Source organism: Amnibacterium flavum (assembly GCF_003097495.1).
Classification (GTDB): Bacteria; Actinomycetota; Actinomycetes; order Actinomycetales; family Microbacteriaceae; genus Naasia; species Naasia flava.
On record NZ_QEOP01000001.1, the window covers coordinates 1,591,560 to 1,639,829 of the forward strand.

The 48,270-nt window shown below is 70.0% G+C and carries 36 protein-coding genes (1 of these 36 cut by a window edge); 24 read left to right on the forward strand and 12 right to left on the reverse strand.

What is annotated here, in order from left to right:
• The 6 genes from DDQ50_RS07405 to DDQ50_RS07430 form a co-directional block, all read left to right on the forward strand.
• Positions 1-1,613, forward strand: the end of a protein-coding gene (locus DDQ50_RS07405; protein ID WP_133245931.1) for an Ig-like domain-containing protein. The gene continues 4,342 nt to the left of window position 1, outside the view; only the last 1,613 of its 5,955 coding nucleotides appear in the window; its start codon lies off the left edge, out of view; the stop codon is at positions 1,611-1,613.
• Between the two features lie 63 nt (positions 1,614-1,676).
• Entirely contained in the window at positions 1,677-2,648 is a 972-nt protein-coding gene (locus DDQ50_RS07410; protein WP_116755970.1) for an AAA family ATPase, read from the forward strand.
• A complete protein-coding gene (locus tag DDQ50_RS07415) occupies positions 2,645-4,066 on the forward strand; it encodes a DUF58 domain-containing protein (RefSeq protein WP_240614270.1) in 1,422 nt (473 codons plus the stop codon). Before DDQ50_RS07410 ends, DDQ50_RS07415 begins: the two co-directional genes overlap by 4 nt.
• 2 nt (positions 4,067-4,068) lie before the next feature.
• The gene (locus DDQ50_RS07420) at positions 4,069-6,456 is read left to right on the forward strand and encodes a transglutaminase-like domain-containing protein (RefSeq protein ID WP_116755971.1); all 2,388 of its coding nucleotides are present in this window, start codon (positions 4,069-4,071) and stop codon (positions 6,454-6,456) included.
• Positions 6,453-7,202, forward strand: coding sequence for a zinc ribbon domain-containing protein (locus DDQ50_RS07425; protein WP_133245932.1), 750 nt, complete (start codon positions 6,453-6,455; stop codon positions 7,200-7,202). The genes DDQ50_RS07420 and DDQ50_RS07425 overlap by 4 nt, the downstream gene beginning before the upstream one ends.
• Before the next feature lie 92 nt (positions 7,203-7,294).
• Complete coding sequence (locus DDQ50_RS07430; RefSeq protein WP_116755973.1) at positions 7,295-9,961, forward strand: FtsK/SpoIIIE domain-containing protein; 2,667 nt, start codon at positions 7,295-7,297, stop codon at positions 9,959-9,961.
• A gap of 11 nt (positions 9,962-9,972) precedes the next feature.
• Here the strand turns inward: DDQ50_RS07430 and ald are convergent, their stop codons facing one another.
• Positions 9,973-11,088: an alanine dehydrogenase gene (ald, locus tag DDQ50_RS07435; RefSeq protein WP_116755974.1), complete on the reverse strand. Its 1,116-nt coding sequence runs from the start codon at positions 11,086-11,088 to the stop codon at positions 9,973-9,975.
• A 214-nt stretch (positions 11,089-11,302) separates the two neighbouring features.
• Between ald and DDQ50_RS07440 the strand changes: the two genes are divergently transcribed.
• From DDQ50_RS07440 to DDQ50_RS07455, 4 genes are read left to right on the forward strand one after another with little or no spacing between them, the layout of a single operon-like run.
• Positions 11,303-12,481: an ABC transporter substrate-binding protein gene (locus tag DDQ50_RS07440; RefSeq protein WP_116755975.1), complete on the forward strand. Its 1,179-nt coding sequence runs from the start codon at positions 11,303-11,305 to the stop codon at positions 12,479-12,481.
• A 1-nt stretch (position 12,482) separates the two neighbouring features.
• Positions 12,483-13,688 carry an ABC transporter ATP-binding protein gene (locus tag DDQ50_RS07445; protein ID WP_116755976.1) on the forward strand — a complete coding sequence of 402 codons (1,206 nt, stop codon included), beginning with the start codon at positions 12,483-12,485 and terminating at the stop codon, positions 13,686-13,688.
• A gap of 6 nt (positions 13,689-13,694) precedes the next feature.
• Complete coding sequence (locus tag DDQ50_RS07450; RefSeq protein ID WP_116755977.1) at positions 13,695-14,612, forward strand: ABC transporter permease; 918 nt, start codon at positions 13,695-13,697, stop codon at positions 14,610-14,612.
• A complete protein-coding gene (locus tag DDQ50_RS07455; protein ID WP_116755978.1) occupies positions 14,609-15,481 on the forward strand; it encodes an ABC transporter permease in 873 nt (290 codons plus the stop codon). Before DDQ50_RS07450 ends, DDQ50_RS07455 begins: the two co-directional genes overlap by 4 nt.
• Positions 15,482-15,542: 61 nt before the next feature.
• On the opposite strand, the gene DDQ50_RS07460 is transcribed toward DDQ50_RS07455, so the two are convergent.
• Together DDQ50_RS07460 and gabT are read right to left on the reverse strand one after the other, a co-directional pair.
• Positions 15,543-16,553 carry an asparaginase gene (locus tag DDQ50_RS07460; protein WP_116755979.1) on the reverse strand — a complete coding sequence of 337 codons (1,011 nt, stop codon included), beginning with the start codon at positions 16,551-16,553 and terminating at the stop codon, positions 15,543-15,545.
• A 47-nt stretch (positions 16,554-16,600) separates the two neighbouring features.
• Positions 16,601-17,968: a 4-aminobutyrate--2-oxoglutarate transaminase gene (gene gabT / locus DDQ50_RS07465; RefSeq protein WP_116755980.1), complete on the reverse strand. Its 1,368-nt coding sequence runs from the start codon at positions 17,966-17,968 to the stop codon at positions 16,601-16,603.
• Positions 17,969-18,030: 62 nt separating this feature from the next.
• On the opposite strand from gabT, the gene DDQ50_RS07470 reads away from it, so the two are divergent.
• Positions 18,031-18,498, forward strand: a complete 468-nt coding sequence (locus tag DDQ50_RS07470) for an OsmC family protein (RefSeq protein ID WP_116756175.1) — start codon at positions 18,031-18,033, stop codon at positions 18,496-18,498.
• A gap of 21 nt (positions 18,499-18,519) precedes the next feature.
• On the opposite strand, the gene DDQ50_RS07475 is transcribed toward DDQ50_RS07470, so the two are convergent.
• A complete protein-coding gene (locus DDQ50_RS07475; RefSeq protein ID WP_116755981.1) occupies positions 18,520-19,464 on the reverse strand; it encodes a hypothetical protein in 945 nt (314 codons plus the stop codon).
• 214 nt (positions 19,465-19,678) lie between these two features.
• On the opposite strand from DDQ50_RS07475, the gene dxr reads away from it, so the two are divergent.
• Entirely contained in the window at positions 19,679-20,761 is a 1,083-nt protein-coding gene (dxr, locus tag DDQ50_RS07480; protein ID WP_116755982.1) for a 1-deoxy-D-xylulose-5-phosphate reductoisomerase, read from the forward strand.
• A 9-nt stretch (positions 20,762-20,770) separates the two neighbouring features.
• Here the strand turns inward: dxr and DDQ50_RS07485 are convergent, their stop codons facing one another.
• Positions 20,771-22,594, reverse strand: a complete 1,824-nt coding sequence (locus tag DDQ50_RS07485) for a serine/threonine-protein kinase (RefSeq protein WP_116755983.1) — start codon at positions 22,592-22,594, stop codon at positions 20,771-20,773.
• 221 nt (positions 22,595-22,815) lie between these two features.
• Here DDQ50_RS07485 and DDQ50_RS07490 point away from each other — a divergent pair, with 221 nt between their 5' ends.
• The 8 genes from DDQ50_RS07490 to DDQ50_RS07525 all read left to right on the forward strand — a co-directional run bounded on the left by DDQ50_RS07490 (position 22,816) and on the right by DDQ50_RS07525 (position 33,030).
• The gene (locus DDQ50_RS07490) at positions 22,816-24,135 is read left to right on the forward strand and encodes a M50 family metallopeptidase (RefSeq protein WP_116756176.1); all 1,320 of its coding nucleotides are present in this window, start codon (positions 22,816-22,818) and stop codon (positions 24,133-24,135) included.
• A 179-nt stretch (positions 24,136-24,314) separates the two neighbouring features.
• The gene (locus DDQ50_RS07495; RefSeq protein WP_116755984.1) at positions 24,315-25,508 is read left to right on the forward strand and encodes a sensor histidine kinase; all 1,194 of its coding nucleotides are present in this window, start codon (positions 24,315-24,317) and stop codon (positions 25,506-25,508) included.
• Positions 25,505-26,197 (forward strand): response regulator, encoded by a 693-nt coding sequence (locus DDQ50_RS07500; RefSeq protein ID WP_240614271.1) that lies wholly within the window; start codon positions 25,505-25,507, stop codon positions 26,195-26,197. Before DDQ50_RS07495 ends, DDQ50_RS07500 begins: the two co-directional genes overlap by 4 nt.
• Positions 26,198-26,551: 354 nt before the next feature.
• Entirely contained in the window at positions 26,552-26,854 is a 303-nt protein-coding gene (locus tag DDQ50_RS07505; protein ID WP_240614272.1) for an SHOCT domain-containing protein, read from the forward strand.
• A gap of 62 nt (positions 26,855-26,916) precedes the next feature.
• The gene (locus tag DDQ50_RS07510) at positions 26,917-27,969 is read left to right on the forward strand and encodes a zinc-dependent alcohol dehydrogenase family protein (RefSeq protein WP_116755985.1); all 1,053 of its coding nucleotides are present in this window, start codon (positions 26,917-26,919) and stop codon (positions 27,967-27,969) included.
• A 175-nt stretch (positions 27,970-28,144) separates the two neighbouring features.
• A complete protein-coding gene (ispG, locus tag DDQ50_RS07515; RefSeq protein WP_205663585.1) occupies positions 28,145-29,299 on the forward strand; it encodes a flavodoxin-dependent (E)-4-hydroxy-3-methylbut-2-enyl-diphosphate synthase in 1,155 nt (384 codons plus the stop codon).
• A 198-nt stretch (positions 29,300-29,497) separates the two neighbouring features.
• On the forward strand, positions 29,498-31,351 hold the full coding sequence (locus DDQ50_RS07520; protein WP_133245933.1) for a hypothetical protein: 1,854 nt from the start codon (positions 29,498-29,500) through the stop codon (positions 31,349-31,351).
• Positions 31,351-33,030, forward strand: coding sequence for a hypothetical protein (locus DDQ50_RS07525; RefSeq protein WP_116755988.1), 1,680 nt, complete (start codon positions 31,351-31,353; stop codon positions 33,028-33,030). Before DDQ50_RS07520 ends, DDQ50_RS07525 begins: the two co-directional genes overlap by 1 nt.
• A 144-nt stretch (positions 33,031-33,174) precedes the next feature.
• On the opposite strand, the gene poxB is transcribed toward DDQ50_RS07525, so the two are convergent.
• The 6 genes from poxB to DDQ50_RS17040 all read right to left on the reverse strand — a co-directional run bounded on the left by poxB (position 33,175) and on the right by DDQ50_RS17040 (position 43,585).
• Complete coding sequence (gene poxB / locus DDQ50_RS07530) at positions 33,175-34,911, reverse strand: ubiquinone-dependent pyruvate dehydrogenase (RefSeq protein ID WP_116755989.1); 1,737 nt, start codon at positions 34,909-34,911, stop codon at positions 33,175-33,177.
• Between the two features lie 252 nt (positions 34,912-35,163).
• Positions 35,164-35,535 (reverse strand): hypothetical protein, encoded by a 372-nt coding sequence (locus DDQ50_RS07535; protein ID WP_133245934.1) that lies wholly within the window; start codon positions 35,533-35,535, stop codon positions 35,164-35,166.
• A 72-nt stretch (positions 35,536-35,607) separates the two neighbouring features.
• Positions 35,608-37,158 (reverse strand): S1C family serine protease, encoded by a 1,551-nt coding sequence (locus DDQ50_RS07540; protein WP_116755991.1) that lies wholly within the window; start codon positions 37,156-37,158, stop codon positions 35,608-35,610.
• A 210-nt stretch (positions 37,159-37,368) separates the two neighbouring features.
• Positions 37,369-37,749, reverse strand: coding sequence for a DUF4870 domain-containing protein (locus DDQ50_RS07545; protein ID WP_116755992.1), 381 nt, complete (start codon positions 37,747-37,749; stop codon positions 37,369-37,371).
• A gap of 179 nt (positions 37,750-37,928) precedes the next feature.
• Positions 37,929-40,685: an ATP-binding protein gene (locus DDQ50_RS07550; RefSeq protein WP_116755993.1), complete on the reverse strand. Its 2,757-nt coding sequence runs from the start codon at positions 40,683-40,685 to the stop codon at positions 37,929-37,931.
• Positions 40,685-43,585 carry an AfsR/SARP family transcriptional regulator gene (locus DDQ50_RS17040; protein WP_165829734.1) on the reverse strand — a complete coding sequence of 967 codons (2,901 nt, stop codon included), beginning with the start codon at positions 43,583-43,585 and terminating at the stop codon, positions 40,685-40,687. Before DDQ50_RS17040 ends, DDQ50_RS07550 begins: the two co-directional genes overlap by 1 nt.
• Positions 43,586-43,763: 178 nt before the next feature.
• On the opposite strand from DDQ50_RS17040, the gene DDQ50_RS07575 reads away from it, so the two are divergent.
• Both DDQ50_RS07575 and DDQ50_RS07580 read left to right on the forward strand, forming a co-directional pair.
• The gene (locus tag DDQ50_RS07575) at positions 43,764-45,539 is read left to right on the forward strand and encodes a proline--tRNA ligase (RefSeq protein WP_205663586.1); all 1,776 of its coding nucleotides are present in this window, start codon (positions 43,764-43,766) and stop codon (positions 45,537-45,539) included.
• A gap of 5 nt (positions 45,540-45,544) precedes the next feature.
• Entirely contained in the window at positions 45,545-45,994 is a 450-nt protein-coding gene (locus tag DDQ50_RS07580) for a nitroreductase family deazaflavin-dependent oxidoreductase (protein WP_116755997.1), read from the forward strand.
• A 127-nt stretch (positions 45,995-46,121) separates the two neighbouring features.
• Here DDQ50_RS07580 and DDQ50_RS07585 read toward each other — a convergent pair whose 3' ends face one another.
• Entirely contained in the window at positions 46,122-46,427 is a 306-nt protein-coding gene (locus tag DDQ50_RS07585) for a hypothetical protein (protein WP_116755998.1), read from the reverse strand.
• Between the two features lie 170 nt (positions 46,428-46,597).
• Here DDQ50_RS07585 and nusA point away from each other — a divergent pair, with 170 nt between their 5' ends.
• Complete coding sequence (gene nusA / locus DDQ50_RS07590; protein WP_116755999.1) at positions 46,598-47,602, forward strand: transcription termination factor NusA; 1,005 nt, start codon at positions 46,598-46,600, stop codon at positions 47,600-47,602.
• 387 nt (positions 47,603-47,989) lie between these two features.
• The coding region (locus DDQ50_RS07595) for a translation initiation factor IF-2 N-terminal domain-containing protein (RefSeq protein ID WP_240614273.1) at positions 47,990-48,270 on the forward strand (281 nt) is incomplete at its 3' end.

Sequence of the window (48,270 nt, forward strand, 5' to 3'; positions counted from 1 at the left end):
GTGTGAGCATCACCCCGAGCTCGGATCGCACCCGTCTCGCCATCACGGTCGGGGCCACCGCGGCGCCTCAGGACGTGACCGTGCAGTACCAGGCCCTCGACGCGACCGGCGACCCCGATCGCGCGGTGTGGGGTTCCGTGACGATCTCCGTGCAGGACAAGCCCGAGCCCGTCACGGGCCTGCGTCCCACCGGCTACGCCGACCGTGCCATCACGGTGGCGTTCGACCCGGGCTCGTTCAACAACTCGCCCATCACGGGCTTCGACGTCACCACCTACGACAACAGCGGCCGCACCCTCGCGACGACGCCCTGCGCGTCGACGACCTGCACCGTGACGACTCCGGGCAACGGTCCCAGCAATCGGATCCGGATCGGCGTCGTCGCCAAGAACGCGATCGGCACGTCGACGCAGACGATGCTCGGCGACGCGGTCTGGTCCGACATCGTCCCCGCCGCCCCCACCGATCTGGTGGCCCGGTCGCTCGACCACGGTCTGCGAGTCAGCTGGCGCAAGCCGACCGAGACCGGCGGAAGCCCGATCAGCTACTACCTGATCAGCGTGGCAGGCGTCTCGGTCACGAAGTACGTGGGCCGAGGCGACCCCGCCGGCACCGAGTACTCGATCGACCTGCAGGATCCCTCGGTCGGCAACGGCGGGGCGCTCCAGGTCACCGTCAGCGGTCGCAACGACGCCTTCGACGTGCTCAGCGTGTGGAACTCGGCGACGACATCGGGCACGCCCGCCGGCCCGCCGATCGTCGTCGGGTCGCCGGGAGCGACGACCGTCGACGGCGGCGCGACCGGTACGGTCACCGTCGGCTGGTCGGGCGTCTTCGACGGAAACGGCGCGGGCATCAGCCAGTACTACGTCGCCCGATACCGGGGCTCGCCCCCGACCTGCTCGGCGAACGGGGTGGGTTCCGCGAATCCCAGCCCGGTCGTGCCATCGCCGAGCGACGACTTCCGCCACGTCGGAACGGCGACGAGCGCCGACTTCCAGGTGGGCGCGAACGAGGAGAACCTGTTCGTCGTGTTCGCCTACAACGGGCAGGGCTGCACCTCGAGCGGTCAGATCGCGGTCACGACGCGGCAGGCCCCCGGCGCCCCGACGTCGGTCGGCCTCAGCGGGCCGACCTCCGACGGCGCGGGCCACTACGACTACCGCCTGTCCGGAGTCGCCTACGCCAGCGGCGGAGGCAACCCGAGCGTGCGCTACCTGTACCGCCTCGACGGCGGCGGAGCGGAGACACCGATCTCGATCGGCGACACCATCCGCGTCGGATACGGGGTCGAGCACACCATCCAGGTGCAGGTCTGCGAGAGCTGGCCCGGCAAGGAGCTGTGCTCGGGCTGGTCCGGCGACTCGGCCGCCTTCACCCCCATCGACACGGTCCCGGCAGGACTCTCCTCGCGCGAGGAGAACGGTGAGACGGTGTGGAGCTGGACCAGCCTGCCCTCCGGGTCGTACGACTCCGTGGAGTACATCTGCCAGCCCGGCGACGTCTGGACCGCGTCGAACGGGGGAGCCGCGGGAGAATGCCGGGGGAGCATCGGCACGCCGTTCCGCGTGCGGGTGACCGAAGCGGGGCAGCAGTACGTGTTCAGCTCCTGAGCGGAGCCTCGCGGCACAGCACCAACCATGAGCAGCACGACGGACGAGAGACGAGAGACCACCATGACGATGACCCCGGATCAAGCCGCGTGGTTCACCGACATCTTCGGCCGGATCGCGGCGAACATCGAGCAGGTCCTCCTCGGTAAGAGCCACGTCATCCGCCTCGCGCTCACCGCGATGCTGAGCGAGGGCCACCTGCTGCTCGAGGACAACCCCGGCACCGGCAAGACCTCGCTCGCCCGCGCCATGGCGCAGAGCGTGCAGGGAACCTCGAACCGCATCCAGTTCACCCCCGATCTGCTGCCCGGGGACATCACCGGCGTCAGCATCTACGACCAGCGCACCGGCGAGTTCGACTTCCACGCCGGCCCCATCTTCGCCAACATCGTGCTCGCGGACGAGATCAACCGGGCCAGCCCTAAGACCCAGTCGGCGCTCCTCGAGGTCATGGAAGAGGGATCCGTGACAGTCGACGGCGTCCGCCACCTGGTCGGCTCGCCCTTCATGGTCATCGCGACCCAGAACCCCGTCGAGCAGGCGGGCACCTACCGTCTCCCCGAGGCGCAGCTCGACCGGTTCCTGATGAAGACCTCGATCGGCTACCCCGATCACGCCGCCACGGTCCGCATCCTCGAGGCGTCCGTCGTCCGATCGCACGAGACGACCATCCCGACGATCGTCCCCGCCGAGATCGTCGTCGACATGGCGCACCTCAGCCGCAACGTGCACGTCGACCCGTCCATCACCGACTACATCTCCCGCATCGTCGAGGCGACCCGCACGGCGAGCGAGGTGCGTCTCGGCGCGAGCGTGCGCGCGGCCATCTCCCTCCTGCGCACCGCGAAGACGCTCGCCGCATCGAACGGCCGGCACTACGTCATCCCCGACGACGTCAAGGCGCTCAGCGAGCCCGTCCTGGCGCACCGGCTGCTGCTCGACGCGGAGGCGGAGTTCGACGGCGTCACCCCCTCGAACGTCATCGCCCAGCTGCTCATCGAGGTGCCGCCGCCGAGTGACAGGCAGGCCGTGTGAGCACGTCTCGGCATCGGACGGGGCCGGCCGACAAGCAGCGCGCCGAATCGACCGGCACGCGCGGTCTGGCGCGCACGACGACGGCATCGCTCTCGTCGACGCAGGGCCTCACCAACGCGCGGACGCGGCTCGTCGGGACGCGCACCGGCGTGCTCGCCGACCTCGCCGTCTACCTCGTCCGCGGCGCGCGTCTGATCTGGTCGTTCATCTCGCGGCTCGCCCGACAGGTGGCGTCGGTCGTCACCGCTCTCGGCTGGAGCATGCTCGCGCTCGTCGCGATCGCGTTCGTCGTCGGCTACACGGCGGGATGGGCGGAATTCGTCGCGGTCGCCTGGGCGGGCACCGTGATCCTCATCGCGGCGTCGCTGTTCCTCATCGGCGGTGCCGCGCACGAGATCCGTCTCACCATGCCGCACGACCGGGTCGTCGTGGGCGACCGCGCGGTCGGTGCGCTGATCGTGCGCAACCCCCTGCGCAGGCGGCTCCTCGGGGCCAAGATCGAGATCCCCGTCGGGGAGGGCCTGCTCGAACTGCCGCTTCCCTCCCTCGCCGGCGGCGCCAGCCACGACGACGTCTTCACCGTTCCGACGACGAAGCGCGGCATCATCCGGATCGGCCCGGTCCGCACCGTCAGGGCCGACCCCATCGGGCTCGTCCGGCGCGAGCACCTGTGGGCGGCGAGCGTCGAGCTCTACGTCCACCCCCGCACCGTGTCCGTCCCCTCCACGAGCACCGGTTTCGTCCGCGATCTCGAGGGGCAGGCGACACGCGACCTGACCTCGAGCGACATCGCCTTCCACGCGCTCCGCGAGTACCAGCCGGGCGACGACCGCCGCTACATCCACTGGAGATCGACCGCGCGTCAAGGCGTGCACATGGTCCGCCAGTTCGAGGAGACGCGGCGCAGCCACCTCATGGTCGCCCTCAGCCTCGCCGGCGCCGACTACGAGAGCGAGGAGCAGTTCGAGCTCGCCGTCAGCGTCGCGGGGTCCCTCGGCGTGCGCGCCATCCGCGACGGACGGACGGTCTCGGTCGTCGCAAGCGAGCGAACCCCCGAGTTCGCCAAGCGCAAGGTCTTCGCCGCACGCACGCTCCGCACGGTCACCCCGACACGTCTGCTCGACGATCTCGCGAGCATCGAGTACGCCGGGTCGGCGCTCGGCGTCGTCGATCTGGCCCGCGTCACCGCGGAACAGGTCACCGGCATCTCCGTGGCATTCCTCGTGCTCGGCAGCCCGCCGACCGTCGCTCAGCTGCGCACCGCAGCCGCCGCCTTCCCGGCGGGCGTCGAGGTCGTCGCCGTCGTCTGCGACGCGGGCTTCGCGCCCGGTCTCACCCGGGTCGGCGAGCTGACGGTCCTCACCGTCGGATTCCTCGAGGACCTGCAGAAGTCGCTGGCCCGTTCGAGGGCGGCCTGATCATGACTCCGCCACGCATCCCGGGAGCCGGGCGAGGAGACCGGGGCGTCGCGACGAGACCGTCGCTGCCGCGGCTCTCGAGGTATCGGAGCGCGAGGACCGCCGACACGATCGTCGCCGTCGTCCTGCTCGATCTGGCCATGATCGTCGCCGCATCCCTGTTCTGGCCCATCCACATGAGCGCGGCCGTCATCGTCGCCGCGGGGGTGGCCCTCGCCGCCGGCACTCTCATCGCCGTACTGGGCGCACGGTTCCGCTGGAACTCGGCGATCGTCGCGGGATCCACCGTCCTGGCCTTCCTCGTACTCGGGGTGCCGGCGGCCGTGCCGGGACAGGCTCTTCTCGGAGTGATCCCGACCGTTCCGGGGCTCGCCGACCTGATCGCGGGTGCCGCCCTGTCGTGGAAGGAGCTGCTCACCATCTCGCTGCCGGTCGGCAGCTACGAGGCGCTCCTCGTCCCCGTCTTCCTTCTCGTCCTCGTGCTGTCCGTCGTCTCGCTCACCGTCGCGCTCCGGGCGCGATGGGGCGAGCTCGCGGCGCTCGGGCCCGCCGTCCTCTTCGTCGCGGCGATCCTGCTCGGACCGGCGAGCGCGACCCTCCCGCTGATCACGTCGCTCACCCTGCTGTCCCTGCTCCTCGTCTATCTCGTCTTCCGCCGTTCGCGCCGCCGCGGAGAGGCCATCCGACTTCTCAACGAGCAGTCGGGCACGACCGTCGAGGCCCGTGTCGACCGGCGGATCGCCGCCGTGCGCACGGCGGTCGGCGCCGCCGTGATCCTGGCCCTCGCCGCGGGCGGTTCGGTCGCGGCGTCGGCACTCGTCCCCCCGACGGGCTCGCGCGACGTGCTCCGCTCGGCGATCAAGAAGCCGTTCGACCCGCGCGACTACCCCAGCCCGCTGTCCGCGTTCCGGAGATTCCACGACACCGACACGGCGTCCGCCACGATCCTCACCGTCGACGGGCTCGAGGCGGGGGAGCGCGTCCGACTGGCGACGCTGGACAGTTACGACGGGGTGGTCTACACCGTCGGCAGCGCCTCCGTGTCGAGCGCCTCCGGCACGTTCAGCCTGGTTCCGTTCGACCTCGATCGCAGTGGCGACGAGGGTCGCCGTGCCGAGGTGACGATCCAGGTCGGCGATTACTCCGGGGTCTGGGTCCCCGATGTCGGCGCGCTCGAGAGCATCCGGTTCGAGGGGGCCCGAGCGAACGAGCTGACCTCCACCTTCTACTACAACGACAACAGCGGCACCGCTGCCTCTCTCGCGGGCATCGCGCCCGGCGACAGCTACACGCTCGAGGCCGTCATCCCCACCGCGCTGGGCGATGAGGAGATCGCCGAGCTCGAGCCCGGACGGATCGCGGTGCCCGAACCGGCCGTCATCCCCGACGGGCTCGACGCCGCTCTCGCCTCCTACACCGACGGAGCAGGCTCCGTCGGCGAGAAGCTCGTCGCGGCGATCGATGGTCTCCGGACGAACGGGTACGTCAGCCACGGCGGTCCCGACGAGCCGTTCAGCCGTTCCGGGCACTCCGCAGGACGCATCACCCAGCTCCTCACCGACCAGCCCATGCTGGGCGACGCGGAGCAGTACGCCGTCACCGCGGCGCTGATGGCCCGCCAGCTCGGCTTCCCCGCTCGCGTCGTGGTCGGCTTCGCATCCCCGGACGACGCCTCCGGGACGCTCGACCTCACCGGTGCCGACATGACCGCGTGGATCGAGGTCGCGGCGGCCGGTGCCGGATGGGTCGCGATCGACCCCAACCCGCCGGTCCGCGAGGTGCCAGAACCGCAGCCCGACGACGCCACCAAGGTGGCGCGACCGCAGTCCGTGGTCCAGCCTCCGCCCGATGAGCGCATCGAGCCCGATCAGATCGTGCCGCCCGACGTGCAGGAGAACGAGCAGGATGCCCCGCTCCCGGCGTGGCTCGCCATTCTGCTCGCCGTCCTGCAGGTCCTCCTCTGGATCGTCATCGTGCTCGCCGTGCTGCTCGCGCCGTTCGCGGCGATCGTGGGCGCCAAATGGCAGCGACGGCGCCGACGCGACAGGGCCGCCGACCCGCTCGAGCGGATCCGCGGCGGATGGGACGAGTTCGCCGACGCCGCCGCCGACCACGGCTACGAGCCGCCCGACTCGGCGACCCGCTACGAGGTCGCCATGGCGGTCGGAGGCAGGCAGCCGCTCGTCCTCGCCGCCGCGGTGGACCGCGCGACCTTCGGACCCTCGCTTCCCGTCGACGCCGATGCCGACCGTGTCTGGCGCTCTGCGGGCGAGCTCCGCGGGTCGATGGGGGCCGGACGCTCGCGATGGGAGAAGATCAAAGCGCTGGTGTCGACCAGATCGTTCACGCGCAACCGGCGGAGACGACAGCGGAAGGGGGAATCGACGTGACCTGCTCCCACTGCGGGGCCGATCTCCCGGTCGGAGCCATGTTCTGCGGCGAGTGCGGCAGTGCGGTCACGACTCGCGCCGCCGTCCGACCCTCCATGCCGCCGATCGCACCCGTTCCCCCCGCCCGGCACTCCTTCGCCTCGACCGGCGTGCAGCCCGTCGTCGTCACGCCGTCGACCGTCGAGGAGGAGCCGAGCCCCGATCCTGAACCGGCCGGGAACGGGGTCGTGCCCGAGGCCGGCGTCGACGAGACGGGCGAGGACGGCGACCAGCGCTCGACGCGCGTCGTCGATCTGCTCGAGAACGACGAGCAGTGGCAGCCCGAATCCCTCGCCGGCGCGCACTCGTTCCCGCCCGCCGCCGCGGCCCAGCCGGACATCGACGAAGCGACGCGGATGCCGGAGCGCGCCCGCCCGCCTGCCGCACGGTTCGGCCTGCACTTCAGCACGGGCGAATCGGTGACCGTCGAGGGGACGGGTCTCATCGGTCGTCGTCCCATGGCGCAGCCGGGGGAGTACTTCGATCACTACGTGACCATCGACGATCCCGGCCGATCCGTCTCGAAGACCCATCTCGAGTTCGGTCAGGAGGGCGGCGCATTCTGGATCAGCGACCGGTACTCGGCCAACGGGACCGTCGTGCGCGAACCCGATCGTCCGCCGCGCATGTGCCCGGCCGGCATGAGATCCCGGGTGACCCGTGGCGCCCGCGTCGAGATCGGCGAGCAGTTCTTCCTCGTCAGCTGACAATGCTCTCCACAGAGTGCCCGACGACCGCGTTCTCCACCTGATTCCCCGGCCGCGGCTCCCGTCGCGTGTCGGCCTGCTGGACTGCGGGGATGCGACTCGCACTGCCGGCGCCTCTCGCCGAACGCCCGCCGATCCCCTTCCCGTGGATGGGCGCCATCGCGCCCGTGCTCGCGGCGGGTGTGCTCTTCGCGATCACCCGATCACCGCTGTCGCTCGCCTTCGCGGCCCTCGGACCCGTGATGGCCGTCGCCGCGCTCGTCGACGGACGCGTGAGCGGCCGCAGAGCGGCTCGCCTTGCGGCCGCGGCACGCGCTGACGCCCTCGCGCAGCTGAGTGTCGATGTCGCCGCCGAGCATGCGGCACTGCGGTTGCGCTGGGCGGCGACCGCGCCGACGGCTCGCGAGCTGCTCGAACTCGACTCGCTTCCGCCCGTGGCGGAGGGACGATCGCCCTCCCTTCGCCTCGGCACCGGGACGGTCCCGTCGGGCATCGATCTGGCCGCCGCCGCCGTGGCCGACCGACCCATCGCCGAGCACGCCGCGCGCGTGCCCGATGCGCCGGTGGTGGTGGATGCGCAGGGCGGCATCGGGATCGTCGGGCAGCCGGCGCTCGCCGAAGCGCTGGCGCGCGCGCTCGAGGTCCAGCTCCTCTGGCTCGGGCACGGCCGTGGTGGCGCGGCCGGCGGGCTGATCCGGCGCGGCGGCAGCGCCGCGGAACTCGCGCCGGCGTGCGAGGTCCTCGTCGAGATCGACGGACCCACGCGCGCGCACCTCATCGGAAGTGCGGACGAGTTCGTGCCCGAGCTGCTGAGCGGGGCCGAGATCGCGCGATTCCGACGGCGGGCCGTCGCGAGCGCGAGCGAACCGCCGACACGGTTGGCGTTCGCCGCGCTGCCCGGTCGCGGCGAGGCTGACGGCACCGAGAGGGGCCCCGCATCCGGACTCGCGGCACGGTTCGCCGCCACGGCATCGGGCGCGCTCGAACTCGACCTCGTGGCCGACGGCCCGCACGCCGTCGTCGCGGGAACCACGGGCAGCGGGAAGAGCGATCTGCTCGTCTCCTGGCTGCTCGCGATGGCGGCCTCCCACCCGAGCGATCGGCTGGGCATGCTCCTCTTCGACTTCAAGGGAGGAGCGAGCTTCGACCGGCTCGACGGGCTGCCGCACGTGCGCGGCATCGTTACCGACCTCGACGGTCCGATGATCGACCGCGCCACCGCCGGCCTGGCGGCCGAGATGCGCCGCCGCGAGCACCTGCTACGGGAGCGCCGTGCCCGGTCCGTCGACGACTGCCCCGACCTCGCGAGACTCGTCATCGTCGTCGACGAGTTCGCTGTGCTCCTGGGTGCGAACGATCGGATGCACGCCTTGTTCACCGACATCGCCGCCCGAGGTCGCTCGCTCGGCATGCATCTGATCCTCTGCACGCAGCGCCCCAGCGGCGTGATGCGCGACTCGCTCCTCGCCAATTTCGGTCTCCGGATCTCGTTGCGCGTGGTCGACTCGGCCGACAGCTCCGCCGTCATCGGGACGCCGGCGGCTGCGGCGATCCCGCGGGCTCTTCCCGGGAGGTGCTGGGTGGCGCTGCACGGCGAACCGCCGATCGAGGCCCAGGTCGCGCTCGTGTCCGTCGCGGACGCCGCCGCCGTGGCGACGGAGGCGCGGATGCTGGGCGCGACACCGGCCGAGATCGCCTGGCTTCCCCCGCTTCCGGAGCGGCTCGACCTCGCCTCCCTCCTGCGCGAGCCCGAAGCGGCGGGCCTGCACCACCCTGCGGTCCTGCTCGGGCTCGGCGATCTCCCCGAGGAGGGACGTCAGCCGCCCGCGGTGTGGGAGCCGACCCGTGACGGAGGTCTCGCGGTGGTCGGATCTCCCGGATCCGGCCGCAGCACGGCCGCTGCGACGATCGCCCACCAGCTCGGCGTGCCCGTCCTCGCCGGAGGAGGCCCCACGGGTGCGGAGACGCTCTGGGACGCGCTGACCGACGAGGGCACCGAGCCGCTGGTGATCGATGATCTCGACGCCGCGTTCGACGCCCTGTCCGACGAGCACTCGGCCGTCGTGCCGGAACTGTTCGCGGCGATGCTGCGGCGGCGCCGTCGGGCGGTCGTGGTGACCGCGACCTCCCCGGTCGGCGGGGGTTCGCGCTCCATCGCCGCCCAGCTCGGCGCGACCCTCGTGCTGCGCGTGTCGTCGCGGGACGAGCACGTGCTGGCGGGCGCGCCGGGGGCGCTGTTCGATCCGAGGATCGGCGCGGGCGCCGGGGTGTGGCGCGGTGCGCGGGTGCAGGTCGCGCTCGCCGGGGCGGTCCCGATGCGTCACGGTGCGGTCCCGACGCGTCACGGTGCGGCGCCCGACGTCGGCTTCGCCCGCGGGAGCGTCACCTGTCTCGTGACGACGACACCGGGGGACCGGCTGACCTCGCTTGCGCGGATGCCGTCACTGCTCGCGATCGACGCCCGTGGGCTCGGTCCGCAGGAGATCGGCGCGGCTCTGATCGTCGACCCCGGCACGGCGGTGGTCCTCGTCGCCGATCCCGAGACCTGGCAGCGATCGTCGCCGCTCTGGGCTCTGGTCACCACGCTCGCCTGCGTCTACGACCGGTGCACCGTCTCCCAGTTCCGTCTGGTCTCCGGTCAGCGGACCCTCCCGCCCGCCCTGATACCGGGGAACGACCGGGTGTGGGTCGTCCGACCCGAACAGCCCGTCACCCGTGGAGTCCTCGTCACCGACGCAGGACGGGACCCGGCCGGGTGACGCGGCTGACCTCAGCGGGCGAGCACGCTCTCGACGGACACCGATTCGAGGCCCTGGGCCGACGCGACCGCCGCGTTCACGACGGAGCCGTCGAACACATTCAGTCCGGCCGCGAGTGCGGGGTCGGAGGCGAGCGCCTCGCGCCAGCCCTTGGCCGCCAGCGCGCGAACGTAGGGGAGCGTGGCGTTGGTCAACGCGTAGGTCGACGTGTTCGGCACCGCGCCCGGCATGTTGGCGACGCAGTAGAAGAGCGACCCGTGCACCGGGAAGGTCGGGTCGGCATGCGTCGTCGGCCTCGAGTCCTCGAAGCAGCCGCCCTGGTCGACCGAGATGTCGACGAGAACACTGCCCGGCTTCATCCGCGAGACCAGGTCGTTGCTCACCAGTTTGGGAGTCTTGGCGCCGGGCAGCAGGACGGAGCCGATGACCAGGTCGGCCTCGAGAAGGGCGCGCTCGATCTCGTAGCTGTTCGATGCGACCGTCTTCACGCGTCCCGCGTAGAGGGCGTCGAGTTCGCGCAGACGGAACAGGTTGGTGTCGAGCACCGTGACGTCGGCTCCCAGGCCGACGGCGACGGACACCGAGTTCGTTCCCGCGACACCGCCGCCGAGCACGACGACCTTGGCCGGTCGGGTGCCGGGCACACCGGGCACCAGCAGACCGGGACCGCCGTTCGGCTTCAACATGGTCGTCTGGCCCACGAGCGGTGCGAGACGACCCGCGACCTCGCTCATCGGGGCGAGGAGCGGAAGCGAACGGCCGGGGAGCTGGACCGTCTCGTAGGCGATCGCGGTGATGCCCGAATCGAGCAGGGCTCGGGTGAGCTCGGGCTCGGCCGCGAGGTGCAGGTAGGTGAACAGCACGAGGTCGCTGCGGAACCGACCGTACTCGGACTCGATCGGCTCCTTGACCTTGAGCAGCAGGTCGGCGCTCGACCACACCGTCTCCACGTCGGCCAGCGATCCGCCCGCCGCGACGTACTCCTCGTCGGTGATCGACGAGCCGACTCCGGCCCCCGTCTCGATGACCACCTCGTGCCCCGCCCCGACGAGGTCGTGCACGCCGGCGGGAGTCACCGCGACGCGGAATTCGTTGTTCTTGATCTCTTTGGGCACACCGATGCGCATGGTTTCAGCGTATCCGCTGGTCCCGCCCGTGACGATGGAATCCGCGGAAGTTGGCTCCCCGCACCGCGGATTTCGTGAAGTTTGTGTTTCAACATGATCGATCTGCCCCGTGGCCGCGCCACAGAGCGCAACGCTGTGTCAGGATCGACCAACATCGTCACCCCCGACCCGAGGAGCGCACTTGAGTCCCCGTCGCGAACTGCCAACAGACCCCATGGTGCGAGAGATCGTCCGTCAGGCACGGGCGTGGCAGGTCGGGCGGCGCGGCTTCCTCGCCGGCGCCGGCGCCTCCGCGGCAGCGCTCGCGCTCGCGGCGTGCTCGACGGGCACCTCCGCCCCGCCGACCGCGGCGAAGGACAACTCAGCCAGTGACAAGACCCTCAACTGGGCCAACTGGCCCGCCTACATCGACGAGGACGACGACGGCAACTACCCGACGCTCGACGCCTTCGAGCAGCAGACGGGCATCTCGGTCAACTACCTCGTCGATGTCGACGACAACAACACCTACTACGCGAAGGTCCGCGACCAGCTCGCCCTCGGGCAGGACATCGGGGCGGACACCGTCTGCCTCACCGAGTGGATGGTCGCCCGTCTCATCCGGTTCGGCTACGTGCAGGACCTCGACGAGGCGAACATCCCGAACAAGAAGAACCTCACAGCCACCCTGGCCGACCCCGACTTCGATCCCGGCCGGGCGAAGAGCCTCCCGTGGCAGGGCGGCTTCGGCGGCATCTGCTGGAACAAGGAGGCTCTGCCCGACGGCATCCGCACGGTGAGCGACCTATGGAACCCCGAGCTCAAGGGCAGGGTCGGCGTCCTCAGCGAGATGCGTGACACGCTCGGCCTGATCATGCTCGAGAACGGAGTCGACATCACCGGCGACTGGGGCTCCGACGAGTTCCAGGCCGCGATGGACACCTTCAGCGAGCAGGTCGCGAGCGGGCAGATCGCCGCGGTCAAGGGCAACTCCTACCTCGAGGACCTCGCCTCCGAGAACACGCTCGCCGCGATCTGCTGGTCCGGCGACATCACGGTCCTCAACGCCGAGTCCGGTGACAAGTGGGAGTTCATGGTCCCCGAGGCGGGCGGCACGTTCTGGAACGACACCTTCGTCGTTCCGGTGGGCTCGACGCGCAAGACCAACGCCGAGACCCTCATGAACTACTACTACGAGCCCGAGGTCGCGGCGCAGGTGGCCGCGTGGGTCAACTACGTGACCCCGGTGGCCGGCGCCAAGGAGGCGGCGGAGGCCATCGATCCCGAGCTCGCGGCGAACCAGCTGATCTTCCCCGACGACGACACCCTCTCCACCGTCCACCCCTTCCGGTCGCTGACCGCACAGGAGGAGACGGAGTTCCAGGCGGAGTTCCAGAAGGTCCTGCTCGGCTGACATGGCACGCGCAGCCTTCGCCGACTCCGGCGCCGATCTCCAGCTGATCGGCGTGCGCAAGGAGTTCCCCGGCTTCACCGCCATCGACGACCTCGATCTGACGATCCCCGCGGGATCGTTCTTCGCGCTGCTCGGCCCGTCCGGATGTGGCAAGACCACGACCCTCCGACTCGTCGCCGGCCTCGAATCGGCGACCGCCGGCAGCATCCTCATCGGCGGCAAGGACGTGACGCGCGAGAAGGCGCACCAGCGCCCGGTGAACACGGTCTTCCAGAGCTACGCGCTGTTCCCGCACATGACGGTCCTCGAGAACGTCGCCTTCGGGCTGCGCCGTCGCGGCATCGGCGACCCCGTGGCGAAGGCGCACGAGGCGCTCAAGCTGGTCGAGCTCGACCACGTCTCCTCTCGCAAACCCGCACAGCTGTCGGGTGGCCAGCAGCAGCGCGTCGCGCTCGCCCGCGCCGTCGTGAACCGTCCCGCCCTGCTCTTGCTCGATGAGCCGCTCGGCGCGCTCGACCTCAAACTGCGACGGCAGATGCAGCTCGAGCTGAAGACCATCCAGGGCGAGGTCGGCCTCACCTTCCTGCACGTGACCCACGACCAGGAGGAGGCCATGACCATGGCCGACACCGTCGCGGTGATGAACAAGGGACGCATCGAGCAGCTCGGCGCACCGGAGGAGCTGTACGAGCTGCCGCGGACGGCGTTCGTCGCGACATTCCTCGGTCAGTCCAACCTGTTCGCGGGCGAGATCGTCAGCGCGGGTGACGATGTCGTCGCGATCGACGTCGCCGGTCGCCGGATCGCCGTGCCGACCTCGCGCACGCGGCGGCGGTCGGGACGGGTCGTACTCGGTGTTCGGCCCGAGAAGCTCCTGCTGCACACCACCGCCCCCGACTACGACTCGACCGTCAACTCGATCGGTCCCGGCCGGGTGCTCGACGTGTCCTTCAGCGGGGTCAGCACGTCCTACCTCGTCGCCGTGCCCGGCTTCGGCACGGTCACCGTGTTCGCGCAGAACATGGTCTTCGGTCCCGTCGTCACGGTCGGCGCGGAGGTCTGGCTGAGCTGGAGGGTCGAGCACGGCTTCGGCCTCGACGACGACCCGGCCGATCTGCCGCAGCTCGCCCTCGACAGCGACTCCGAGGCGAGCCTCGACGAGCAGCGCCACCGGGCCGTGCTCGCCGCCACGGACGCCGAGCTGTAGTCCGCCATGGCGATCGCGGCCTTCGCGCCCACGACAGCGGGTGCGCCACAGGGTGAGACGAAGCGGGGCGGACGCACCGCCCTGTTCCTGCTCATCCCGTGCATCGCGTATCTCGCGCTGTTCTTCCTCGCACCCCTGATCTCGCTGGTGCTCACGTCGTTCCAGGCGCCCCGCCTCTACGGCGACATCGGACAGTACGACTACGCGTTCCGGTGGGAGAACTACGCGGATGTGATCGGCGAGTACTGGCCGCAGATCCTGCGCTCTTTCGGCTGCGCCCTCGCCGCGACGGTGATCGCGCTCATCATCAGCTACCCCCTCGCCTACTTCATCGGCGTCACGATGCGGCGGTACTCGCTCGCGCAGAGTCTGCTGCTCGTGCTCGTCGTCGCGCCGTTCTTCATCAGCTTCCTGCTCCGCACCCTCGCGTGGAAGCAGATCCTCTCGAACGAATCGCCCATCGTCCACGCCCTGCAGGCGGTGTCGCTGCTCGGGCCGGGGGAGTACTTCATCGGCTCACCCGCCGCGGTCATCTTCGGTCTCGTCTACAATTTCGTTCCGTTCATGACGCTCCCGCTCTACGCGTCGCTCGAACGGCTCGACTCTCGACTGCTCGAGGCCGGCAGCGACCTCTACGCGAACGCGTTCACGACCTTCCGGACCGTGACGCTGCCGCTCTCGATTCCGGGCATCGTGTCGGGGACGCTGCTGACCTTCATCCCCGCCGCCGGCGACTACATCAACGCGAGCCGCGACTTCCTCGGTTCTCCCGACACGTCGATGCTCGGCAACGCGGTCGAGGCGAACTTCCTCGTGCTGCAGAACTTCCCGGCGGCCGCCGCGCTGTCCATCATCCTGATGGGCGCGATCCTCATCCTCGTCGCCGTGTACGTGCGGCGCAGCGGAACGGACGAACTCGTATGAGCGGCGAAGGCCAGGCGGGCGTCGCGATCGCCGACGCCATCGCCGCCCCTCAGAAACCGGCATCCCGTCGGCAGAGGCCCCGCGGCGGCACCTGGGTGCTCGGCGTCTTCAGCGCGATCGTGCTGATCTACCTGCTCATCCCGATCGTCTACACGATCGTGTTCTCGTTCAACGACTACCGGCGCACGAACATCGTCTGGCGCGGCTTCACCCTCGACAACTGGCTGGGGGTCTGCAACGCGCAGGGCGTCTGCCAGGCCTTCGCCAACAGCATCCTGATCGCCGTCGTCTCGACCGTGGTCGCGACCGCGATCGGGACAGCGGCGGCGATCGCGCTGGCCCGCTACCGCTTCCGGGCCAAGTCGGCGGTCACCCTGCTGATCTTCCTGCCCATGGCAACCCCCGAGGTCGTGCTCGGCGCCGGGCTCGCCGCCCAGTTCCTCACCGCCGGGGTCCAGAAGGGGATCGCGACGATCATCCTCGCCCATGTGATGTTCTGCGTGAGCTTCGTCATCGTGACGGTCCGGGCGCGCGTCGCGAGTCTCGACCCGGCGATGGAGGAGGCGGGACGCGACCTCTACGGTTCGCCCGCGCAGGTCTTCTTCCGCATCACCCTGCCCCTGCTCGCACCGGGTATCGCCGCAGCAGCCCTGCTGTCGTTCGCGCTGAGCTTCGACGACTTCATCATCACGAGCTTCAACTCGGGGCCCGTGTCGACGTTCCCGAAGTTCATCTACACGGCCGCCGCCCGGGGGATCCCCGCTGAAGCGAACGTCATCGCGTCCGCGATTTTCCTTCTCGCCCTGGCCGCGGTACTGATCACCCAGATCGGCGCAGCCGTCCGCCGCAAGCGGGTATCCACCCGCTGACTCGCCCACTTCAACCAGTGCGGGGCGCGCAGCACTGCCCGAAGTGGGCAGTTCGCGCAGGTTAGACGGCGGTGACGCGGATCTCGCCGACCGGGACTCCGCCGCCCCGCACGGCGAGGTCGAGGCGTGCCCGTACGCGCGCGAGCGCGGGGGCGTCGATCGCGCCGACCGAGGCGAGCAGCTCCACGGCGATGGCGGCGGCTGCGCGGCCATTGCCGTCGAGCACCTTCACCGCGGCCGTCGTGCCGTCCTCGAGCGCCGCGACGAGGAGGCCCTCCGCACCGACCTTCGCGAGTGCGCCCAGCTCCTCGATCAGCACGGCGTCGGGTCGGTCGCGACCGCTGATCAGATGAGGGTGCTCGAGCACTGCGTCGACGAGGGTCGCGGCGTCGCGGTAGAGCGGCCAGGGCGAATCGTGCTTCGTGGTCCGCATCCGCGCGTAGCCTGCGGCGAGACCCTGCAGGGTGATCGCGTAGACCGGCAGCCCGCAGCCGTCGATGGCCGTGGAGCTGATGTGCTCGCCGGTCATCCGCTGGATGACCTCCCGGACCCGCTCCTGCAGAGGGTGGTCGACATCGAGGTAGCTGTCGCGATCCCAGCCGCTCGCGACGCAGGCCTGGAGCATGGCGGCGTGCTTGCCGGAGCATTCCATGAACACGGCCATCGGGCCGTGCCCGCTGAGCACCAGCTCGTTGCGTGCCTCGAGGTCGTCGGGCCAGGCGGGAGGGCACTTCAGGGTCGAGAGACCGAGCCTCGCTTTGCCGAGGATGCGGCGGACGGTCTTCGACTGCTCGACCGTTCCGCGGTGGCTCGCCGTCGCGACGACGAGCTCGACACTGTTGAGCTGAGCGCCGCTCGCGAGCGAGGCGAGCGCCTGGAACGGCTTGAGGGTGGAGCGCGGGAGAACGGGAGCATGGGAGTCGCCGAGCTCGCGGAGCACCTCGCCCTCCGCGGAGATCACGACGGCGGAGCCGATGTGCCGCGACTCGACGAAGCCGCTGCGTTCGACCACGGCGAGCTCGACGGCGTCCTCGACGGCGAAGGTGCCTCGTTGAGGCGTTGCGGCGTTCACATCGACTCCGGGCGCGCGGAGACGACGACGAAGGAGCGCACCCCGGATCAGAGTGTCGCGAAGCCGTCGGCGAGCACGCCGAGAGCCTCATCGAGCTGGTCGTCGGTGATGGCGAGACTCGGCAGGAAACGCAGTACGTTGCCGTAGGTGCCCGCCGTCAGGATGAGCACGCCGTTCTGCGCCGCGTAGGCCGCGAGCTTCGTCACCGCTGCCGCGTTCGGCTTCTTCGTGCTGTCTCCCGTGCCGGGTTCGACGAGCTCGATGGCGACCATCGCGCCGATGCCCCGGATGTCGCCGATGATGTCGTACCTCTCGGCGATCGCCGAGAGCCCCGCCTTGAGCCGCTTCTCGATGCGGCCGGCCTCGGCGAGCAGGTTCTCTTCACCGAGCAGTTCGAAGACCGCGACGGCGGCCGAGGTGGCGACCGGGTTGCCGCCGAAGGTGCCCCCGAGCCCGCCGGGCTGCGACGCGTCCATGATCTCGGCACGGCCCGTGACGGCCGCGAGGGGGAGACCGCCCGCGATCCCCTTGGCCGAGAGCACCATGTCGGGGACCCAGCCGAAGTGCTCGCTCGCGAAGTAGGTGCCGGTGCGGCCCATACCGCTCTGAATCTCGTCGGCGATCATGACGACGCCGTTCGCGGTCGCCCACTCCTGCAGAGCGGGGAGGAAGCCCTCGGCGGGGACCATGAAGCCGCCCTCGCCCTGGATGGGCTCGACGACGAGCGCCGCGAGGTCGGTCGCGCCGATGTGCTTCTCGAGGTAGGTGATGGTCCGGGCCGCCGCCTCCGGCCCGGAGAGACCGTCGTGGTAGGGGTACGAACTGGGTGCGTGGTAGATGTCGCCGGGGAAGGGTCCGTAGCCGGTGCCGTACGGCATGGCCTTGTAGTTCATGGCCATCGTGAGGCTGGTGCGCCCGTGGTACGCGTGCTCGAGCACGGCGATCGCCCGGCGACCGGTGTACTTGCGTGCGATCTTCACGCCGTTCTCCACCGCCTCTGCCCCCGAGTTGATCAGCATCGAACGCTTCTCGAAGTCGCCGGGTGTGTGCTCGGCGAGGAGCTCGGCGACGCGGACGTAGGACTCGTACGGGGTGATCGTGAAGAGGGTGTGCAGGAAGCTGTCGAGCTGGCCCTTCGCCGCCTCGACGACGGGGCCGACCGTGTGTCCGATCGTGGTGACGCCGATCCCGGCGCCCAGGTCGATGAAGCTGTTGCCGTCGACGTCGACGAGGAGCGCGCCGTGCGCCCGGTCGATGTAGACGGGGAGTGCGGAGTGCACGCCAGGGGGAACCACCTTGCGGCGACGCTCCTGCAGCGCCTGCGACTTCGGGCCGGGGATGGCGGTGACGATCCGGCGGCCCGTCGGCACGTCGAGAAGGTCGGTGGAGGAGGTCGGAAGGGCCGTGTCAGTCATCGCTGCAGATTCTACGCCGCCCGGATCGGGCATTCCCGGTGGGGCTCGGTAGCATCCTGACCATGGCTTCCGAGCACTCCTTCGCCCTCGACCTGGAGTGGGTCGGCAACCGTGGGACGGGCACCAGCGGCTACCGCGAGTACGGACGGCAGGGGGTTCTCAGCGCACCGGGCAAGCAGCCCATCGACGGATCGTCGGCGCGGGTCTTCCACGGCGACTCCGACCGTTGGAACCCCGAGGAACTGCTCATCGCCGCCCTCGCCGAATGCCACATGCTGTCCTACCTGCACACCGCCGTCCGGCACGGCGTGACCGTGCTGGGGTACACGGACTCGCCGACGGGCACGATGGTCCAGGAGGGCAACGGCGGGCACTTCACCCGCGTCGTGCTGCGCCCGGCCGTCCGCATCTCCGACCCGGCGCAGATCGAACTGGCGCAGTCGTTGCACCGCGAGGCGAGCGCGGACTGCTTCATCGCCGCGTCGGTCAACTTCCCGGTGGATCACGAACCGACGACCATCGCCGACTGATCCGCGTCCCGGGCCCTTCCGTCACCGCTCCGGCGGTGCGACCCAGAAGGCGTCGAGGCAGGGATCTCCGTCATCGCGGGTGAGGCACTGCCCCATCCAGGCCGGGAAGCGGGATGCGGCGGGATCGCCGAACCAGTCGGTGAAGATGCGCCAGAAGTTGCGGTTGCCGTAGGACGAGCACGCGTCGCCGTCTCCGTAGAGATTGGCGAGCGCCGCGTCGTTGGGCTGATACGGCGTGTAGAGGTAGAGGTTTGCGGTGGCCTGATTGCGGATCTCGACGGGACCCGATCCGCACGATGCCTCGGGGTTGTAGAGCACATCGTTGGTCCCGATCGCGAAACCGCGGTCGGTGGGGAAGAGCGTGTACTGCCGGAACTGCCAGGCCGCGTTGTAGACCTGATTGAAGAAGCCGAAGTACTCGGTGTCGCAGTCGGCCGTGTCGGGGCAGGCGTAGCCCATCGCCCGCTCGTAACCGGAGGGGTTCGGCCGGGTGATGAGCGACTGCTCCTTCTGGAGGAGGACGAGCAGCACCTCGGGGTTGATACCGCAGGCGCGTGCGACGCCGGCGATAATCACCGCCGCGGACTCCCATTCGTCTCCGACGTACCGGCCGCAGTGGCCGGCTCCGACAGCGGGGACATCCGGTGTGCTCTGCCGGTAGTCGGCGAGGCAGTCGACGCCGTCGACGGGCCGGCATGCCGTCTGCTCGAGGAAGGCCTGCACCTCGGCCGCGGTCATCGCCGTGTCGTCGTAGAAGCGCTCGTCGCTGATCAGGAAGCCGGGGTCGAAGTCGGCCGAGTCGGCGGCGCGCAGAACCACGAGCGAGGCGCTCTGCGTGCCGGAGGTCGGCGCGACCGCGCTGGCTGAAGCGGCGGACTGCGGCGCCTCGGGGATGCCGTGCGGCAGGGTGAGTGCGGCCAGGATCACGACGGCTCCGGCGGCGACGGTGCTCCAGATCCCCGGCATCCCACCACCGTAACCCGGCACCCTGCGCTCGGGCCCGCCCCACCCTGACATCGCAGACCCGACGCCGTGGATTGGATCACCTCACCCGCGACGGGCGTTCCGGGCATGCGCGCACGTTGCGGCCGGCCCCGAGCGCCGGAACGTGCGCGCGCCCGCGCTCGCGCCAGGCCTCGCTCATCAGGCGCTCGCTGATCGGGTGCGCGAGGATGGGGCCATGCGACGTGTGCTCATCCTCGGCTCGACCGGATCGATCGGAACCCAGGCCCTCGAGGTGATCGCCGCGAACCGCGACCGGTTCACCGTCGTCGGGCTCGTCGCAGGCCGCAACGCCGACGCGCTGGCAGCGCAGGCCGAGGCGTTCGGTGTCGGCGCAACGGGACTCGGCGTCGAAGACGCGGTCCGCCTCGTGCAGGACCTCGACTGCGACGTCGTGCTCAACGGCATCACCGGCTCGGTCGGCCTCGCGCCCACCCTCGCCGCGCTCGAGTCGGGGCGCACCCTGGCGCTGGCGAACAAGGAGTCGCTCATCGTCGGCGGCGACCTCGTGACGCGGATCGCCGCGCCCGGGCAGATCGTCCCCGTCGACTCCGAGCACTCGGCGATCGCCCAAGCCCTCCGATCCGGACTGCACACCGAGGTGCGACGGCTCGTCCTCACCGCGTCGGGCGGTCCGTTCCGCGGGCGCTCGCGCGAGACCCTCGACGACGTCACCCCCGCCGAAGCGCTCGCGCACCCCACCTGGGACATGGGCCGTGTCGTCACCACCAACTCGGCGACCCTCGTGAACAAGGGCCTCGAGGTCATCGAGGCGCGCCTGCTGTTCGACATCGACTACGACAGCATCGACGTCGTCGTCCACCCGCAGTCGATCGTGCACTCCATGGTCGAGTTCGTCGACGGATCGACCATCGCGCAGGCATCACCGCCCGACATGCGCCTCCCGATCTCACTCGGCCTCGACTGGCCGCACCGCATCGCGGGGGTCGGGGTGCCGCTCGACTGGACGACGAGCTCGAGCTGGACCTTCGAACCCCTCGACGAGGAGGCGTTCCCGGCGGTCGCCCTGGCCAAGGCGGTCGGCAAGCGGGGCGGCACGTTCCCCGCGGTCTACAACGCGGCCAACGAGCAGGCCGTCGAGGCGTTCCACGATGGCCGGATCGGCTTCCCCCGCATCGTCGAGACGATCCAGGCCGTCGTGGAGGCGCATTCGGAGCCCCTGGGCGAGCTGACCTACGAGTCGCTGCTCGAGGTGGAGCGGGCTGCACGAGCCGGCGCCGATCAGCTCATCGCGGGCTGACCCGGCGGTTCAGCCCTCGCCGATCCAGCGCTCCCACTGCTCCCGCAGGGTGCGCCCGAGTTCGCCGAGCGGGTCGTCCGTGCCCGAACCCGGTCCCGACGAGTCGGAGTCGGACCCGGGTCCCGAGTTCTCGGACTCCTCCTCCGCCTCGCGCTGGCGCTGCTCCTCCTCGAGACGCTCCTGCTCGAGCTGCTGCTGACGCTCGAGTTCGGCCTGCCGCTCCGCGCGCACCGCGGCGTCGATCTGGGTCTCGACGTTCTGAATCGCGGTGATCATGTCGCGATACGCGCCCGAGGTGACCTGATCGGCGGTCGCGGCGAGATCGAGGTGCACCGAGGCTCCGTCGAGAGCGGTGGCGGCACCGTCGAGGTCGGGCACGGCCGCGGCGGTCGCGACGGCGAGCACATCGTTCTGCAGGGTCTCCTGCGCCGAGTAGGCGAAGCCGTCACCGCCGACGGTCTGCTGCAGGGCGGTGAGACTGGTTCCGAGGTCGCCGTCGACCACGGGATACGCGGGCACCGGCGGCTTCGGCGGGTCGACGAGCGAGCTGATCGCGGGCCACAGCGCGATCGCGGCACCGCAGGCGACGACGAGTGCGATGACGAAGATCACGAAGCGACGCCAGAGCGTGCGTCGGCGGGTGCGGGTCTCGGGGCTCGCGCCCGGTGACGGCTCGACCGAATCGACGGGCTCGAACCAGTCGGGCTGCGGGGGAGCGACAGGGGGAGCTGACGCCGGCCGTCCGCCGAGCACCTCGGTCGGCATCGATTCCCGGTACGGGTCGGTGGAGACCGCCTCGGCCGCGACGGGCAGCACCCGGGTGCGCTCCTCGGCGCGCCCGAGCACCTCGGTGCGCGCCGTCTCATCGCCGGCGGGGATGACAGAGATGGCGGCGTCCCGTTCGGCGAATGCGGCGCCGATGACCTCGGTCGCGGCCGTGCGCTCGCGGGTCTCGTCATCCGCGGCGGGATCGACGGCGGTGCCGGGACCGGATCGGAACGGGCCGTAGGACGCCCACGCGCTGAGGCCGTCGGCGACCTGCGCAGCGCTCGCCCTGTCCCGCGGATCGCGCGCCGTCATCGCCGCGAGGAGTTCCGCATCCTCGCGGTCGAGGCCGGCGGGAAGCCGGGGAGCCCGGACGGTCCGTGCGATCGCCGACTCGGTCCGCGAGCCGCTGAAGGCGCTCTCGCCGGTCAACGCCTCGATCAGGACGAGACCGAGCGCGTACACGTCCGTCGCCGTTCCCACGGCTTCGCCCGCCACCTGCTCGGGGCTGAGATACGCGGCGGTCCCGATGACGGCGCCGGCCTCGGTCAGGTGGGACTCGTCGACGATGCGGGCGATGCCGAGGTCTGCGAGCTTCGCGTGCCGACCGCCGTCGTCGCCCCGGAAGACCAGGATGTTCTCGGGCTTGATGTCGCGGTGCACGATGCCGCGCGCGTGGATGTAGGCGAGGGCCCTCGCCACGTCGTCGATGAGGTCCACGACCTCCGCGGGATGCAGCACCCCGTCGCGGATGAGGGCCGCAAGGTCCTCTCCTTCGACGAGCTCGAGCACGAGGAACGCAGGACTCCCGTCGTCGCCGTCCGCGGCGTCGTGCAGGGTGACGAGCGACCGGTGATTGAGCGCCGCGAGCGTCCTGATCTCGGAGCGGACCCGACGCATGTCGCGCGCCTCCGCGACGTCGGGACGGAAGAGCTTGAGTGCGACCTCGCGGCCGAGACGCTCGTCGTAGGCGCGGAACACCTCCGCCATGCCGCCGCGACCGATGAGCGGACCGAGCGTGTAGCGGCCCGCGATGGTGCGCGGAACCGGCAACGACCTCGTATCCATGCCCTGCCTCTCCTCGCCGGCGTTCTGCCTACCATCTTCAGTCGTGAGAGCGCCGGGGGCGAGAGCGTCGGACAGTCGTTATCGCATCGTGGCGGCGCGGCGCGCCCCACGCTCGGATGCCCGTCAGCGTGCGGATCGAGGGGGCCCGGGCGCGGTCGGACGACAGCGCGAGGCGTTCGGCCGGTTCATAGCCATCCGCGGCTAGTGTGCTCGGCGTGGAGATACTGGCCTATGTGATCGGCGTGCTCGTCGTCGTCGTCGGGCTCGTCGTCTCGATCGCCCTCCACGAGGTCGGACACCTCGTCCCCGCCAAGCTGTTCGGGGTCAAGGTCACCCAATACATGATCGGCTTCGGCCGCACCCTGTTCTCCTTCCGCCGCGGAGAGACCGAGTACGGATTCAAGGCGATCCCTCTCGGTGGCTACATCGCGATGATCGGCATGTACCCGCCGACCGCGAGCGGCGACCGCGCACGCAACGCCACGACGGGCATCTTCAATCAGCTCGTGCAGGACGCGCGGGATACCAGCGCCTCGACCATCGGCGAGGACGAGGACCACAGGGCCTTCTACCGGCTGGCGATCTGGAAACGCATCATCATCATGCTCGGCGGGCCGACCATGAACCTGCTCCTCGCCATCGTCTTCTACTCGATCGTGATCATGGGCATCGGGATCCCGACCACGACCACGACGATCGGGTCGATCTCCGAGTGCGTCCTCCCGGCGACCAGCACGCGGCAGACGTGCGAACCCGGCGACACCGCGGCTCCGGGGGTCGCAGCCGGCATCCAGGTCGGCGACCGCATCGTCAGCATCGACGGGGCGCCGATCGATTCGTGGGAGCAGGCGACCGCGGTCATCCGCGATTCGTCCGACGAGGAGCTCAGCATCGTCGTCGAACGCGACGGCACCGAGCAGACTCTCACCGCGACCCCGACGCCCACCGCGCGCTACGAGTACGACGCCGACGGCAACGAGGTCGTCGGATCGGACGGCCAGCCCGTCATCACCGAAGTCGGCGTGCTCGGCATCGGGTCGCTGCAGACCATGCAGCCCCAGCCCGCCAGCGCGGTACTCCCCGCGGTGGGCAACAACATCTCGGGCGTCGTCGGCATCATCGCCAACCTGCCTCAGCGCCTCATCGATGTGGGGCAGGCCGCCTTCGGCTCGGGGGAGCGCGACCCCAACGGCCCGCTGAGCGTCGTCGGCGTCGGGCGCCTCGCCGGCGAGATCGCCGCGGCCGACACCATCCCGATCGCGTCCCGCATCGCGACGGTGATCGGCATCCTCGGATCTCTCAACGTGGCGCTCTTCGTGTTCAACCTGGTGCCGCTGGTGCCGCTCGACGGCGGGCACATCATCACCGCACTGTGGGAGGGCCTCAAGCGCGGGTTCGCCCGCATCCGTCGCAAGCCCGATCCCGGGCCCGTCGACGCCGCACGCCTCATGCCGCTGACCTTCACCGTGGTCATCGTGCTGGGGGCGATGAGCGCGCTCCTCATCTACGCCGACATCGTCAAGCCGATCAGCGTCCTCTGACCCCGGACCCGCATACCCCCCGGATCGAGGAGATCAGGGGGATCTCGCGAGGTTTCGGCTCGACTCACCTGCCGGCGGCACGATCTGTGCTGGCGGCCGCGCGGTACTCCGCGAGGAGTAGTCGGGGATGGCTCCCGCGGGCGATGTCCCGGAGCACGGCCGCGGTCTAGCATCGCCCTATGCCGGGCTCGGACTTTCCGCGAGAACTCGCGTGGATGCGGGACGATCGTCCGGTCCACCGCGGTTCGCCCCGCGCTCGACTCCTCATCCCCGCGATCTTCGCCTTCCTCGTGCAGGTGCCGTTCGCCGTCGTCCAGGCGGCGCGCAGCGCTGACGGGCCGGTACTCGTCGCCCTCGGTGTGCTGGCCGCCGTCATCGGACCCGTCGCTCTGCTCGCATCCCGGCGCTTCCCGGGTCCCGTCGCCGCCGTCTGCGCCGCGGCGGCGTCGCTCGACTTCCTGATCGAGCCGAGCGGCGGCTCCGGCTTCGGGCCGCCGCCGGTCGCCCTCGCGTTCGCCGTCGCGCTGGCCGTCATCCGGGGCGCCCGCGTCTGGGCCTTCGCGAGCATCGCCGGTGTCTGGCTCACCGTGCTGACGGCCGGGATGTTCGTCGGTTCGAGCTGGCACCCGATGCGCTTCATCGCGATCACCGTCGGACTCCTCATCGTCGGTGCCATCGCCGAGACGATCCGCACCCGCCGCGATCGCTGGGCCCGCTACCAGGCGGAGGCGCGCAGGACCCGGATCAGCGCCGAGCAGTCCGAACGCGTGCGAATGGCGAGGGAGCTGCACGACGTGCTCGCCCACTCGCTCTCCTCGATCAACGTGCAGGCGAGCATGGGGCTGCACCTCATCGAGTCGCGGCCCGAGCGCGCGGCCGAGGCGCTCGCGGCGATCAAGACGGCCAGCAAGGACGCACTCGACGAGGTGCGCTCCGTGATCGGCGCGCTGCGCTCGGACGACAGCGGCAGCGCGCCGCGGCGCCCCGAACCCGGGCTCGACCGGATCGCCGAGCTCGCCGAGCCCGCCCGCGCCAGCGGCATCGATGTCGAGATCGACGACCGCGTCGGAACGCCGCCGTCGACGGCCGTGCAGCTGGCGCTCTATCGGATCGTGCAGGAGAGCATGACGAACGTGGTCAGGCACTCCGATGCCCGCCGGGTCACCGTGACGATCTCGGACAGGGGTGACGACATCGAACTCATCGTCGTGGATGACGGGTCGGGCGGCGATCCCGGAGCGCCGGCGCCGGATGCCCGCGGCCTCATCGGCATGCGGGAGCGGGCGGCGCTGCTCGGCGGCACGCTCGACGCAGGCCCGATCCCGGATGGCGGGTTCCACGTCCGGGCGGTCGTTCCCCGAGGCGGCCGGTGACCGCCATCGATGCCGGCAGCACTCGCATCAGGGTCGCGATCGCCGACGACCAGCAGCTGATCAGAGGTGGTTTCCGGGCGCTGCTCGAAGCGGAACCCGACCTCGAGATCGTGGGGGAGGCGGGAACGGGCGCCGAGATCGTGGCACTCGTCGCCGCCACCCGCCCCGACGTGGTGCTGATGGATATCCGCATGCCGGACGGCGACGGGATCTGGGCGACCGAGCGGATCGTCGCCGATGCCCGATCGAGTGGCACGCGGATCGTCATCGTCACGACGTTCGAGCTCGACGACTATGTGATCGGTGCGATCCGGGCGGGCGCGAGCGGGTTCCTCGTCAAGGACACCGAGCCGGTCGAGCTCATCCGGGCGATCCGGCTCGTCGCCCGAGGTGACGCTCTGCTGTCGCCCGGTGTGACCCGCAGCCTCCTGTCACGTGTCGCCGACGGGATGCGGCCGACGACGGCGCCGCCCGAACTCGCGGCCCTCACCGAGCGCGAGCGGGAGGTGCTGCTCAAGGTGGCCACCGGGCAGAGCAATGACGAGATCGCCCGCGAACTGCACCTGAGCCCGCTCACCGCGAAGACGCACGTGTCGCGCATCCTCACCAAGCTCGGGGCCCGCGACCGTGTCCAGCTTGTGGTCATGGCCTACGAGTGGGGTCTCGTGAGGGCCGGGTTCCAGAAGTAGCGGACCCTTCATTTCGCTTCGCTCAATGGGCGGGCCCGCCGGTCTGGCCCGCCCGCTGAGTGCAGCGATGCGAAGGGTGCCCCTCCGCCCGCCCGCTGAGCGCAGCGATGCGAAGGGCACCCCTCCGCCCGCTGAGCGCAGCGATGCGAAGGGTGCGTGCTGGCCCGCCCGCTGAGCGCAGCGATGGGAAGGGCACCCGGCGAGTGAACCCCTCATTCCGATGCGCTCGATGCGCTGGCGTACTCCGTGAGCAGTACCGATGATTCGTCGCGGCGGCCGATTCGCCGCCACCCCCGAGCGGCGAGCGTTGAAGTGCGCGGTCACAGGGGCCGCGCATCGACGAACGGATCCTCCATGATCACCACAGCTCTCACCGCGGCCGCCATGCACGGCGGTCCATGGGCCGCCGGATTCGGCTGGCTGTTCTTCCTCATCCCGCTGTTCTGGATCGGGATCCTCGCCCTCCTCTTCGCCGTGATGCGCCGCCGCTTCCGCGGCAACTGGGGTCCCGGAGGCCCGGGCGGACCCGGTCAGTGGGCGCACGGCGAGTCGGGCGGTGTCCGCGCGGCCGAGAAGACCCTCGCCGAACGGTTCGCCCGCGGCGACATCGACGAGGTCGAGTACCGGGCGCGGCTCGAGGTCCTCCGCGCCGGCTGACCGAGCACACCCGGGCGGGCGTCCGAGCCGGCGCCCGGGTGACGCGCTCTAGGCTCGGTCCCATGCAGGCAACGCTTCTCCACGGCGAACGCGACATCCGACTCGAGGAGGTGCCCGACCCGAAGCTGTCGAGCGGCATCGATGCCATCGTGCGGGTGACCGCGTCGTGCGTGTGCGGCTCCGATCTGTGGGGCTACCGCGGAGTCGCGCCGAGCCGCGGTCCGAAGCGCATCGGCCACGAGTTCATGGGCGTCGTCGAGTCCGTCGGCGATCGGGTCGGCAACGTGAAGGTCGGCGATTTCGTGATCGCCCCCTTCTACGACTGCGACATGACCTGCATCAACTGCCGCAACGGGTTCAGCACGTCCTGCCTGCACGGCGGATGGTGGGGTGCCGACGATCGCGACGGCGGCTTCGCCGACGGAGGCCAGGGCGAGTTCGTCCGCGTCCCGCACGCCGACGGCAGCCTGACGGTGGTGCCGGGTGGAACCCCCGACGCTGCTCTCGTCCCGCACCTGCTCACTCTCGCGGACGTGATGGGAACCGGTCACCACGCCGCCCTCAGCGCCGGTGTGCGAGAGGGGTCGACCGTCGTCGTCGTCGGCGACGGGGCGGTGGGGCTGTGCGGTGTGATCGCGGCCAAGCGTCTCGGAGCCTCCCGCATCGTCGCCATGTCACGGCACGCGTCGCGTCAGGCGCTCGCCCGGACGTTCGGCGCGACCGACATCGTCGAGGAGCGGGGCCGCGACGGCATCGAACGCATCCGCGAGCTGTTCGACGGCATCGGCCCCGACAGCGTCCTCGAGTGCGTCGGCACCGAGGAGTCGATGAACCAGGCCCTGCGCTCGGCGCGCCCGGGCGGCCAGGTCGGATTCGTCGGTGTGCCGCACCAGGCGCCGACCCTGCCGCTGCGCCGGATGTTCGACACGAACGTCGGCGTGCGCGGCGGAGTGGCGCCGGTGCGCAACTACATCGACGAGCTCCTGCCCGATGTGCTGAGCGGTGCGATCCAGCCGGGCCTCGTCTTCGACCTCGAGCTGCCGCTCTCGGAGGTCGCCGAAGCCTACGCCGCCATGGACGAGCGACGAGCGGTCAAGGTCCTTCTGCGCCCCTGACGTCCCCCGAGCCGCGTCTGCACGGATCAGGACCGCTTCCGCGGATCAGGACGAAACTCGATCCAGGTCCTGATCCGTGCAGGAATCGGCCTGATCCGCGCAAATCTCCTGATCCGCGCCGCAGGGGGTATCGGCCAACGGCCAACGTTCATCCAGCGGGATTACGCTTCTCTACGTGCCCGCAGTGAATATCGGAATGCCCAAGCCGGCCCCAGAGGTCCTGGCCCCGCGACGCAAATCGCGCCAGATCAAGGTCGGCAAGGTCCTCGTCGGCGGAGACGCGCCCATCAGCGTCCAGTCGATGTGCACGACCGCGACGACGAACATCAACGGCACCCTCCAGCAGATCGCCGAACTGACCGCTTCGGGGTGCGACATCGTCCGCGTGGCCGTGCCCAGCCAGGACGACGCGGATGTGCTGCACATCATCGCGAAGAAGAGCCAGATCCCGGTGATCGCCGACATCCACTTCCAGCCGAAGTACGTCTTCCAGGCCATCGACGCCGGATGCGCGGCGGTCCGAGTGAACCCGGGCAACATCCGCAAGTTCGACGACCAGGTCGGGGCCATCGCCAAGGCCGCCAAGGATGCCGGAGTCTCGCTCCGCATCGGTGTCAACGCCGGATCCCTCGACCCCCGCCTGCTGCAGAAGTACGGCAAGGCGACCCCCGAGGCGCTCGCCGAGAGCGCGCGCTGGGAGGCCAGCCTCTTCGAGGAGCACGACTTCCACGATTTCAAGATCTCGGTCAAGCACAACGACCCCATCGTCATGGTCAAGGCGTACCGTCTGCTCGCCGAGATGGGCGACTGGCCGCTGCACCTCGGCGTGACCGAGGCCGGCCCCGAGTTCCAGGGGACAATCAAGAGCTCCACGGCATTCGGCATCCTGCTCGCCGAGGGGATCGGCGACACCATCCGCGTCTCGCTGTCCGCCCCGCCCGCTCAGGAGGTCAAGGTCGGCTTGCAGATCCTGCAGTCGCTGAACCTGCGCGAGCGCAAGCTCGAGATCGTCTCCTGCCCGTCCTGCGGACGCGCCCAGGTCGACGTGTACACGCTCGCGAACGACGTGACCGAGGGGCTCCAGGGCATGTCGGTCCCGCTTCGCGTCGCCGTCATGGGCTGCGTCGTCAACGGACCCGGTGAGGCCCGCGAAGCCGACCTCGGTGTCGCCTCCGGCAACGGCAAGGGGCAGATCTTCGTCAAGGGCGAGGTCATCAAGACCGTCCCCGAGGCCGACATCGTGCGCACCCTCATCGAGGAGGCCAACCGCCTCGCCGATGAGATGGGCCCGACCGCCGAATCCGGCACCGTCGAGGTCGTCACCGTCTGACGCGGTGAGAATGACCGCCGCTGGCGTCTGATCCTCTCGGCGCCCGAGGTCTCCCGCGTGCGCTGTTGCAGCGCATTGCACGAAGGTTGTGTCGCCGATCGTGCTCCTCGAGCGGTCCACCGCTCGCGTCATCCTGTCTCCCGCGGCACCTCTGCCGCCGCGCCCGCTGCTGTCGGGTGCGCCCCGACAGGAGACCTCATGCATCGCTCACGCCCCACCCGCAGCAGGCCGCCCGGCCCCATCCGATCCCGGATCGCGTTGCCCACCGGCGTCGTTCTGGCCGTGGCTCTCGCGGCCACCGGCACCGGCTGCGCCGCGCAGCAGCCCGCCGACCCCGCATCCGACGCTGTCCTCGCCTCGCTTCAGGACTGGGCCGCACTCGACGACGACGCTCGACGAGCGGCTCTGGACGTGGACTCCCGCCGACTCGGCGCGTTCCTCCTTGCCGCCAGTGGACTCCCGGACGCGACCGGCATGACCGCGGAGGAGCTGGAGGCTGCGATACCGCGCACCGCGCCCCATGTCTTTCCCGCTCCGGCCGCTGAACCCGAGTCCACCGCCTCTTCGCCGCAGGAGGCAGGAGACCTCGGCGTTCCCGACGGGGGAGACCTGGACCTCGGTGGCGTCGACCTCGAGGGCGTCGAGCTCGGCGACATCAACCTCGACGACCTGGGCGGGCTCATCCCGGGCGACGTCGACGCGGACCTGTCGTCGACCAATCACGGGACATCGGGGCTCGTGATCCAGACCGCATCATTCGAACGTGTCGCCCACCGCAATCGCGCGACGACGGTCGACGCGAAGGGTGCTGCGCTCAGCGAGATCACCGACATGGTCGACGCTCTGCACGAATCGCTGCTCAACGCCCGGCTCGGAGAACCCACCTACTCGTTCGACGACCTGGACGATTCGGACGGTTCCACCTACAGCGTCGAGCTCGACATGGGCAAGCTCACCAGCAGTTCGAGTGCGAGTCGAGACGTGGTCCTCGATGACGTGACCACGACCATCGACAGCACCTCGAACATCGACATGGACACCTGCCCGAACGCCGATGGCGAGGTCGACGGCTTCCTGACCGTCGACGGCGGGATCACCGTGCCGGGCCCCGACGGGAAACCCGTCAAGACGCAGATATCGGTCCAGCTCGAATTGAAAGCGACCGTGGACGATGACGCGTGGGCCGTCGACTCCGTCGGGAAGTTCCAGACCGTCGTGCGCACCGGCGCCCCCGGCGACACCCCGGGAGGTATGGGAACGGTGACCTCGTCCAAGAAGTACGCGGGGACTATGACCATCAACTACGCGAACGACAAGGGCACGGGTCAGGCTGTGCGCGCCCGGATCGGCAAGGTGACGGGAGACGGCAGCCTCGGCGATGCGACGAGCGGGATCGTGAGCAAGCTGCAGCAGAAGGCCCTCGAGGAGGCTGAGCTCTTCTGGCGCAGCGGCGGCTGCATCCGGGCCGATGTCGTCGAGGATCCGGACAAGATCGACCGCGGGGGATACTCCCTCGTCACGGTCGAGGCGGTATCCCGGCGAAACGGCGCCGCGCTCGTCGAGGACGCCGTCGCGGAGTACACGGGCGAGAACAAGGGCAACGTGGGCGGCAAGGTCTCGCCCGGCGGCAGGGTGGACACCCCGGCGGACTTCGATTTCCGAGCGGAGGGGAAGGACGGCCTGGCCGCTCCCCGCTTCAAGGTCACCTCGAAGCAGGGCATCGGTTACGGGAGCGCCGCCATTCAGGTCGGACAGAACGGGTGGGTCCTCGACGGCGTCGCCGGCAACATCTCCTTCTACTCCGTCAAATGCGACGGGCTCGTCGGAACCTGGGAGGTGGAGTCGACCGGCCCCGAGGGATACTTCGCGCAGTCGGAGTTCACGCTCGGAGAAGACCTCCGAGGCACGTATGCATCGACGGTCGTCGGGAAGTACGCCGACGCCGGTGACGTGTGGTTGACGGGCGAGATCGGCACCTACGTGTTCCACGCGACGGGTGACTTCGACCCCGCCCTCCCGCTCCGCCCCGCCACGAAGGGAGAGTGCGACTGATGGCACGCACAGCACGGGCGATCGCCGTTCTCGGAGCGGTCGCCCTGTCGGTGTCGCTCCTCACCGCCTGCACTGAACCGGCGCCCGAGCGCGAATCGCCGCTCATCGCCGCGCGGGAACGCGCGGCGACGGAGGTCGATGCCCAGATCGCGGGTATCGCCTCCGCTGGGGTCGATCTGGATCGGCTGCTGCTCGTGGACTCCGGCCTCGCCGAGGCCGCAGGGGTCGACGGGAGCGCGCTTTTCGAGAGCCTGCACGCCGTGACGCCTGCTGCCGCGCCGACGACCGGTTCCTCGAGCGCCGAGCCCGCCTCGCGCCAGAGCGAGGAAGGGCTGAGCGTTTCGACGGCTCTCGCCGCCTCGACGTCCGGTTCGGCCCACCGGACGACGAGCACCGCCGGCGCCGGAGCTCCGAATGCAGCCGAGGCGGCGAACGCCGCAGCGAACGGGCTGAGTCTCGCGGTGGACTCGATCCGGGACGCGCTCGGCGCCGCCGCCCAGGACGATGACTCGCTCGCCGAGTTCGACTCCGGCGACGGGACCAACCCGCAGATCGGGTGGACCGTGGCGGGCGGCGCCGCATCCGGGACCGTCACCTCGACCATCTCCGACACGGGACCAGATGGGACGCGCTTCGAGATGATCACCGAGGGCGAGTACCACGTGCTCGTCTGTCCCGCCGCGGACGGGGCGATCGAGGGCGGGATCTGGGTGCGCTCGGCGATCACGGTCACCCCGCCCGGTGGTACGCCGCAGCGCAGCGTCATCGAGCTCAATATCGACCTCGGCGGCACGTCCAACGACGAGGCGTACGCGGCGGACTCCTGGGCTGACGGCACCGCGGGACTCAGCCAGGGCACGCCGGGCCCGGGCCCCGCCGACTTGGCGACCAAGTCCACGAGCTCGGAGACCGCGGTCGAGTCGACCTTCGTCTACAGCGAGGGCGCCAAAGAAGTGCGCGACGTCGCCCTCGACGATCCGGACGGTACGAATCTCACGACCATCGCCGACGACCTCACCATGCAGATGCAGCAGGTGCTGGTGCGTATGGCCGAGGATTACTGGCGCGGCGGCAACTGCGTCCGCGCTCTCGTCACCCCGGAGGCGAACGCGATCGACACCGGCGACAGCACGGGCATCTCCGTGAGGGCCGAGTCGATCGTCGATGGTACGGAGCTGACCGCCGGTCGATCCGAATGGACCGGCATCGTTGCGATCGCGGGCTCCGTCACCCCCACCGAGCCCCAGAAGCTCCCCGGGGCGTTCGTCTTCGAATCGGCCGATGAGAAGGGGTGGGCCAACCCCGAGTTCATGGTGACCACCCGCCGCGGCATCGGAGCGAACGTGGCGCCGATTCAGGTCGGCGGCACAGGTCTCGTCTTCACCGGCACCTACGGCGGCGGTGTGTACCGCGGCTACAGCTGCGACGGCATCAAGGGCCCGTGGACCATGTCCGTATTCGTGCCGGAGATCGGCGAGGGCTGGTCCACTCGGATGACCTTCGACGACGCGCTCACGTCTGGATACGACGACGAGGGAACAGGGAATGCCGGTCCCTGGGCCCATCCCGACGCCCTCTACTGGTTCACCCCCGACGGAGAGGGTTACGTGTTCCACGCCGATCCGTACGACCCGTCCTTCCCGGTGTCGGAGGCTCCGGTCGAGGAGTGCACCGGCTGAACGGGTGCTCGTGCGTTCCGATGCCTCGGGAGCCGGACGGGTGCAGCCATGTGGTGGTCGGCGCCCGTCCGGTCTCGCGCCGGGGCGATTCGTGTTCAGCGAGCCGAGCTTCCTCCGCCCTGATCCAGAAGCTCGGCGGGCGCGCTAGAGCAGCTGTCGGGCGTTGGCCTTGGCCAGGTCGATGAGCTCGCGGCCGTTGCCGCCCAGCACGGTGCGGAGCGCGTACAGCGCGAATCCGCCCGCCTGCTTCGCCTCGACGTGCGGCGGAATGGACAGCTCCTGCCGGTCCACCTTCACCGACACCAGAGCGGGCCCGTCGTGCTCGAACGCGCGGCGCAGCGCACCCTCGATGTCGCCGCCCTCCTCCACGCTCTCGCCGTGCATGCCGACGGCCTGCGCGATCGCCGCGAAGTCCGGATCCGCACGACCCTGCTCGTAGCCGAGTCCCGTGCCGTAGTTGACGATCCCGGCGGACTTCATCTCGACCTCGACGAAGGCGAGGGCGTCGTTCGTGTAGACGACGATCTTGATCGGCAGATCGTGTCGCACGGCCGTGATCAGCTCGCCGAGCAGCATCGAGAGTCCGCCGTCGCCCGCGAGGACCACGACCTGACGCGACCGGTCCACCGCCTGCGCCCCCATCGCGAGCGGAGTCGCCGCAGCCATGGTGCCGTGCCAGAACGAGCCGATCAGCCTGCGGTCGGCGCTGATCCGCAGGTGCCGGCTCGCCCAGATGACGGGGGTGCCGACGTCGGGGACGAAGATCGCGTCGTCGTCGGCCAGCTCGTCGATCAGGTGCGTGAGGTGCTGCGGATGGATCGGACCTCGTCCCTGCTTCTCGAGGGAGTCCAGCTCCTTGCGGGTGCGCCGGTAGTGGTCGAGCGACTTCTCGAGGTGGGCCCTGTCCTTCTTGCGCTCGATGAGGGGCAGCAGTGCCGCGGCGGTCTCCCGGACTCCGCCGACGAGCCCCTGCGTGATCGGGGTGCGTCGGCCGAGGTGCTCGCCCCGGATGTCGACCTGCACGATCTTCGCGTCCTCGGGGAAGAACTGCTGGTACGGGAAGTCGGTGCCGAGCATGAGCAGGGTGTCGCAGGCCTCCATCGCCCGATATCCGGACGCGAAACCGAGCAGGCCGGTCATGCCGACGTCGAACGGGTTGTCGTGCTCGATGAACTCCTTGCCCCGGAGGGCGTGCACGATGGGGGAGCCGAGCGCGTCCGCCAGAGCGACGACCTCGTCGTGTGCTCCCTCGACGCCGGAGCCGGCGAGGATGGTGACCTTCCCGGCCGAGTTCAGCAGGTCGGCGGCGGTGTGCAGCTCCTCCGCGCTGGGGACGATCACCGGGTGCGTCTTCGCGACGACGACATCGCGCTCGTTCGACGCCGCGGAGAGGGCGACATCGCCCGCGATCACGAGAACCGCGACACCGCGCTGCTCGATGGCGGCGCGCATCGCCATCTCGAGAAGTCTCGGCATCTGCTCGGCACTGAGGACGGTCTCGCAGAACACGCTGCAGTCGCGGAACAGATGCATGGGACGGGTCTCCTGGAAGTACCCGCTGCCGATCTCGTCGCTCGGGATCTGCGCCGCGATCGCGAGCACCGGCACCCGGCTCCGCTGCGCGTCGTAGAGCCCGTTGATGAGGTGCAGGTTGCCGGGACCGCAGCTGCCCGCGCAGACCGCGAGGTCACCGGTGACAGCGGCCTCGCCGGCAGCGGCCAGGGCCGCCTCCTCCTCGTGCGCGACGAGGTACCAGTCGATGCCGTCCTGCCGACGGATGGCGTCGGTGACCGCGTTGAGTGAGTCGCCGGGGACACCCCATACCCGGCTGACTCCGTGGGCGGCGAGGTTGGAGACGATCGTGTCGGCGACAGTGGTCATGTCGATCCTTCCGTGCGGTGGTCGGGCCGGAGTCTGCGCGAACCGGTCGAGATCCTGCCGGGAGAACCGGCCGAGTCACGACCATCCTGTCCCCGTCCACTGGACGCGCGCTCCGCCCGGCTCATCGCCGTTCGCGCGACGATCCTCGCCGCGACGGGCCGGCCGGGCCCCTCGCCCCAGGGGCCGGACCGGCCCCGGTCCGAAAGCTGGAGCTTCGGCCTGGCCGGCTGCGTCCTCCCCTGCAGGAGTCGGTCAGCTGAGCGGAGCGAAGATCTCGAGGTTCCAGGCACCGGTGGGCAGCAGATACCGGCATCGCATGCGAACACCGCCGGGAACCCGGTCGATCGTCACGCCGGGGATCCGGAGGTTGTGCAGGATACGGCAGAGCAGTGCTGCGGTCGTCGCCGGGGTCAGGCGCTCGTACGCGGTGATGCGCACCCGCAGGTGGCGGGAACCCGTATCGGCTTGCTCGCCGTCGACGACGAGGTCGGCTTCGTGCTCGATGCGTCCCGAGTCGATGAAGAGCATCGCGAGGTTCAGATCATCGAGGACGGCGCGCCGAGCGCTGGCATTCTTGTCCGGCTCCGACTGGCCGGGGGAGTGCGGCAGTTGCTGGATCGTCATGTGCATGCTCCCAGATCGTCATGGAAGACGACGCCCGGCCGTCGCTGAGCACGACGGCCGGGAGGTCTCCGATCAGAAGGCGGCGATGAAGCTGCCGAGTGCGCGGTCGAGTGCGGCGAGATCCGCGTCGGTCAGCGCCTGAACCGAGAGTGCGACCGAGTGGGTGCCGTCGACCGAGGTCGCGGCGAGCATCAGGAAGCTGGCGCCGACGCCGCCGCAGTCGGTGTAGTAGTCGTACGTGCCCTCGTAGGCGCCGTCGGAGTACGCGTCGCTCGAGGCGAGCACGCAGCCGTCCTGCTGCACGTAGCTGCCCACCATCTGCAGCCACTCCTCCGACGAGATGGTCGCGGTGGCGGTCGGAGCAGCGAGCACCGAGATGCCGGGGGCGGACCAGCCGCTGCCGTAGGTGGCGCGATCGGGGCTCGCTTCGATGCTGGCCCAGGTTCCGCCGCGGGGGTCGGTGAACGCCGCAGTGTCCACGTCGCTCCAGTCGACGGGAACATCCACTGTCACGCTTCCCGAGTCATCGACGATCGACACGAAGTCGGCCGACGCGGCCGCCGAACCCCCGGATGAGGCGGTGCCTCCGGTTGCCGCAGCGACGACCGAGTCCGCCTCGATCGGGTCGCCGTTGAACTGCCCGGAGTAGTAGAGCCCATCGGCGGGGCGGAACACCTCGGCCGAGAGGGTCGCATCCTGACCATGCGTGCGCAGCACATTGCAGTAGTCGGACATGGTCCCATCGGCGCCGACGCTGACCCCCTCGAGCTTGGTGAGCAGGTCGCCGGGCTTGACACCCGCCTTGTCGGCGCTGGAGCCCGATGCGACGGAATTGACCCAGACGCCCAGTCCGGTGCCCTCCTCATCGGTGAGCGCCGTGCCGTTGATGCCGAGGCTCAGGACGTTCTCGCCCTTCGCCAGCTGCGCGATGACCTCCTGCGCCTGATCGCGGTGGATGGCGAGGCTCTGGTCGTACTGGTCGTTGCCCGCGTAGTTGACGCCGACGACTCGGCCCTGGGCGTCGACGAGCGGTCCGCCCGAGTTGCCGCCTCGGATGCGGGCGTCGTGCTCGATGACGTCATCGAGGGAGGCCCACGGAGTGTCCATCGGGGTGTCGGCCTTCGAGACGATCCCGCGGGTCATGGTGAAGGTCGGGTCGCCGAGGGGGAAGCCTGCGGCATAGACGTCGATCGCGGTGGTGATGTCGTCGCTGCGCCAGTCGAAGTGGGGGTAGGAGTCCTTCTCCAGCTGGATGACGGCAAGGTCGAGGCACTCGGAGGAGCCGAGGACCTTGGCGTTCAGCTCGGTTCCTGTGTCTCCGGCGCGCCACACCTTGAGGGTGCCCGCGCCGACGACGACGTGGTTGTTGGTGACGGCGAGGCCGTTCTCGGAGATGAGGAATCCGGAGCCGCGTCCCGCGGCCTCGTAGCCCCCTTCCTCGGGCGAGACGAACGTGCCGACCGATTCGATCTGCAGGGTGGCCTGCTGGACGTCGTCGAAGCCGACGGCGCCGGACGAGCCGCCGGGGAGGAAGGACGGAACGCAGCCGGAGAGGAGGGTGGCTGCTGCGATGGTGGTGAGCCCGGCGGCACCGAGGCGGCGGGGCATGTGTCGTGAAGTCATGCGAGGAACGCTACGAAGCGTTCGGGGCTGGGATGCGGCTCGGAGTCAGGTCGCAACCGCCCTGCAATGACCCCGTCATGCCGGTGTGGGACGGTTCGAGGCTGCTCGGAGCACTCCGTGGCGGAAACGACGAAGACGCCCGCTCCCACAGGGGGAACGGGCGTCTTCGTCGGCTCTGCGGGCCGAGGTGGGGTCTCTCGGCGACGGGGGTCAGCGGACCAGGCGGATGGTGAGCGGGTAGCGGTAGCTCCCCGTGCTGTTGGCCTTCACCGCTGCCACGATGGTGAGGATCGCGCCGGCGAGGGGCACCAGCGGCGCGAGCATCAGAATGAACACCCCGACCACCACGAAGGTGAGCACGGTGCCGGCGAGCAGGAGGCCGGTGAAGTAGATCGCGATGCTGATCTGGAAGTTCAGCGACTCCTTGGCCTCCCGGGCGACGACTTCGCTCTTGTCCTTCTGGAGGAGGAACACGACGAGCGGGCCGGCGAAGGCGAGCAGCCCGCTGAGGTGGGCGAGCATCGTCCAGGTGCGCGCCTCACTGCTCGTGAGGGCCTGCGGGGGAGTGATCTGCGGTGCGGGAGTGGTCATCGATGTGCGTCTTTCGGTGTGAGGAGTCGCTCGGCCGTCCAGGCCGGCGGCCGCCTGATCCGGCGACGAGAGACACGGTAGGAGTGTGGAAACGGGCTCCGATGCGTCGTGCAGGCGTCGCAATCGCGATGCAATGTCCGGCGTCGAAGTTCTCGCCGCGGATGCGTCGTCGCACTCGGCTACGAAGCCGAAAGGTTCTCCACGAGCCACTGGATGGAGCGTGTTCGACCGCGGGCGAGTGCGGCCTCCCACTGCTCGGCGGGCAGCGCTGCCTGCACCCGGGCTCGGGTCCTCTCGGCGTAGTCGGGGTCGACGGCGTTCGCGCGATAACCGAATCGTGCACCGAGGGCATCGACGGCACCGATCATCTCCGCCGCGGCCGGCATCCGATCGAGCGCCGCGAGGGCGGACGCGTAGACGCTCGCCGTCGCGAGCGCGCTCGACGGATCGTCGCCCTCGAGGAAGCGGATGGCGCCGATGCGGATGATTCCGAGTGCGTCGGCGGCCCGGCCCACGTCGATCAGGGTCTTCCCGCTCACGAGGCTCGAGTTGGCACGCGCCCACCCGTGGCCGACCTCGCCCCCGAGACGGTAGGCCTGACCCAACGAATCGAGCGACGCGGCCGGCCGGCCTGCGACCCGCAGGACCTCCCCGCGAATCGCCAGATGATCGGCGATCGCCCAGCGGGACTCGTCGGTGATGCGCTCGCGATAGGTCTCGGAGTCTGCGAGCAGCCGGTCCATTTCGGCGGCGTCGCCCCCGGCGATGGCGAAGAAGGCGCACATCGTCGAAGCGAGCATGCCGTGCACCGGGTCCCGCGCCTGTTTCGCCATCTCGAGATGCCGCCGGTTGTATCGGACCACCGTCAGCGGGTCGAGCACGACCGCAGCGATGAACGCCGCTGCCCTGAGAGCGCTCGCCGCCTCGTCCGGGTGCGTCGGCCCCGGCAGAGCCAGCGCCTCGTCGATGAGATCGAGCACCTCCCGACCTGCGCCGCGTTCCGCCCAGAAGCGTCCGAGCGATCCCACCACGCTCAGTGCGATCCGCCTCTCACCGTTCGCCAGAGACCACGCGAGCGCCTGATCGAAATCGGCTCGGATCTCCCGGAGCCGCGGGCGCGTGGCGGCCGCGTCGGCGGACGTCAGCATCGCGGCGGCCCGAACCGCCGCATCTCCGAACCAGGCGGCGTGACGCGCGGACCACGACGCCGCATGGGGGTCGGGATGCACCCGGTGCATGTACTGCTTGACCGACTCGAGCAACCTGAATCGGCGCTCGCCGACGCCGGCGAGAGAGTGCACGAGCGATTTCCGCGCGAGCGACACGGCCAGCTGACGGACGTCGCGGTCTTCGACTTCGCAGATGCCGGAGACCATGTCGAGCGTGAACGGGCCGGCGAAGCCGGCCAGCTGCGCGAGGAGTTCCCGCTCGTGGGGGGTGGTGAGACGCACGCTCCACTCGATGGCGGAGTCGATCGTTTCATGCCGGCCGCCGTCGCCCCGTCGCGATGGGGGATCGGGAGCCGTTCGCAGCGAGGTGGCGAGTTCGTCGATGCCGAGCACGTCGAGGCGCGACGCGGCCAGCTCGATGGCGAGCGGGAGGCCGTCGAGCGCGGTGCACAGCGTCTCGATCACCCGCATCTGCTCCCGATCCCAGCTCTGCACACCGCTCGCGTCGGTGGCTCGTTCGAGGAAGAGCTGAACGGCGTCCGACAGCTGTTCGCCAACGAGGGGAGGCACGGCGATCACCCGTTCACCGGGCATTCGGAGCGCTTCGCGGCTCGTGACGAGGATGCTGAGGCCGGCGCAGAGTCCGAGCAGGCGTGAACACGCGGCGGCGACGGATCCGAGGACATGCTCGGCGTTGTCGAGCACCAGCAGTGCGCGGCGTCCCGCGATAGCTCGCTCGATCGCGTCGAACGTCTGCTCCGCCGCCCCCACGGTCTCCGCTATCCGGGACAGCACGTCGTCGGCGGTGGCCGGGGTGAGATCGACGAGCCACTGCACCTCATCATCGGCGATGTCGATCCTGCGGGTCGACTCCACGGCGAGCCGCGTCTTGCCGACCCCGGCCGCTCCGGTCAGAGTCACGAGCCGTGACGAGGCGCGGCCGCGTTCGAGCGTGCGGAGAAGATCCGCGCGGCCCACGAAACGGGTGAGCGGCAGCGGTATGCCGACGCGCTCGACCGGTGCGGCGTTCGCATCGGCGAGTCCGACGATGTCCGGGTCCTGTCGCAGAACCGCGAGTCTCATGGCGGAGGCCTCGGGATGCGGATCGACACCGGAATCGCGGGACGCGTCGATGTGGTGGTCGAGGACGCGCAGCGCATCCCCCGACCTGCCCGTGCGGGCGAGTGCTCCGGCGAGGGAGCGCTGGAGGTCGCCGTCCAGCGGGGTCGATTCGGCGAGAGGCTGCAGGATCAGCACCGCGGCCGCGGCGTCACCGCTCGAGATGCGCGCCGCGGCGAGCTGCACGACAGCCTCACGGCGCAATGCGGCGACACGCCCGGCCAGAGGCACGGAGAAGGGGAACTCCCTCGCCCAGGCGAGCGGCTCGGGATGCCAGCGGCGAAGGGCTTCGCCGAGCTCCCGCTGGACCTCCTCCGCCTCGGCGCCTGCGCGAGAGACGAGATCCTCGAGTTCGACCACGTCGACGGTGACGGCGTCCGCGTCCAGACGGTATCCATCCCGTCCGCCGCTCAACACATCGGCCCATCCGCGGCTGCGCAGGCGCGATACGTGGGCGCGCAGGCTCGAGAGCACCTCGTCGGGGGGCTCCAGCCAGAGGTCCCGCACCAGCGTCTCGGCCCTTATCGGCTCGCCGCGCGCGATCGCCAGCCGTGCGAGCACGGCCTGGGGGATGAGCCCCCGCACCTGCTCCGGCGCGGAGTCGCCGGACACGGCGAAGCCGCCGAGGAGCGAGACGCGCACCGACATCACTGCGCCGCGGCGGGGCCCGTGAATCCGACGGCGGGCGTGGGAACGGCGAGGTCCGACGGCGTCGATTGCGGCAGACGACCGACGAGCTGCATGACGTCATCCCATCCGAGGTCGCGGCCATTGCGATATTCGCGGTCGAAGTCTTCCACGCTGAGCGCCGCCGCGACAGCCCTCCGCAGCCGGTGAGCCTCGTCGCCTTCAGCGCTCGCCGTGCTGTATCCGTATCGGACACCCAGCGCGTCGACCGCGCCGAAGAGGCGCGCCCCGATCTCGTGACGTTCGACGAAAGCACACGCTCCGGCGATGATGTGCAGCAGGGCGAGACCGGCGGCTGAGTCTTCGTGCGAACGCGCCCATTCGATCGAGTCACTGGCCAGGGAGATCGCCTCACGGGGCCGGCGAGCGTCGACGAGCGTCTTGGCGAGCACATAGCGCGCGCTGGTGACCATCCAGGTGTAGCCGACCTCCGCGGCGAGCAGGTGCGAACGAGTGAGTGCCCGCATCGCGTCGTCCAGACGACCGGAGGAGCGCAGCATCTGCCCGGCGCACAGGAGCACCTCGCTCCTCGCCCAGAGCGGCGCGGACCGCGCTAGTTCGGTCGCCGCGGAGATGAGGGCTTCGCTCGTGGCCCGGTCGCCGAAGAGCGACTGTCCGTAAGCGGCTCGCGCCAGGGCGACGGCGGTCGTCGAGGCGTCTCCCGCTTCGCGGCCGTGAGCCTCAGCCGCGGCGATCGCCACGAACCCGGCCTCGGCGTCCCCCAGCTGATAGGCGAGATTCGCGAGCTCGAGCTCGGCGAGCGGGACGGCGAGCAGCAGCGCTTCGTCCTGGGGTTCAGCAGTGACATCGGCGGTGCCCTGCGCCGGGCCGGCGAGCCCCAGCGCGGCGTCGAGACGTGCACGCCCCTCGACGAAGCGACCGCGCAGATGCCAGTACTGAGCCAGCCCCGCCGTGATGAGGACCGCGCTTCTCCGGTCATCAGCGGAGACAGCGCTGTCGAGCGCAGCATCGATGTCAGCACGGAAACCGTCGAGGACGGCCATGGTGTCACGAGCTTCGAACGCCCGCAGCGAGGGGCTCAGGGCCCACACCAGGTCTGCGAACCAGCGGCGGTGGCGCTCCACCCAGTCGTCGACATCGACCCCGGGACCACGATCTGCCATGAACTCGCGCATCGATTCGAGCATGCGCAGGCGCGCGCGGCCCGTTTCGCTGCGCTCTTCGGAGAGCAACGATCTGCCGACCAGCTCCCGCAGCGCCGCCTCCGCTTCGATCGGGTCTAGACCCTCGATTCCTGCGAACGCCTCGACGGTGAAGGGACCCGCGAAGCGCGCAGCATGCTCGAGCGTGCGCTGCAGGTAGGGGCCGAGCAGGTCGAAGGTCCACGAGATCGCGCTCTGCACGCTGCCGTGCCTGCCCGACGCCGACCACGCTCCGAGCCCCGCCCGGACCGCGTCGGCGTCGAGAACGTCGAGGCGAGCCGCAGCGAGCTCCAGGGCGAGGGGGATCCCATCCAATTCGGCGCAGAGCCTGCGCGCAGAGTCCTCCTCCTCCTCGTCGAACGGATCGCCGCCCCTGACGTCCGTCGCCCGCTCGAGCAGGAGACGCCAGGCGTCATCGAACTCCGCATCGGAGAAGGGGCGCAGCACGAAGGTCTTCTCGTCCTTCAGGCGAAGCGGCTCGCGGCTGGTGACGAGCACCCTCAACGCAGGGTCGCTGTCGAGCAGGCCCGCGACCGCGATCGCGAGGGCGCCGATCACGTGGTCGGCGTTGTCGAGGATGAGGAGCACACGACGGCCCGAGAGTCGCCTGGTGATCGCGTCGAGGGTCGCTTCGGTGGCGCGCACGACGCCCGCGATGACGCCCACGACGGCATCGGGGGCGCGCACGTCCGCCAGATCGACCAGGTACTGCTCGTCGTCGAGAGCCGTCGTCGCCGATCGTGCGAGTTCGACGGCGGTTCGCGTCTTGCCGACCCCTGCCGGACCGACGATGGTGATGAGCCGCTCCCGCGTGCGAGCCTCCCGCAGCCGGGAGAGATCGCCGCTTCGACCGACGAAGCGGGTCAATGGGATCTGCACCCCGACGCGCACGACCACGCCGCGCGACCCGGTCACCGGTGCGACGACGGAGGGTTCCAGACGCACGATCGAGGTGCGGAGCGCTGCGATGCGCGGGGAACCCCCCGCGTCGTCGTCACCGCCCGGGGAGCGGAAGGCGTCGAGTACATCGACCGCGTCCGAGAACCGCGTCTGCCGCGCGAGCGCTGTCGCGAAGAGGCGGACGGGTCGCTCGTGCCCCGGGTTCCTCGCCACAAGGCGTTCGAGCACGGCCGTGGCGAGCGCGTGGTCTCCGAGCGCCAGCGCCGTCTCACCGAGATCCTCCTCGAGCACACGACGACGCTCCGCGAAGCTCCGCCGCGCCGAGGCGAGGAAGGGGGCCCCTTCGAGGCCCGCGACGAGTTCGCGGTCGACCTGGAGCGCGAGGTCGGTGAGCTCGGCGAGGTGGCTCTCATCCGCGCGCGGCGCACCGAGTGCGTCGATGCGGTCCATGAGGTGCACGGCGTCGACTCCCGAGCGTGCGATGTCGAGGACATAACCGCCTCGGGTGCCGACGAGAGCCGCACCGACGCCTGCCGAACGCAGCCGTGACAGATGAGCTCGCAGTGTCGACACCGCCGATTCCGGGATGTCGGTCCAGACGTCGGCGATGAGCTGGTCGGTGCTCACGAGCTCGCCGGGAGACCACGCCAGTCGAGCCAGGAGCGCTCGCGGAAGGTCGCCGCGGATCCTGAGGTCGTCCCGTCCTCCCGCTTCTTCACGTCCCTCATCGCGAACGGCGATCTCGAGAACTCCCAGCATGCGTACTTCGATCAGTGTCACGGCCCGTCCTTCGTCCATCGCCTCGACGCTAGGGATCCGCGCCCCCGTGTCGCTCTCCGATCGAGGCGTGCAACGCTGCTGCAATGCGGATGGCTGGGGATGGGCGCGCGCTCGTCCTGCGCACCGGGACGCGACCCTTCCGGTGAGCCCGCACGCAGACGGGCGCGCAGGGGCGCGCTCGGTAGACTCGGTTCCCGTGTCAACCCGCATGAGCAAGCTCTTCGTCCGCACCCTCCGTGAGGACCCCGCCGATGCCGAGGTCGCGAGCCACCGGCTCCTCGTCCGCGCGGGGTACATCCGCCGTCAGGCCCCCGGGATCTTCGCCTGGCTGCCGCTCGGGCTGCGGGTGCGCGCCAAGGTCGAGCGCATCGTGCGCGAGGAGATGGCGAACGCGGGTGCGCAGGAGGTCCTGTTCCCCGGACTGCTGCCGCGCGAGCCCTACGAGGCCACCGGTCGGTGGGAGGAGTACGGCGACGGCATCTTCCGTCTGAAGGACCGCAAGGACGCCGACTACCTGCTCGCGCCCACGCACGAGGAGGTCTTCACGCTCATGGTGAAGGACCTCTATTCGTCCTACAAGGATCTGCCGCTCACGATCTTCCAGATCCAGGACAAGTACCGCGACGAGGCCCGCCCCCGTGCCGGCCTCCTGCGAGGTCGCGAGTTCTCCATGAAGGACGCCTACTCCTTCGACTGGACGGATGCCGGGCTCGACGAGAGCTACCAGGCCCAGCGCGACGCCTACGAGCGCATCTTCACGCGTCTCGGCCTCGAATACGTCATCGTCGCCGCCGACGCGGGCGCGATGGGCGGCTCGAAGAGCGAGGAGTTCCTGCACCCCACGCCCATCGGCGAGGACACGTTCGTCCGCTCGCCCGGTGGCTTCACGGCGAACGTCGAAGCGTTCACCACGCTGGTGCCCGAATCGATCCCGTTCGGCGACGCACCCGATCCCGTGGTCTTCGACTCGCCGAACACGCCCACCATCAAGACGCTGGTCGAGCTCGCGAACGCCGAGCAGCCCCGCGCCGACCGCCCGTGGACCGCCGCGGACACCCTCAAGAACGTGGTGCTCGCTCTGACCCACCTCGACGGCACCCGCGAGCTCGTCGTCGTCGGCGTCCCCGGCGACCGCGAGGTCGACATGAAGCGGGCTGAGGTCCAGTTCCAGCCCGCAGAGGTCGAGCCCGCGACGGAAGCCGACTTCGACCGCGTCGCCGGTCTCGTCAAGGGGTACATCGGCCCCTGGTCGCCCGAGGGTCCCGTGCTCGGTCTCGACTCCGCCACCGACATCCGCTACCTGCTCGACCCGCGGGTGGTCGACGGCACCGCGTGGATCACCGGCGCGAACGAATACGAGAAGCACGTTTTCGGCCTCATCGCCGGACGCGACTTCACGAGCGACGGCACCGCCGAGATCGCCGACGTCCGCGAGGGCGACCCCGCCCCCGACGGCTCGGGTCCCGTGTCACTCGACCGTGGAACCGAGATCGGTCACGTCTTCCAGCTGGGCCGCAAGTACGCCGAGGCTCTGGGCCTGCAGGTGCTCGACCCCAACGGCAAGCTCGTCACCGTCACGATGGGCTCCTACGGGATCGGCGTCACACGCAACCTGGCGCTCATCGCCGAGGCGAACGCCGACGATCGGGGCCTCGTCTGGCCCCGCGCCGTCGCACCGTTCGACGTGCACATCGTCGCGACCGGCAAGGATGACGCGGTCTACGCCGCCGCCGAGGCGCTCGCGGCCGAGCTCGACGCCGCAGGGGTCGAGGTCCTCTACGACGACCGTCCGAAGGTTTCGCCCGGTGTGAAGTTCGGCGACGCCGAGCTTCTCGGGGTGCCCACCATCGTCATCGTCGGCAAGGGACTCGCCGACGGGACCATCGAGCTGTGGGACCGGAAGTCGGGGGAGCGCACCCCCGTTCCCGCTGCTGACGCCGCCTCCCGGGTGCTCGCCGAGATCCGAGGCTGACCCCCATGGGCCGGGGCGACGTCAGGTACGTGCCACCCACGCGCTACGAGCGCGTGTTCAACGCGATCGTCGTCTGGCTCAGCCGTCGCGGCATCCCGTTCGGCAGAACCCAGGTGCTCACCGTCACCGGACGCAAGTCCGGGGAACCCCGTTCCACCCCCGTCAACCCGTTCGACATCGCAGGCTCGCGGTATCTCGTCGGCGCCCACGGCACCTCCCAGTGGGTTCGCAACCTCCGCGTCGCCGGGTCAGCTGAACTCCGGCGGGGGCGGCGGGTCGAGGAGTTCCAGGTGACCGAGGTCGCCGACTCCGACAAGATCCCGGTGCTCCGGGCGTACATCCGGATCTTCTGGCCGGCCGTCAAGGGCTGCTTCGGTGTGCCGGAGCACCCCACGGACGAGGAGATCCGGGCCGTGGCGCACCTGCACCCGGTATTCGTCATCGACAAGCGCTGAGCCGGGGGTCGCGGGCGGCCTCACGGGACCCCCGCGATCGGACCGGGTGAGTCTCGATACGCGCCTCGCGCCCGTCGACCTCCGCCCGTCGAGCTCGTCGAAACGCAGGCCTCCGCCCGCCGCGACGTCAGCCGACGGAGGTGACGAAGTCGATCCACATCTCGGCGATGCGCTGCGGCTGCCCTTCGAACGCGGCGGCTCGCTCGGGGGAGGCGGAGTAGTGCTCCTCGAACTCGCGGAACCCCGCTTCATCGCCGGGCAGGCTCACGGCCCAGGTGAACATCGAGTTCTTCGCATCCGCGTAGGCGAACTCGACGTGGAATCCGTACTCGACGCGCATGGGGAGGAGCTCGTCGCGCATCCACTCGACGAAGTCGTCGAACATCTCGGGGTGGATGCGGTAGCGGCGCAGCTGGATGGTTCTCTCGGTCACGCGCCCATTCAACAGCACCGACCCGAGTAGGAGGCGGCCCTGACCCGAGTCGATGGCAGCCGTCGCTGCCCCGAGCCGTCCTGATCGGGCGGGGGAGCCTGCGGATCGGGTACCTTGGATGCGGCCCGCGTCATCTGCGGGTGTCTCATCGTGAATATGGAGTACCGCCCGTGGAAATCGACCTGAGCGTTTTGCGTCTGATGGAACGGGAGCGCGAGATCCCCTTCGACGAGCTCGTCCAGATCATCGAGCAGGCGATCCTCACCGCCTACCTCAAGCACACCGGCGCCCCCGAACCCAAGCACGGCAGCGACGACGCCCCGGCTGCTCGCGTGCAGATCGACCGCAAGACCGGTCACGTCGCCGTGTTCGTCCCCGAGGTCGATGACGAGGGCGCCGTCGTCGGCGAGGCCGAGGACAGCCCCAGCGACTTCGGGCGCATCGCCGCGTTCGCAGCGAAGCAGGTCATCAACCAGCGCCTCCGCGACATCGGCGACGACAAGGTGCTCGGCGAGTTCAAGGGACGCGAGGGCGACATCGTCGCCGGCGTCATCCAGCAGGGCCCCAATCCCCGCATGGTCCACGTCGATCTCGGAACCGTCGAGGCGATCCTTCCTCCCGAGGAGCAGGTCGCGGGCGAGACCTACGGCCACGGTGAGCGCATCCGCGTGTACGTGACGAGCGTCGCGAAGGGCACGAAGGGCCCGTCGATCACGGTGTCGCGAACCCACCCGTCGCTGGTGCGCAAGCTGTTCGCCCTCGAGGTTCCCGAGATCGCGAGCGGTCTCGTCGAGATCGTCTCACTGGCTCGTGAGGCCGGCCACCGCACCAAGATCGCCGTGAAGGCCACGGAGCCCGGCATCAACGCCAAGGGCGCCTGCATCGGCGAGCTGGGCCAGCGCGTCCGTGCCGTCTCGGCGGAGCTCGGCGGCGAGAAGATCGACATCGTCGACTACTCCGAGGATCTGCCCCGGTTCGTCGCGAACGCGCTGTCGCCGGCGAAGGTGACGAGTTCGTACGTGATCGATGCGTCCCTGAAGGCGGTCCGCGCCCTGGTCCCCGACTACCAGCTGTCGTTGGCGATCGGCAAGGAGGGCCAGAACGCCCGCCTCGCCGCCAAGCTGACGGGCGCGAAAATCGACATCCAGCCGGACTCCATCCTCGAAGGCGATTGAGGTCCGGTTGGATGGCGATTTTCGCGCCGCAGTGATGACGCGCCAGCGTCAGCGCGAGGACCCGGAGCGCTGACATCCAGCCGGACTCCATCCTCGAAGGCGATTGAGGTTCACCTCTCGGTACGCGCTTCGCTCTACGAGACCTCCGGCGTTCCCGCCTAACCGGCACCGACCGCCGGTGGGGGTTCTCCCTCCCGGGGGATGCGAGTACACTTGATGCGTCCCCCTTCTCGTTAGTGGGAATCGTCATGCCCGCCTCCGCCTTCCGCGGGGCCGGCACGGAAGAACAGGCTGATCGGCTTATGGACAACTAATGAGCGACTCGAAATGAGTTCCTCCAACCGTTAATCGGTCTGCCCTGTCTGGGTGGGCCCAGACAGGAGAAAAGTGGCAGCGAAACCACGCGTACACGAGGTCGCAAGCGATCTCGGAATCGACACCAAGGTCGCACTGGCGAAGCTCAAGGAGATGGGCGAGTTCGTCAAGGGACCGTCTTCGAGCATCGAGCCGCCCGTCGTGCGCAAGCTCAAGGCTCGTCTCGAGGCCGATGGCATCTCGGGCAGCAAGACCGCGGAAGCGGCGCCCGCCGCGGCCGCCCCCGCAGCACGGACTTCGGCGCGCCCGGGTCCCGCTGCTCCCAAGGCTCCCGCGGCTCCGGCCGCGCCCGC

Coding starts and splice junctions, on each gene's coding strand:
- DDQ50_RS07410 (WP_116755970.1), top strand. CDS start 1,677: ATGACGATGACCCCGGATCAAGCCGCGTGGTTCACCGACATCTTCGGC.
- DDQ50_RS07420 (WP_116755971.1), top strand. CDS start 4,069: ATGACTCCGCCACGCATCCCGGGAGCCGGGCGAGGAGACCGGGGCGTC.
- DDQ50_RS07430 (WP_116755973.1), top strand. CDS start 7,295: ATGCGACTCGCACTGCCGGCGCCTCTCGCCGAACGCCCGCCGATCCCC.
- ald (WP_116755974.1), bottom strand. CDS start 11,088: ATGCGCATCGGTGTGCCCAAAGAGATCAAGAACAACGAATTCCGCGTC.
- DDQ50_RS07440 (WP_116755975.1), top strand. CDS start 11,303: ATGGTGCGAGAGATCGTCCGTCAGGCACGGGCGTGGCAGGTCGGGCGG.
- DDQ50_RS07445 (WP_116755976.1), top strand. CDS start 12,483: ATGGCACGCGCAGCCTTCGCCGACTCCGGCGCCGATCTCCAGCTGATC.
- DDQ50_RS07450 (WP_116755977.1), top strand. CDS start 13,695: ATGGCGATCGCGGCCTTCGCGCCCACGACAGCGGGTGCGCCACAGGGT.
- DDQ50_RS07455 (WP_116755978.1), top strand. CDS start 14,609: ATGAGCGGCGAAGGCCAGGCGGGCGTCGCGATCGCCGACGCCATCGCC.
- gabT (WP_116755980.1), bottom strand. CDS start 17,968: ATGACTGACACGGCCCTTCCGACCTCCTCCACCGACCTTCTCGACGTG.
- DDQ50_RS07470 (WP_116756175.1), top strand. CDS start 18,031: ATGGCTTCCGAGCACTCCTTCGCCCTCGACCTGGAGTGGGTCGGCAAC.
- DDQ50_RS07475 (WP_116755981.1), bottom strand. CDS start 19,464: ATGCCGGGGATCTGGAGCACCGTCGCCGCCGGAGCCGTCGTGATCCTG.
- dxr (WP_116755982.1), top strand. CDS start 19,679: ATGCGACGTGTGCTCATCCTCGGCTCGACCGGATCGATCGGAACCCAG.
- DDQ50_RS07485 (WP_116755983.1), bottom strand. CDS start 22,594: ATGGATACGAGGTCGTTGCCGGTTCCGCGCACCATCGCGGGCCGCTAC.
- DDQ50_RS07495 (WP_116755984.1), top strand. CDS start 24,315: ATGCCGGGCTCGGACTTTCCGCGAGAACTCGCGTGGATGCGGGACGAT.
- DDQ50_RS07505 (WP_240614272.1), top strand. CDS start 26,552: ATGATCACCACAGCTCTCACCGCGGCCGCCATGCACGGCGGTCCATGG.
- DDQ50_RS07510 (WP_116755985.1), top strand. CDS start 26,917: ATGCAGGCAACGCTTCTCCACGGCGAACGCGACATCCGACTCGAGGAG.
- DDQ50_RS07520 (WP_133245933.1), top strand. CDS start 29,498: ATGCATCGCTCACGCCCCACCCGCAGCAGGCCGCCCGGCCCCATCCGA.
- DDQ50_RS07525 (WP_116755988.1), top strand. CDS start 31,351: ATGGCACGCACAGCACGGGCGATCGCCGTTCTCGGAGCGGTCGCCCTG.
- poxB (WP_116755989.1), bottom strand. CDS start 34,911: ATGACCACTGTCGCCGACACGATCGTCTCCAACCTCGCCGCCCACGGA.
- DDQ50_RS07535 (WP_133245934.1), bottom strand. CDS start 35,535: ATGACGATCCAGCAACTGCCGCACTCCCCCGGCCAGTCGGAGCCGGAC.
- DDQ50_RS07540 (WP_116755991.1), bottom strand. CDS start 37,158: ATGACTTCACGACACATGCCCCGCCGCCTCGGTGCCGCCGGGCTCACC.
- DDQ50_RS07545 (WP_116755992.1), bottom strand. CDS start 37,749: ATGACCACTCCCGCACCGCAGATCACTCCCCCGCAGGCCCTCACGAGC.
- DDQ50_RS07550 (WP_116755993.1), bottom strand. CDS start 40,685: ATGTCGGTGCGCGTCTCGCTCCTCGGCGGCTTCGCCGTGTCCGGCGAC.
- DDQ50_RS17040 (WP_165829734.1), bottom strand. CDS start 43,585: ATGGACGAAGGACGGGCCGTGACACTGATCGAAGTACGCATGCTGGGA.
- DDQ50_RS07580 (WP_116755997.1), top strand. CDS start 45,545: ATGGGCCGGGGCGACGTCAGGTACGTGCCACCCACGCGCTACGAGCGC.